The organism is Pseudonocardia sp. ICBG601, assembly GCF_020496245.1.
In genome coordinates this window covers 1-45709 of sequence record NZ_JAHLJA010000185.1, presented here as the reverse complement: position 1 = coordinate 45709, position 45709 = coordinate 1, and the positions used below count along the sequence as shown (strand labels likewise).

Genomic DNA, 45709 nt, shown 5'->3' with positions numbered 1-45709 from the left:
GGACGGTGCCGACCAGGGCGAGGGCGGCGACGACCAGCAGCGACTTCGTCCTGGTGGCGGCGGTGATGCCGGAGCCGCGCAGGCGGCTGTAGGCCCACAGGTCCGGCTGCGGCGGCGACCGCGCCCACCGCGGACACCCCGACGAGCTGGGCGGTGGCCTGCCCGGCCCCGGTCAGCGCGCCCCCGGACAGGGCGTCTGTGAACAGACCACCGAACCAGCCGGCCGAGGCGCCGCCGACACCGAAACCGCCGACCACGGCAAGGACCGCGGCGACCTTCTCCAATCCACGCCCTCCCAGGCACGTCCAGGTACACGAGGGACGATCGCCAGGACCAGCGCCAGAGCGCCGAGAGCGTGAGCATCGAACTCGGAATGAACATCGACCACGACACAACGACACCGTCCTTTCAGAACGCGAGGGCGAGTAGAACGACCACGACAACCGTGATCACGAAGCCGGACGGCTTGTCCCGAACCACGTTCGACACCCAATCCAGCGGGAACACCACGACCAGGGCGGCCAGAGTCAGCGCCGAGTGCGCCGCCCTCACCAGCGGATTGCTGGACGTGGTCCAGTCCCCCGACCGGGAGTACGCCCAGGTCTGGGCGTACGAGGGTGGCTGCTCGTTCCACCGTGGGCGGGCCTCCACCACGTCGCTGACGATCTGGGCGATGCGCTGGTCCCACGGCGCCAACGGCTTCACCTGCGCGGGCTCCACCTGGCTGTCGGCCTGGTCCTCACCGACCGTGGACGAATCGGCATCCCCGTCGACGATGTAGAGGCCCGGCCGTTCCGGAGTGGTCTCGTCCTGGTGTTGGTCAGATGCGGGCTGCGCCACGACGACCACCTCCCAGCTGCTCCCGCTTACGGCACCGGCCACAGACCTGCGCCGCCCGGCCCGGCGGGATCTCGAACGACCGCGTACACACCACGCACCGCCCACGGACCTTCACCGCCGCTCACCACCTGCAGCCAGCACAGCGGCACGCCGCTGCTCGGCCCGAGCGGCCTGACGCTCCTTCGCCCGGACCGCCTTACGCGCCGCGACCTCCTGCGCGTCATGCAGCTCAACGAACAGGTCCGCGAGGTCATCGGCGATCCGATCCAGCCGACGTTCGATGTCCGGGGACAGCGGTTGTGCGGATGGAAGTCATCGCCGGGATCGCCGCACGGACAGCGCTCAGCGCTGCTGCGGCACGGTCACCTGGAGTTCGTGCTCGCCCGTAAGCGGTCGCGAAGATGCTGCGCTGCGCCGTGATCCTGCGCAGCGCCGCGTAGGCGCTGCGCGCCTTCGCATCAGCTGCCGCGTGCGGCTGCTGCTCGACCTCGGCCTCAGTGCTCATGCTGCGACCGCCGGACGAACAGGCTCGGGCGCCGGGATCGTGGCGGCGTGGCGGTGCGCGATGCGCTGCTCACGCGTCGTACCGCCCCAGATGCCGTACTGGCCAGTCGCCGTCGCCCACTCCCGACACGCCACACGCACCGGGCAGCCGGTGCACACCAGCCGGGCCTGCAACACACCCAGCTCACTGACCGGGAAAAACACCTCCGTGTCGACACCCAGGCAGTGACGGGCTGGATGGGACGACAGCTCTACAGGGACCGGAGCTACAGGTCCCGGATCATCGTCAAAGACAGGACTACGCTCGACCACGTGGGTCGCCTCCTCCTACTCAGGGGGTTACTCGCAGGGTCTCGGCGGGGACACAACCCGTCGAGACCCGACTATTTGGACTCCTAGCCGCCGCACCCAGAGTGCATAGAAGCGACATGCATTCGAGCATGACGTAGCGGTCGTCGGGCGTCAAGGGGTCGCTCCGGCAACCCTGCCTACGCGGCCCCCAAGCGGGGGCCTCGCCGCAGTCCCGGAGCCATGGAAGCAGGGAGGAGCAGACGTGACTGGAGACCGAGTCGACGCTCAACGCCACCTCGGCGAAGAGCTTCGGACACGACGGCACGCGGCTGGCCTGACGGGCACGCACTCGCCGCAATAATCGGTCTCGACCAATCGCGAATCAGTAGAATCGAATTAGGGCGATTAAGAATATCCGAGTTCGAGCTACAGAGATGGCTCCAGGAAACATCAACGCCACCGGAGGTGTGTGCGCAGATAACGAGCATCGCCCAGCGGGCATGCGGAACGGTCGCATTATGGAGAAACGTTCCAGTTAGCGGCTGGAATATTCAGGCAAGAGATATTTCCGCCCTGGAAAGGGCCGCATCACGAGTTGCCGCGTGTGGCAAAACTCGACTATTCCAGACGTCCTTCAGACTGCTGCCTACATGCACTGGCTGGCCGTGACGGTCGCCGCAAATTCGAAGCAGCGCCTAGCCGCGAACATTCTCGCCAAGGTCACACGACAGAAGATTCTCTACGAGACCCCCAGCCGCCTCGACGTTGTCATTTCCGAGCGGGCGCTTAGATGCCCCTCAGGAGATAGAGGCATCATGATTGATCAGTTGCATTGGCTCGGCTCTCTGGCGCGTTACGGTAGATTTAATTTGTGGATCCTAACCGCAAACGCCGAGTCGCATATTGATCGCGGTCCGAGTTTCACGATTTACATGTCACCCAATAAGGATGCTGACGATCTAGCTGTTCGAACTCCTGGCGACGTCACAATCAGCCCTGAAGCCAAGCCAGAGAACGTGCGGCACTACATCGACCAGTTCCGTGACTACCAAAGGCGCAGTTTGCGCGGCGACCAGGCGATCGAGTTCGTTGAGGGTCTTGCTCGGGAGATGAGCGACGGCAGGTCCGGTGCCAGCGCCGCCGACGGTGAGTGTGACGGCGCGTGATTGTCCAGTTGTCCAGCTGGACAACGGAGCGGGCGTGCTAGTGTGCGTCCTACGCGCGTGCGTGCACGCACGCGCGTAGGACGCCGAAGTCCAACCGCTTGTCCAGTCTTTGTCCAGTGGTTTGTCTACCTCCTGGACAAGCACAGAGCGTGACGTAGACAAGCTAGCCAAGCTCGAGGCCCCAGGGGCCTGCTTTCCAGGTCGCCCGCCGAGACGCGGCGTAGCGCACCCCATGACTTGAGCACGGCGAGCACCCCCGGCGAGCACCCCGGCGAGCACCCCCGGCGAGCACCCCCGGCGAGCACCCCGGCGAGCACCCCCGGCGAGCACCCCCGGCGAGCACCCCCGGCGAGCACCCCCGGCGAGCACCCCCGGCGAGCACCCCCGGCGAGCACCCCCGGCGAGCACCCCGGCGAGCACCCCGGCGAGCACCCCCGGCGAGCACCCCGGCGGCGAGCACCCCCGGCGAGCACCCCCGGCGAGCAGAGCACCCCCGGCGAGCACCCCCGGCGAGCACCCCCGGCGAGCACCCCCGGCGAGCACCCCCGGCGAGCAAGCACCCCCGGCGAGCACCCCCGGCGAGCACCCCCACGCGGCGGCGAGCACCCCCGGCGAGCCCCCCGGCGAGCACCCCCGGCGAGCACCCCCGGCGAGCACCCCCGGCGAGCACCCCCGGCGAGGCGAGCACCCCCGGCGAGCACGAGCACCCCCGGCGAGCACCGAAGAACGGTGGCCGGGACTTCTTGTCTTTGCCGGTCGCATACGGCCCCGGGCGGACACTGCGCATTCATGGTCGGCGGGGTCGTGTAATGTCACGTGCGCCACTACACGTGCGGCGGAGGAGCGGGATCGGTCATGACTGTTCATGAACTCAGGCCCACGAGCGGAAACGGCGAGCCCGGCGTGGGCTCTGCCGGTGAGCTGTGGGCCGGTCGGGAACAGCAACTGATCCCGGAGGAAAACCTCCCGCAGTCGGGGCGTGCTCGGCAGACATTGTGGGGCGTCGGTGTGGCCGCGTGTTCTCGCGGTTCTTGTGGTGGGTTCTGTGGGTCTTCCCGCGGCGGTGGCGTCGTATTGGCATTTGCAGGAGGTCGCGGCCCGGTTTAATCCGGGGTCGGCGTTGGCGTATTGGCTGCCGCTGTCGGTGGACGGGCTCCTCGCTGCAGCGCTGGTGGTGGTGTGGTCGCGCCGCACTCGGGGTGAGCGGGTCGGGTTCGGGCCGTGGGCGGCATTCGCGTTCGGGATGATCGTGACGTTGTTGGCGAACGCCGCCTCTGTTGTCCCGGAGAGTGAATGGGTGCGGGATGGATCGGTGTTGGCGTCGGTGGCGGCGTGGATGGTCGCGTTGTTCCCGCCGGTCGCGTTCGCGATCAGTCTGGAATTGATCGCGATCGTGCTGCGTCCCACCCGCGCTGCCCTCGCTGCGAGCCGGACGGTGGGGCCGGGCGTCGCTGGTGGCGCGGCACGCTGGACGGCCACGGCCGCCCCTGCCGGGCAAGTGTCGACCGCGGCTGTGGGCGCTGCGCACGAGGACCGCTCCGAGTCCTCGGCGATCTCGATGCAGTCGATGCAGTCGGCGTGGGCGGTGGAGGAGCCTGGTGCGGATCAGGGCGACACGGCGCCGCTGCCGGTGGTGACGTCGGGCCCAGCGCGGCGTCAGGACACCCCCGAGGGCGGCAGCGACGACGCGGCGGCCTGCACGGCCGTCGTGAGCGCGGTGGGGGAGACGAAGCTGGCGAAGGCCGAAGCGCTGTTGGCGGCGGCGTGGGCCCGAGGTGAGGACCTGTCGCTGTCCGAGGTCGATCGGATGATCGGCGGGAACCGCACGGCGGCGAAGGCCAAGCGCAGGCTGCGGGACCGCGGCATGCTCCCGCCCGCGGAACACGGTCTCCCGTCACAGCGCGCTGGTGCTCCTGACGCTGCAACTGCTGGCTCTGGTCGGGTGGGCCCGCGGATGGTCCCGGCCTGACCGAGCCTGCTGGGTGTCAGGTCCAGGTCACGGTGATGACCAGCATCGCGGCGACGATGACCAGGCCGAGGATCACCAGTGTGAGCCACGGCCCGGTGTCGGGCCGGGCGGTGGATGACGCGGCAGCCGATGACGTCGCGGGCGCTGGGGCCGTGTTCGCGCTCTGCTGAGCTGTGGCCCGAGGACGGGCACGGTGGTCGTGGGTCAGGGCGTCGTGCAGGGCGGCGCGGTTGAACACGACGGTGTCGGCGGTGGCCGCGGCTTCGGCGGCGGTGCGGTCGGGGCCGGACATCCAGGTCGGCCAGGGCAGCCGATCGTTCTGGGCGGCTGGGTCGTTGCGTGGTGTGTTCATGTGTGCACTGTGCGCGACAGGTGACGTGGGTGTGTGAGCAGGTCCCGGGTGCTGCGGCGTCGCTGCTCTGGCCCGCTTTGGCCCTGTCGGCGGCTCGTGGGCAAGTCGACCCGGACCGCAGCCCGCCCCCTCGGGGCGGGTGAGGACCGGGAGCGACGCGGCAGCACCGTCTTCAGCCCGGCACCGCCCGCTGGCGGGTGTCGAGTTTGTCCTGGTTATCGCCATGCTTTCGGGTTGAGTCGCTGTCGGCGGCCGGTCGTGGACGGGGTGCTGGTGCTGGTGCGGGACTGGAGGCGGGTGCGGGTGGCGTCGATCAGTGCGCGGGTGTCGGCCGAGATCGGGGAGCGGGTGGCGGCGGCGGCCTGAGCGGTCTGGCGTTGTTCGTCGGCGGTGATGCGGTCGATCGCTGGGCGGTCGTGGTGACAGCGCAGTGGTGGGTCGTAGGAGCCGCCGGCGGGGTCGTGCGGGTCGAGGACGTAGCTGTACTCGTCGCATTCGGTGCAGTCGGCGATCTGCTGGCGTGCGTGTTGCGCGGCCTCAGAGCGCTTCTGAGCGGCTTCGGTGGCCTTCTGGGCCTCTTGTGCCTGCATCCGCTTACGGACCGTTCCGCAGCCGCCACAGGGCCGATCGTGGGGGTCGGGGGCGGCGAGGTGCCGGGCGCAGCGCCAGGTCTCGCGGCGGGCCGGGTCCGGCTCCGGCACCGCGGCGCTGGGCGTCGGCTCTGTCGGCTCTGTCGGCGCGGCCGGGGTCGGAGTCGGTGCGGGTGCCGGCGCGGGTGCCGGTGTCGTGTTGTGCCCGGCTGTGGCGAGGGCGGTCAGGGCGCTGGTGAGCGCGGTGGTGAGCTCGGCCAGCTGCGCGGTCACCGCTCCCAGCTCGCCTCCTGCACCGGTCGCTGCGGTCCCGGTCCCGGTCCCGCGTCCGTGCCCGTCTCGTGGCCGGGGTTGTGGCTCGGGTCGAGGACTCGGGGGGAGGGGGGCGTCGGCGGGGCCGAGCGGCTCAGGGGCGCGCACGCGCCCCCCCCAGTTCGTCTCGTTCACCTTCGTCTGGTTCTGATCCGATTTTTCGGATGACCGGTCATCCGAAAAATCGGATGACCCCCCAAACGGGTGATCCGATTTTTCGGATGACCCCCCACGACCTGCGGAAACAGGGCCATTCCGAGGGCTATGACGGGCGGTACGGCGGGGCGCGGGGCACGCCCGCGAGGCCCGGGAGGCAGGCGGTGGGGGCCCGGCGGGGGTGTTCGCGGGGGCCTCTGCCGCGGTCCGGGCGGCCTCCTGGGCGGCGTCGCGGGCGCGCTGGGCGTAGAGCTCCTGGAAACTGGTCAGGCCGGTATAGCCCGGGGGCGGGGTGAGGTGGACGGTGTAGACGTTGCGGCGCCCGGTACGGGTCGGGACGGTCTCGACATCGACCGCGCCGATCGCCTCCAGCTCCCGCACCGCCGCGATCACGCTGTCGATCTTGCTCAGGCCCATCGCGTCGGCCAGGCCCCGCATCCCCGGCCAGGCCCGGTCATCACCACGCGCGGTGTTCACATGCCCGCGCAGCATCCAGTACAGCTGGCACGCCCGCGGCGAGAGCCTGGCCAGCACGACGAAGTCCCCGACCATCGCGAACGGGAACCCACGCCCCTCCCGCAACCCATCCGCGCCGGTCTCATGCCCGCCAACCGACGGGCGGATCATCGTCGCCGCGCTCATCGGGCACCACCGGTCAGGACGAGAGCGGCCAGGCCAGCCGGCACAAGCGGGGCGACCACCACCGGCGGCGAGTACAGCTGGTCGAGGTCGAGGTCGAGGTCGAGGTCGAGGGGGGTCTCGACGGGTCGAGAGGACATGGCTAGAGTGCTCCCTTGCATTCAGAAGTGCACTGTGACTGCGGCGCCCACACTTTTTGCGTGAGCGGGGCGCCGCAGTCCTTTTTCCTGTGCAGAACGTAGCGGAGTCGGTGCCTATCGGCACCGGCCGCCCCGTCTGCTCCGGGATCGTTCCGGTCCACTGGTTACGCCGCCGCCCCATTGCCCAGGTAGAGCACCTGCTCCACGCCCCCGGCCTCGGCTGGCCGGTCAAGACATCCCGCCGACCGATATACGTCCTCGACGGCGTCGAGATCCCGGCGGCCGTCGGCGGTCGGGGCGAGCCAGTAGGTTGCGCAGTCCCCCGTCCGGAACGCCCCGAGGTGTGGGTGCAGGTCGGGGACGAGCTGGTCGGGCGGGACGACGTAGAACAACGACACGACATCGCCGACCCCGTCGCCTTCTGTCCAGGTTCGTCTTGGTGTGGTCGGTTGTGTGTGCGACGCAGTCATGACGCGGGTCCTGCCGCGGCAGCCGCCGGCGCCGGTGGGCCCGTCGGTGCGGTTGCTGGCGTGTGGACCCGGCGGATGTGAGTGATGTCACTTTCCCATTCGGTGAGTGGTTGTAGGACGACGCCGCGGTTGGTGTCGTAGGCGTTGACGATCAGGCCGTGGCCGACATACATGCCGTTGTGCCGAGGATTCTCACTCGTACCGAGTGAGCCGGGGATGAACACCAGGTCCCCGGGCGCGATGTCGGCGATGCGGACCGGTGTCCCGGCGTGTTTCTGGCTGACCGTCCCCGCTGGGAGTGCGACACCGGCTGAGGCCCAGCTCGCGAGCATGAGTCCGGAGCAGTCGAAGCCGTCCGGGCCGGTCCCGCCCCACACGTACGGTTTCCCGAGCTGGGCCAGGGCGTAGGTCACGGCGGCCCGCGCCACGGGATCGGTGGGCGCGGTGAAGCCCGGTGGGAGCGTCGTCGCATCGACGACACCCGCACCGCCCGGGCGGAGTCCGGCGCCGCCGGAGTCCGGGCAGGCATACACGCTCGACGCGAGCTGGACGTTCGCACCGCCCTGGGCCGCGGTGTCGGGTGCGGGGACGGGATGGTCCGGCCCGACCCAGAGTTGTTCGACCAGCGCCGCGGCCGGTGCCTCTTGGGGCGCGTAGCGGTCGGGGAACGCCGAGCGCTGCACCGCCTGCGCAGCCGTCCCCGGCGGCATGGTCGCCCAGCCGGGCAGCTCCAGGAGGCGGTCGAGGAAGGAGTCGGTGGCCGCGACCGGGTTCAACACCCGCGCGGGCGGGCCCCAGCCCTGGGACGGGCGTTGCTGATACAGCCCGAGGGAGTCCCGGTCGCCGTGGGCGATGTTCCGGAGCTGCGATTCGACGATCGCGGTGGAGATCGCGATCACCGCCGCCCGCCGCGGCAGCTGTCGTTCCACGATCCGGGCGACGATCGTCGCCGCGTTCTCAGTCTGCTCACCCGTCCAGTCGACACCGTCCACAGTCTGCCCGCCGCCGCCGAGTCCGCCGTCGGGTCCGCATCCGAAGCGGCCTCCGGCGATCCCGAGCGCCGCGACGACGGCGAGCCCGCCGATCGCGCAGGTCGCCAGCAGCACCACCGACACCCCGACGCCGCCCGCGACCAGCGCGCCACGCCCCACTAGCGTCCCTCCGTCAATGTGTCGTTGACGCCGTCGATCCCCGGGGCGGTGTCGTCGGCCTCGCCGCGCTGGTCGCCGATGTCCGGGCCGCCGGTACCGTTCGTGCTGGTCAGGGCCTCGACGCGAGGCCCTGAGCGCATGCCGGCGTCGGTGTCGAAGATCGACTTCTCGGTGGCGGAGAGGACGGTTTGGATTTTCATGCCGGGGCGGTTGTCGAGTTTCCACAGTGCTCGGCCCTGGGCGGCCATGGCCCATCCGGTGATCGCGGCCTGCTCGGTGCTCGACAGGCCGAGCTGGTCGGCGAGGTCGTCGGTGATGGCGTCGGATTGGCCGAGCAGGATTTTCGTTGAGCACAGGGCGAGGAAGTCCCGGGCGATCGCGGCCTCGTGTGATCCGGCGGCGCCGACGGCGTGGAGGTCGGACGGCTGATGCATGATCAACAACTGGATGGTGCGGTCGGAGCGGGACAGGCGTAGGTCGGCGTTGATGGCCTGGACCGCGCGTAGGCCCAGGCCCATCTGGCGCCAGACCTCGTCGCGGACCACGATCCGCGGCGCCCCACCCGCCCCGCCGGTGCCGGTGTTGTCGACGGTGTTGTGCAGGGTGGTGAGCATCGACGACCACATGCCCAGGCAGGTCAGGGCGACGTTCATCGCTTTGTCTCCGAGTGGGTCGAGCCGCGACAGGTCCATGGATTGGATGGGTGCGTCCCAGTCGAGGTCGAAGTTCGTCTCGGCGTCGAACAGCCCGGCCAGCGGCCCGGTGACCAGGTTCGACAGGGCGTCGGTGATCGCCCGAGTCTGCGTGGTGAACTCGGTGCGGTCAGCGAACCGGGTCGCGGTCCACAAGTCGGTGTCGGGGTCGGCGAGCAGGCCGGTGACCTGCGGGATCGTGACCGGGCGGAGCTGGTCGGTGGTGTCATCGGCGCCGAGCAGACGGCGCAGGACCGCGTGCAGGACGTACTCGTCGGTCACCGACGGGACGTGGCCCTGGGCCGCGGCCAGCGACAGCAGCAGCCGGTTCCAGCGGCCGAGGATCACGTCGAGTTCGCGGCGTTGCCGCTCGGTGCTCCAGGCCGGCCAGTACGTACGCAGTGGCCCGAGGTCCAGGGCGTTGAGCCGGCGCGGTGACCCGGGCCCGAGCGCGATCGGTTCGATCCCCAGTGCCCGCAGCACCGGCGTGTACTCGCCCTTCCGATCGCCGGAGATCAGCGTTTTGAAGCCGAACGGCATCATCCGCAGGCAGAACGCACACACGGTCGAGGATTTCCCCCGCCCGGGCTTGCCGAAGATCATCATGTTCGGGTTGGTGACGATCTTTCTCAGGACCCATTCCGGTGGGTGGGTGTAGAAAGAGCCGCCGGTGGCGACGTCGTAGCCCATCCGGGCACCGACCGCGGGCACACCGTGCGCTGCCAGCAACGGGAACAGGCCGCCGATCTGGTCGGTCGTGGCCCGGTAGACCGGCAGCCGGCGGGCGGCATCGACCGGGGCCCAGCCCCGACCGGGCTCCCGGTGTCCGCGGCGCGGATCGAGGTTCCAGGCGACACCGTCATCGAGCCGGCCGGTCTCCGGCGCCGCAGTCACGGTGAGCTGTTCGGTGGTGAGGTCGGTGAACGCGGTCAGCAGTTCGCCGGTACTCCGCGACACCGGCACACCACGCCGCCGCCGTCCGAACCGCCGCGTGAACCGTCGAGAGGACATGGTCATCGTTGCCACCTGCGGTTCGGCAGACCGGGGAGGCCGTAGCCGACGGGCAGGCACGCCGCGGCGAACGCCGCGTCCTGAGTCAGCTCCAAACGTAGGAGGCCGAAGCGGTCCGCGGCGTCGTTCTCGATCCCGGCCGCGGCGTCCTCGATGCCCCAGTCCGCCCAGTCCGACGGGACCGTCGTCGCGGCGGCGATGGTGTAGCGGACCAGGGCGTGCCCGGCCGCGACCGCGGCCTCGTGGGCGTGCCCACCAGCGTGACGCTGCTCCTCCTCCACGGTCGTGCCGAACCCACGGGTCGCTTTCAGGTCGGCGATCAGGGTGGCGCGGAACCGGGTGCGGGAGACGTGCCGGCGGGCATGGGACGGATCGAGGACTTCGTAGTGGATCTGCAACGACCGACGTTCCCCCGCCCGCCGCACCGCCAGCAGCGGTCCGAGGGACCCGAAGCTCGTGCCCCCGACCGGCGGCTGCACTGCATAGGCCACCGTCGCGAATCCGTCGTGGGCGTAATGCCGCGCGGCCGGGGTCGGCGCCAGCACCGGCCCGGCCATCGACCACGACAGATGCCCGGCCCGGTCCGGCCGCGTCAGCTGCTGATGCCGCAGATGCGCCGCCGCGGCCGGGTTGAAACCGGTCCGTACCGCTTCGGCGACACCGGCGGACGACAGCCAGGTCACCTCGGTGACGCCGAGGCCGCGCAGCGCGTCGGCGACACCGTCCAACACGCGGTAAAGGGCATAGGCGCGCCCCGGGATACCGCCGCCGGCGGCCTTCGCCGCCCGCCGCAGCGAGTGCTCGGTGCCGGCGACGGTGACGAACAGCTCGGTCCGCACACTCGCGGCGGCGACGTCGCGGTCGATCTCCGCGGCGATCGCCCGGGTCAGCTCCGGGGCGTCCGGGCTCTCGTGCTGTTCGCGCCACACCAGATAGTCGGTGCCGTCATCCGGCACGGTCCGCACCAGCAGCGAGACCCGGTCGATGACCTCGCGGTGGGCGACCCCGATCAGCATCGTCCCCAGCTGATCGGCCAGGCCTTCGCACTCGGCAGGTGCCGCCATCGCGACACCGGCATGGGTCAGCCGGCCGGTGATCGCCCACCGGCCGTCGACGCTGTCCTGGATCAGACACAGGCGTTTCTCCGACAACGGGGGGCCGTCGTGGAACCGGAACCGCGCCAACACTCCCGGTAGGTCCGGGGCGTCGGGATCGGTGGCGCGGCCCGCGGCGGCCTTGGACTGCCACGGCGACCAGGTCATAAGGACTCCTGTAGTGAACATGGCCAGGTCAGTGAGCCAGTGCAGCGCGGGACGCCCGCGGATCGGGATAGTCGTCAGCGCCCACACCGCCGCCGCGACCAGCAGCCAGCCGAACGCTGCCGACCACCGCCCCGACCCGACCGCCACCACCACCGGCACACACGCCGCACCCACCACCACGGCTTGGCCGGTCGACAGGCCCGCGAGCCATCCGGCGCCTTCGCGGTGGTGCAGATTCCGATACATCCGCCCGGGATCGGTCGTGGTCATCGGTCGCTCCCGGTGTCCGGCCGCGGCCGCGGCGGTGTCGTAGACGTCGGCGGCGGTGTGGTCGGTGGCGGTTTCGGTGGGCGCCGGTCGGCCTCCGGCGCCGGGCGCGGCGCCCGCTCCTGCTGCTGGGCGCGCCGGTCCAGCTCACGCCGCCGCTGCGCAGACACACCACCAGCACCGCCACCAGCACCGCCGCCAGCGCCGCTGCCGGTGTCGGGGATGTGGTCGGTCTGGTCACGTGTCGCGGCCCGGCCCAGCTCCGGCGCCGGAGCAGGAGCAGGAGCAGGCGGGTCGACCTGCGCCGGGGCACCGCCGTGGCCGACATCGGGCGCCGCCGCCGGCCGGGCCGGTACCGGGGACGGGCGGACGCTGGGCGTGCGGTGCAGCACGAAGCCGCCGCCGTGCCCGACACCGGTCTGAGCGGCCTGCTGGTTCAACCGGCCCGCCGCGTACTCCCCCGCCGCCGCGACACCGTGATAGCCCCTGGTCAGGGCCCCGCCGACCGCGCGCCCGGCCCGCACCGCGCCCGCCGCGACACCACCACGCCCACCGGCCTGGGCGCGGGCGTGGTCGGCGAACCGCGCCGTATGCGCTTCCTCGGCTGCGACACCACCGGGGCGGGCCGCCCCCGCCGGGGCCGGGCGCCGCGCCATGACCGCCCGCACATCCATTCCCGCGCCGGTCGCCGGATCGACGAACGCCAGCAGCTTGTAGGCCGCCCACGGGCAGAACACCGCCGCCAGCAACGTCACCGCACCGGCCAACACCCCGGACACACCGGAGGCGCTGCCCAGCATCCCGACCCCGATGACCAGCAGCAACGCCAACGCCGGCTCGAGGAGGATCGCCGCGGCCAGCCACCGCGCGGTCCGCCACCACCACGCCGACGTCGCCCCCGACAACAACCCCGCCGCCGCGATCGGCGATACCGCGATCAGCATGACGATGATCGCCTGGCGCACGACCATCTCGAACGCGAAACCGACCGACGCCGCCGCACCGAGTGCTCCGGCGATGGCCATGATGATCGCCCGCGACATCTCCGTCAGGCCCTCACCCAGGTCCGGGTTATCGATGAAGATCGCCCCGACACCGGTCACCGGCTCCTCGGCCGGGGCGTCCGGGTCGACCGGTGGCGGGTCGAGGACCCGGGCGAAATCCGGTGAGCCCAACGCTAGATCGAGCAGGCCGCGGGCGATCCCGTCCGCCGCGGCGACCAGACCCGCCGACAACGACAAGATGAACGCCAGCGCGATCCCGAAATGGACCGGGCCCAGCAGCAACCGCGACGCGCCCCACCCGCCCCGGGCCACGACCGCCACGATCTGAGAGAAGAACACGCAGGTAGCGACCAGGATCGCCAGCCACCACAACGCCGGCCACACCTGCCCCAGACCGCGATCCGGAGCGAACAACGCAACCAGATCGAACCGCGTCAGATGGTCGATCAGGGCGAGGGTGTCGCGCAGCATCGCCAGACCGGCCGTCCACACCGACTCCAGGACACCGACGACACCGGCCTTGACGTAGCCGCTGATGGCGGTGGACATGGTGTCCGCCGGGTTCGCGGCGATCCCGAGCAGCGCGTCGCTCAGACTCGCTTCACCGGTCTCCGGCGGAGCAGGTTCAGGCGGTGGCGGGGTCGGCGGTGGTTGGGTCGCCCACCCGGTCCGTCCGAGCACGTCGGCGGTCATCGGATCAGGTCTCGGTATCCGGCGGCGACCGCTTCAGCGGTCCCGGGCCACGGTGACGGTGGGATCGCCGGGCGTTGGCCTGTGACGATGCGCCACTGCTCACCGCCGGGTGTGGCGACGCGGCGCATCGCTTGGCAGTCTGCGACCCCGGCGCTGGTGACCTGGCCGATGTAATCGGCGCTGTACTCGCCCAGCACACACGCCACGACGAATCGGTCCCCGACCGTGCCCTTGATCAGGGCCGCCCGCGGTGTCCACGTCATCGACATCCCGGGATAGGGCCCGTGCGCGGGCAATCCGGCCTTCTTCCGGAAGTCTGTCAACACCAGGGCCAACCATGCCTGGGTTCCGGGCTCGGCGGAGCCGGGCTCGACGATCGAGTCGAACGCACGCGCGTAGTCGGCTGGGTCCCCGCTGAGCATCCCGGCCTGGGTCATCGCGACCAGCTGCGCGACCGCGCCCTCCGGTGTTGCGGGGAAGCTGTCGGGCACCCACACGCCGACCGTGCGCCCCGCCGGAGGCAGCGTGATCGGCGGTCCAGCCGTCTCGGTGGTCAACGTGTGTGGCTGACCAGCGGCCGCGGGAAGCGCCAGCATCGGCGCGGCAGCGAGTTCCTGTTCCGAGGCCCACTCCCGGGCCTCCACGCCTGCCGCCGCGGGTGGAGCGGCGGGAGCCGGTGCGGGTTCGTCGCGTCCGCCGAGCCAGCCCATGATCGTGTAGACCAGGCCGGCGACCAGCAGTGTCGCCAGGACGCCGACTCCGGCGGCGATCGCGTAGCCGCGGCGCCGGTTCGGCTCCCGCACCACCGGCGGCGTAGACGGAGTGGTCATCCGAAGTCCCCGGTCGCGATCGTCTTCAGCAGGTTCTGGCCGGACGCCCAGAGCACACCGGCCAGGACCGAGGTGCCGACCATCCCGGCACCGATCGTCGCCGCGATCCGGTTGCCCCACAGTCGTCCGGCGCCGATGGTCAGGACACCGAGGAAGAACAGGACCGGCACCGACCAGCCGGCCAGCGACATGATGACACCGCCGAGGTAGTCGGCGGTGTCACCGAACCGGCCGGGCAACGGCCTCGGTACCACCGTCGGCAACGGCGGCAACGGATCGGTGGTGCCCTGACCAGCCGGCGGCGCCGGCGGGGGCGCCGGCTGCTGGCCCGGTCGCACGACACCGAACCATCCAGCACCATCGGACACAGTTCTCAACACGAGCAAGCGCTCCTCAACGGGACACACACGAACACGGACACGGGCGGGATGACGGGCAAGCGTGGTGTGTCGGTCACGGGCCTGGTCCGGGGTGCGGGGGTCGGCGGGCGGCAGGCGACCCGGCCAGCACGTCGATCACGCCCCACGCGGCCAGCAACGGCCGCAGCGCGTCCAGCGCCTTGGGCGGCAACGGTTCGGCGGTGACGCCGTCCAGCTCGACCGCGGGCACGTCCGGGATGAACACCGCATCGTCGAGCAACGCCGCCAGGTGCGGCCCGGCGGCGCCGTCGATCCCAGCAGGCCACCGCTTCGCCCCGTTCACCACCAGCTGGAACACCGGAGTCGCTGCTCCGGCCTGGACCCAGCCGTCCAGACGGGCCACGAGCTGCTCAGCCCGGCGCAACGACGGCCGCGTCGCGCGCACGACCAGCACCGGCCGCGGGCTTGGGTGCCCAGCGCGTAGCCAGCCACCGGCCCCAGCGCCCGGGGACGCGGCGGCCCGCCAGCCACCGTGGCCGAGGTCGGCGACGGTCACGTGCAACGGTCGCAGCGGCGGGGAGGACGGTAGCCAGTCCGGTGGGGCCGGGACCATCCCCGGCGTGATCCCGGGCAGCGTCGTGTCCAGGCGGGCGACGATCGCACCGTTGCCGGACACGCCGCGCCAGGAATAGCGGACCTGGACCTGGTCGCAGATCGGGCGGGTCCAGGGGCCGTCGATCCCGGCGGCCTGGGCGAGTCCGGACCGGGCCGGGTCGTCGGCATCGACCAGCAGACAACACCGTTTCCCCTGGCGGGTGATGTCGGCGATCGCCGCGGCGACGGTCGAGGCCCCGGCACCAGCAGAGCCGGCCAGGACCGGGATGACCGCCCCGAACGGTGTCCAGTCCGCATCGCCGACGTGCGCGGGCCACACCTGCTGTGCCCGGTCCGCCACCGCGGTGACGGCGGCGCCCATCTGCTCGGCCACCGCCACCGCATCGGTAGGACTACCGGTGCGGTGGGTGCGGGCCGCGGCTGCTGCGGTCAGGTCCACGATCATCTCGACATCCCAGAAGTCCAGGTCAGGAGCTCGACGACGGGCGGCGGTGCCGAGCAGGTGATAGAGGTCGGGCAGCGACCGAGGCCGTTCGGCACGCCGGGAGACGTCCCGCTCCTGCTCGTCTGCCGGGTCGGGTGCGGGTGCTTCCGCGGCGGCGGTCATCGAAGAAGTCCGAGCCGCTTCGAACACGTCGGCCACGCCGCCCAGCCCTGCACGGCCTGGACACGCTTGGCCACCTCGATCTGCTCGGCCCGGGACGCCTCGTGTGCTGGGCCTTCGCCGCCGAAGGCCCGCCACGTCGAGCTTGAAAACTGCAAGCCACCGGCGAATCCATTGCCCGTGTTCGTGCTCCAGTCACCACCGGACTCGCACTGCGCTAGCTTGTCCCAGGTCGAGCCCGCCGCCGGTGCTACGACTCCTCCGTCTGACACCTCCGGCGGCGGCTCGGCCCCCACCACAGGCTTGCGCGGCTGCTCACCAGCACCGCGGTCGGAACCGTCGTCGCGGCCGCCGGTCGAGGCGTCCGTCGTCGATGCCTGGTCCCTGGACCGCCCACCCACACTGTCTCCAGCGTCGTCTTCCGCGCTGTCTTTCACCCCGGCACCGGTGCTGGTGCTGCTGCCGGTGGTGCGGTCGAGGGCGTCGAGGAGGTCCTGGGCGACCGGGTCGACCTCGGCCGCGGCGCGGGCCTGAGCGGTCAGCTTCTCGATGCCCGCCGACACCGCTCCCGAACTCGCCGACACAGCTCCCGACCTGCTGGTCTGGGTCTCGGGCGTTGCGCTCGTGTCCTGACCCGCGCTGGTGTCCTGACCAGCGCCGCTCTCGGTAGCGGCGGAACTGGACGTGGCCTCGGCGGTGCTGCCGTTTCTGCTGGTCTGGGTGCGGGTGATCGCTGCGCCGGGCCGGACCTCACCGGCCTCTGACTCTGACTCCGACGGCGGCTTCGGTGTCGGGGCCGTGCCCGCCGTGGGCTGGTCGCTGTCGGCGGTGGCGCGGAGGTGGTCGAGGGCGTCCAGATCGGCCGGGTCGGCGCCCAGCGCGGCGAGGCGATCACGGTCGATGCCGTCGAGGACGGTCGCCCCGAGCTGGGTGGCATCGGCGTCACCGGAGGTGGCGATCGCCGACAGCAGGTCGCTGACCATCCCGATCGCCTCCCGCGCCGCCGCAGCGTCCTCCGACGACGAGGCCTGTCCAGGGCCGGTCTGCACGTCGGTGACGACGGTGTTCGACGATGTCGAACGCGGGGCGGTGGCCGGTGTCGAGTTCGCGGGTGTTGAGGTCGCGGGTGTTGAGGTTCGGGGCGTGGTCGGCGCGCTGCTCGGGGCGGGATCGGTCGTGTCCCGGCTGTCGGTGGCCCGGTCGCTGCTGCTGTTGGGGCCGGTGGGCGTCGGTGGTGTCGTGGTGGGTGCGGCTGCCGCAGGCAGCGCAGCAGTAGCGGCCGGTGCCGCCGGTTCACCGGCCGGTGCAGTGCTGGTCGGGACGGTCTTTTCTCCCGCGGGCGGTGCTCCCAGCGAAGCCGGAGGCGTGGCCGAGTGGTGCTGGTCGGTGCAGGCCGCGGGTACCGGCGGCGCCGCAGCCCGCGGCCGCTCCATCGGTGCTGCCGGTGCTGCCGGTGCTGTGACGGCGGAGCGGGCCTGGTCGACAGCACCAAGCACCGCAGCGGTCCCGGCGGCGGTGTCGTCGACGAGGTCCGCCGCAGGCGGCGGGGCCACCAGATCGGCCGGGGTGGGGCCGAGCCCGGCCGCGGCCAGCCGCACACCCACCTCGCGGACCTGCGGATCAGCGCTGTCCAGGTGGTGAAGCTGGTCAGAGACGTCCACGGCGTGCTGACGCCACTCGACCGACTGTGTGGCGGGGCGGAATCCGAGGTCGGTGATCTGTTCGGCGAGGGCGTGGTCGGCCGGGTCGGCGGACAGGGACAGCTCGGTGAGCAGCGCCCGCGCCTGGGCGCGGGTCTCGGTGGCGGCGGCATGCTGGCGGGCGGCGATGTTCTGGTCGCAGTCGCCGTTCGCGGTCAGCCCGAGCACCGCCACCGAGCGCCGTTCCGGGTCGGTGACGACCGCGACGGCGTAGCCGCCGCCGCCGAGTAGCGCGGTCGCGGTCAGGACCGCGACCGCCGAGCGCCGCACCACCGGCGCCGTCGACGGCGCCCGGGCAGGAAGCAGACGGTCCGGCAGGCGTCGGCGCGGTACGTGGTCGGCCCACGACGGCCGCGCAGCACGCCGCCGAGACAGTCTCGGTCGTGGAGACATTCGGGGAAATCCTCCAGGTCAGCGGGGGAGCAGACGAGCCAGAAAACGAGCGAGCACAGTAGGCAGTGGGCGGCTACGACCTGCCCACGTTGTTGATCTCGTCGGTGATCGACGTCGACGAATCCGCATCCGTGGAGCCGGCGCTGCCGCCGGAGGTCGTGGACGAGCCCTCACCTGCGGCGAGGCCCCACTGCTTGACCCAGTCGACCTGCATCCGCCCGGACTCGCCGTCGCCGCGCGGGAACCAGTCCAGCTGCAAACAGAGGTGCATCGGGCCGGGCGGCAAGATCGAAGTGTCGGTGGTCTTCCACCATTCGCGGCCGTCGACGAACGCGGTCACACCGCCGGGTGTCCACTCGACCGCGTAGTTGTGCCACTGCGTGGCGTCGATGGTCAGTTCGCCGTGGACCTGGGAGTTGTCCGCGCCGTAGTGCAAGAACAACTCGATCTTGTCCCGCGACGGATCCATGATCTCCGCGAAATCGATCTCCCCGCCGACCGGGAAGTTCTCTTCGGTCGGCCACAACAACGCGAGGGCGTTGTAGGACGGCGAACCGGTAGGTGCGCGCATCCGCGTCTCCCACCGTCCGTATTTCTGGGAGTGCGCGGTCCAGGCCAGGCCGGCGGTGGTGCCGTCCCCGGTGCCGTCGATGGTGAGGACACCGCCGGCGACGGTCGCCGCAGCCGGGGAACGGACACCGTTCCCGGCATGCCCGGGGCCGTCGTAGGCGTTCCATCCCGGTCCGAGCGTGGTGCCGGTGAAGTCGTCGACGACGTCCGGGGCGCCCCAGCCGAACATCTCACCTGCGGTGTCGCCCTGGCCGGGCCCGGACGGCAGCGGGGAAGAACCGGCCGGGCCCTGTGCGTCCTGCCCGACCTGTCCGGTCTGTGCTGGATGTTCGGTGGATCCGTTTTCATGATCATCCGGGTGGTTCCCGGCCTGGTAGCAGGTGGCGGGGATGAAGCCGGTCTGGTCGGCGCCGACGCTGGTCAACGCCTCCCGCCACATCTGCGCCCGCTCGGAACGATCGCCGTCGAGTTCGGCCAGGACGTGCACCGCGGTGATGCGCCAGCTGCACTCGACTCGTGCGTCCGCCGGGACAGGCGCGGCCGGAGCGAACGCGACCGCCAGCGACGTCACCGCTCCCACCACGGCGGTGACCAGCCCGGAGCCGATCACCGCATACCGGCCTGACGGTCGGCGTGGTCGGCGCGGAAACCGTGGGAAGCCAGACCGTGGGTGCGGTGCTGGAAACCGTCGGCGACCACCGCGGCGAGTTCGAGGACCGCATCCCGCGTCGCGGGGGCCAGGGCGTCGAGGTCGATGATGTCGCCCGTGGCGAGGTGTGGGTCGGCGGGCAGTTCGACCACCGCCCGCACCCTGGAGGTGAAGTAGTCGCGGATGACGGTGTCATCGACATACCGGGACTGCCTGTCACAGGACAGGACGACGACGGCGTCACGGACCAGGTCCCGATACCGAAACCGGCCCTGGTCGTCCTGGTGGGTGGCCAGCCACTGCAACGTCCGCGCCGCCCGCGACGCCCCGTCTTTCGTCGGGGCACCGACCACGACCAGGGAGTCGGCGTGGCGCAGCGTGCCCTGCATCGCCGAGTGCACCAGGCCGGTCCCGCAGTCGGTGAGCAGCAGCTCGTGGTAGATCGAGAGCAGCCGCAGGACGCGTTCGTAGTCGCGCTCGGAGAACATCTCCGACAGTTCCGGGGCCTGCTCGCTGGTGAGGACGCGTAGGCGTCCGGCGAGGTGGGTGTATCCCGACAGTTGCGTAGAAGTACGGACCTGGTCCAGGTCGCGTAGTAGGTCCCGCACCGTCCGCCGCCCCGCCTGGGCCTCGCCGACCAGGCGGTCACCCAAGGTCCCCGCGTCGGGGTTGGCGTCGATCGCGATGACTCGGTCCCCGCGGTACTCGGCCATCGCCAGCCCGAGCACACCGGTACACGTCGTCTTCCCGACACCACCCTTGATCGAGCCGACCGCGACGCTGAACGGCCCGGACAGCGGTGTCGTGACCCGCCGCACCTGGTCTTTCAACCGCAGCTCGGCCTCGGACAGGCCCGGATTCCACCGCCCAGCCGTGAGCGCGTAGACCGCAGCACGCCAACCATGCGTCGGCGCGGCCAACTTCGGACGCACCACATCAGCGAACGCACCACCATCAGAGAAACCGGCGACCGGAACGTCCTGGCCGCCGAGCGCGGCGGCGGTGTCGGTGTTCCAGAACGCCGCTGCTGTCTCCGCTGGCTCGGGCGCAGGTCGAACGGGCTGCGGGCCAGGGCCGGTCGCCACCAGCTGTTCCGGGAAGCCGTTCGGCACCGGCCGCTCGGCCGGGACCTCCGGCGACACCGCCGCTGCGGTTGTCGTCGACTCCGCCGTGGGCGGTGCGCCGGGAGCGGCCCACGCCGCAGCATCGCCGGTCAGCCACGACGGCGTCTCCTCCGACGTCTCCGGCGGCGACGGCACCTGGTTGCTCGACGACATCAGCGCTCACTTGCCTGTTCACCAGCAGGTTCGGTGAGCAGCCCGGGATCGACGACCAGACGGCCATCCTCCGGAGCGCGCGTGACCGGCACCGTCATCCGCACCCACCGCGGCTCGCACGCTGTCCACGACGCATCCGACTCCGCCGGCGCACACGAGCGGCCGATCGTCCCCGGCGGTTCCACCCACTCGCTGTCCTCGCCCTCGGGATAGTCGTCAGGATCGGGAGCAGCAGCGGTGCGGACATACGGGGTGGCGCGGACGATGACCTCGGCGAACACCGTCGTTTCCGAGCGCCGATAGATCCGGCCCGGTAACGGGGAATCAGCCCGCTGACGGCCCGCACCGGACCAGCCCCACGTACACGCGGCCGCATCCGCGAGGACCTCACGCAGCACCTCGGCGCGCCGCCACGGGACGTCCTCGTCGAAGGACTGGAAGTCGCAGGCGAACCGGCCCGCGAACGCCGCCGCCTCCACATCCGACACCAACTCCCACGACCGCACCGACCGCGTAAACGGCTGCTCTGGCGTTCGTCGCGTGCTCGTGTGAGAGCTCGGCAGACACTGGTCGAACCGTGCTGACGGTGCGACCAGTTCGGCATCCGGCACGTCTCTGTCAGACGTCGTCGCCCGGGCTGACGTCTCTGGACGCCCAACCTTCTCGATCCGCGGCGCCGGGATACGCGAACTGCGGTGGGCGATGACGTGCACGGAGGCGGTGTTGCCGACTTCGTCAGCGCTCTCGTCGAGGCCCGGCGCACTTCGCCACATGGACGAAGTCTCTGGCTGGGGGAGGCGGGCCCGGCGCGGCATCAGCCAGCCACCTCGCAGCCGGTAGCACGTCCGCGACCCGGACGTTGACCAGGGAAGACGATGATCGCCTGGCGCTGCACCTGGCTACCTCTTGACCCCTTCACTGCCCGCCTGCCCTCCCGGTAGACATCACAGTCTGCATCTGATCGAATCTCGAGCGTGAACATACCGCACACCAAGGAGGTTTCGCCAGAAACTCATCAATCCGGCATGCACGCCAGCAAATCCAGTAGCCTCGCTCGCGGCGAGGCCGCTCGCCTGGGCGAGGAGGCATCGCGCGATGACAGCAGCGGACGACGGCGCAGGCGGCGACCTCAGCGATGGCCTAACTGCCCGGTTGAACTACCTGTTCGAGCACATTCGCCCCGAGGGCGAGGTCCGCCGGTACAGCGGCCGCGAACTCGTAACAGCGGTCAACACCGCAAATATCGAGCTGTCCGAGTCGTATTTGTCCCAGTTACGTCGTGGCATGACAGGGAACCCGACGCTCAGGGTTCTGAAAGGCATCGCGGACTTTTTCGAAGTCCCGGTCGGGTTCCTACTGGATGACCCTGAGGGAGTTCGTGCCGTGGAGGCTCGGGTAAATCTACAGGAAGCTATGCGGGACACCCAAGTGCAGGATATCGCTTACCGCACGGCTGCCCTTAACCCCTGCCAACGGGTCGCTCTCGATGAGTTGCTAACCGATCTCATCCAGAAGCGGCGCCAGAAAATGGAGACGCGCGGCGATGGAATCTGACACCTTCCCTTTGCGTAGCTGCGTCCATTGATATGGACGTTGAGATCGAGCGTCTCCTGTACGCTCCGATAAGATCACTTAGCCCAACGGATCGACTGCGCCGGCTAGGCCTGCTGTACGAGGGTGACTGTTTCGATGAGATTGGCGTAGAGGCTACTACCCATCGTCTCCACTCCCGGCTGCATCTGCTTGCTGCCGGTGAACCTCAATCTCGACCGGCCGAGTTGACATTGTTGAATGATGTGATGGCCGGTCGAATTCAGACCCCACCACCAGGGCTTGTGGAACTATTCACGCGAGCACTCGGCGTGCCAGGCGCATATCTCACCACCCACGAAGAAGCGGAAGAAGCGGAAGAAGCGCTACTAGGTCGACTATTCTCTGAGAGAGATGCAGACAGGCCAGCGCTGTGCCGCGTGCAACCAGCACGGCCTATCCGCGCAGCCATCTGTGTGAAGCTACTTGAGGTAGTACGAATTCGCCAGAGGTGCTGACCATGTGCCACTCCACGCTGGACCAGCCGCTACCCGTCAATCACACTCCTCGAAGGAATGTGCGCGATGCCCACTGCAACTCCCTCACCCATTGACTTCGGGCCATTAAATCCGATGTCAGACGCGGCTCTCTGGACTTTCTGGCGGGCCTTATTAGAAGACCTCGGTGTCTCCTTACCTCTGAACCCGTGGATTCTGAGCCAGAGGCTTGCCGATTACATCGGCAAAGACATCGACCTCGAAGAGTGTTCGATTCCTGGAGCTCCCGGGGTCGGATTCGGCGCCCTGATACCTTTTCCCGACGGGTATCTCATTGCCTATGCGTCAGACGTCTCTCCTTCATATAAAGCGTACATAGTATGTCATGAGCTGACTCACATCGCTCGCGGACACCCACGAAACAAGGAGATGCTGTGCGGAAATTTTGACGAAATTAATCGGGAGGCACTACAGCCCGGGTCGGGAAGGTATTTCAGCACCTGGAAAGAGTGGGAGGCGGAGACCTCCGCTGCTATTCTTGTTGAGCTGATGCATCGTCGGCCCTTGACTGACGTCGAAGGCAGCGACCTCAGCGAGAGCGAGCGGCTGTACGCACGCGCTATCGGTGGCCGCGCCTGGAGGCGATCTCGATGAATGCCGCAGCGCAGGCCATTATTACCGTTATCGGCGCTGTATTCTTGGTCGCTATAGCGCACAAAGTGGTTGAGATTCGACGAGACCCTGCCAACGGTGCGGCCTGGGGCACTCTGGCAATCCTCACCGCGTTGATGATCGTGACGACCGTTCGCGAGAACTCACCGGTTGAGTTCTTATCAACATATGGTAGTACGTCAACCGGAATTGTCCTGCGGAATATTCCCCAGGTCGTAGGCTTTTTCGGGCTACAGCTACTTCATTTGCACAAGAATACTCGATGCCGAGCGCACAAGCAGCGGCTCTACCTAGAAGCAGCAGCCTTGTTCGCGACCATCGCCGTGATGTGTGTGCTTACCGTTACGCTGCCGCCTGGAGTGGGCTTACAGGCGTCAGATCAAAATCTTGCTCATTTCCATGTACTCCTTTTCTACTACGTGATCGGCGCATATATCCTCTATTGCCTGATCTCTCAACTGCGGTGGAACCTCGTTTTCTCGCGAACCTTTAAGTCTCGCTTGCTGCGCTGGGCGGCTGGAGTTTCAGCTCTAGGGGATGCCCTTCTCATCTGCACTAGGTTGAGTCGGGACATCGGCCAGAGCTACAGCCACTTCGTCTCAGGCGAACGCCCGATCATCACATCAGTCCTGGAGAAGCTGTTCGTCGTCACAGGATTCCCCACGCTCGTCGTAGGACTCACGCTTCCGACGGTCGTGATCATCTGCCAGAACACATCGGATCTATACGTTAAAGTCCAACGATGGTGGAACCTTCGATTCCTGTACTCCGGGATTAGATGGGCTTATCCCGGACTCCATCGACCAGCGCAGCACCACGGACACGGACACGGACACGGACACGGACACGGACACGGACACGGACAACTCTATCCTGGAGGCCTATCGGCGCAAGAGGGCTCGACTGATGCGAGATATTCATGGAGAGCGAGTGCAGCGATGCCGAGATGGGTACGCCCGAAATCGTAATAACGATGGCGATGGGCGGCCGTTGGCTCTTGCTCGCGCGCTCAACTCCTTACCCTCCGCCAGCGCCGTCTACGACTCAACCGACGATGACCAAGTCATCACGCATCTCCTAGCCGTGTCACAGGAACTCGGTCGCGCTGGTCCAATCTATCTCAACGAGAGCGACAATATCCTATCTTCTTAGGAAGCTCCTCTCCTTACTCTCGGAAGGTCGCCAACCAATGGATACGTTGATTACTGTCGCTGACATCATCGATGGAGACCCTGATCCAGCTGGTGCCGATCGCGCCCCTGATTCGGATATGCCGCTAGCGGTCCTCGTTCGCGACCTCGTGATTCATGCCGTTGGCAGCCTCGCAGAGGTTGCTCATCAGGCAGAGCGGGGGGTCACGCGGTTAGACTTTCCGGGCTGCACGTTACTACCAGGATTGATCAATGCCCATGTGCATCTCTGCGGCGACCTAAGCCGTCAGCCCTTCGATACAGCCACAAAGGGGCACCACGACGAGCTGGTGTCCTTAATCCACGATAATGCAATGGCACTGCTCAAAGGCGGATGCACGACGGCGCGAGATCTCGGTGACAGCCGAGGATTGGCCCTCTCTCTCAGGGACCAAATCAATTCAGGCCAAGTGCTAGGGCCTCGGATTCTGGCCTCGGGGACACCGCTCACTACTCCACAGGGCCACTGTTGGTTCCTCGGTGGTGAAGTCGCTGACCGAGGACAGGTTGACGATCGCATCAAGATTCTCGCGGAAGCAAAAGTTGACTGGATCAAAGTCATGGCCGGTGGGGGGCAAATGACGCCATCGGGGCCATCGATGTTCGAGTCCCAGTTCCCGCTGTCTGAGCTAAAGTATATTGCCCGGACGGCCTCTGACTACGGGATACCTGTTGCGGCTCACGCGCACGCCACAAAAACGATCAAGCAGTGCGTTGACGCTGGCGTGCACACCATTGAGCACTGCGGCTGGTGGGAGGCCGAGAGGAGGATCGACCTCGATAATGAGGTGGCGACCCAGATGGCCGCTTCATCAATTATTGCGGGCGACACCGCCCCGCCGCAGTGGCGCATGCTAGCCGACCTCCTCCCCTTCCCCGACGACCACCGGATTGGCGACCACCTACCATGGCTCCGAGCACACGGCGTGCCGATCCTTATCGGCAGTGACTCCGGTCTGCCAAACGCAATTTTCGATGATTTTCCAGCCTCCTTGGAGCATTATGTAGAGCGCGGGTTCACGCGCTCCGAGGTGATCGATCACGTCACTGGAAAAGCGGCTGATAATCTGGGGATCAGCGAACAGACCGGCAGGATTCGCCCGGGCCTGCGTGCCGATCTCCTTGTCGCGACTGGTGACCCACGCACTAATCTGGACTACCTGCGACGCCTCCATCTCGTCATGGCACACGGCCGCCGCATCGTCTGACCGCCCCTCTAGTAGCGGCCTCAACAACTCAGGTTCACTGAACCCGACCATCCATCAAAGATAAATTGTCGCCAAGAAAGGTATTCAACGGTGCGTAAAATGCGGATAGTTCTCGCCCGGAAGCTCGGACAGGGACGTCATGAGTAGCACCACGAGCATGGTGACCGCGCGGGCGCCGGACCTTCCCGATATCCCACTGTTCGGTGGTGTCACGGTCGGGCAGGTGTTCGTGGCGGTCGCGGCGGTCGTGGTCCCCGCGACCGTGCTGGGGCATGTGCTCGTCATCTGGGCGTGGGCCCGTGGGTGGGAGCCGCACCGGCTGCGCACCGTTGCTCTCGTGGTCGTGGCCGCCGCTGTGCTGGCCGGACCTGTCGTCGGGACGGTCCCGTGGTGGGGCGCCGCAACCGCGGTCGGGGCGGTCCGGCAGGCGTGGGACGGGCACTACCTGCCCGCCGGGATCGACTCCGCCGCCGCGACCGCCCCTCTCGTGGCGATCACGTCCTGGGCGTGGTGGCACCTCTACACCAAGCGGATGCGGTCCGGTGTCGCCCAGGCCGCCGGGGAACGTCACGTCCGCCGCCAGCTACACATCCGCGCCGGTGCGGCGGCCCGCCGCGCCCGCCGCGAGCGCACCCCGCTGGCCAGCCACGGCCGTGACGGCACACCCTCGGTCGTCCTCGGCCCACGTTATGACACCGTCCGCGCCCAACCGGACCTACTCACCGACACCCTGCGCCGTCGCGCCGCGCCGTGGTTACAGGTCCCGATGCCCGCGATCGCCCTTCACGCCGTCTGCCTGGCCGAGACCGGCGCCGGGAAGACCACGATGCTGGTGCGCTGCTCAGGCAGCTGGGCCGAAATCACCTGGACCGCCTACAACCAGCAACAGCACGGCGCTGCGGGATCACGGCCGTTGGTGATCTTCCTGGCGGCGAAAGGCGGCCCCGACGCCGACACCGACGCCCACGAATGGGCCGACGCCCTGGAAGAGCTGGGACTGTCGCCAGACCGGATCGGGGTGTTCCCGTTCGAGACGCGGCTGAACATGTGGCGCATGCCCGCCACCCAGCTCCGCGCCGCCCTGCACAAACTCGCGAAAACCGATCACCGCTTCTACGACGTCCTCCAACGCGGCCTGCTCCACCTGATCATCGACGCACCGACCGAGAAACCACCCGCATCCTCGGCGGAGTTCCTCCAACGCCTCGACCCGGCCTGGCTGGCTGCGGCGTGGGCGGGGCATCCGGTCGAGGAACGCGCCATCGCCGCGTTGACCAAGACCACCGGCGTCGGAGCGGGCGCCTCATCGCTGGACTCCGACCTGTTGCTGTTCGCGGATTTGTTCCGCAGCATCGGCGGCGACTTCGACGCCGGCCAGCCCTTGTCGGACTTCGACGCCCTCTACGTCTCCGTGCCCGGCGCCACCGACCAGGTCGTCGCCGCCACGAAGACCGCCGTCCTCATCGAACTCTTGACTTACGAACTCGGTGTCGCCCACCACGGGCAACGCCGTCAGGTGTTGTTCGTCATCGACGAGTTCTCCGCGGTCTCCGGTGACACCGCCGGCGACGTCATCAACCTCGTCGAACGCCTGCGGTCGCTGGGCGGCTCGGTGATCGTGTCCGCCCAGTCCTATGAAGGCCTCGCCGACACCGAAGACCAACGCCGCCGGCTGCTGGGCGCGATGGGCGGCGGCGCCCTACTCGGCCGCACCAGCAACGCCGAAGCGTTGGCCGAGCGGTTCGGGACGCGGCTGGTCGACGAAGTCGGCTACCAACTCGACGGTGGCCGTATGACCGGTGTCGGCACGATACGGCGCCAGCACACCTACCTGCTCGATCCGAACCGGCTCCGCCAACTCCCCCGCCACCACCTCGCCTACGCCACACCCGACCAGGTCATCTACGGCGTCGTCGCCCCACTCACCGCCGCGCCCGCGATCGTCGGCTCGCCACGGCGGACCGCACCCACCGACGGTCCGGCACTGTCCCGGCGCCGACTCACCGCAGGCCAGGCCGCCGCGATCAACCGGCGCCTCCGCCGACCCGGCACCACGACCGGTAACGGCGCCCGGGCCACCGGCGGCGGAGATGGCCAGGCCCCGGACTGGACCGGGGACGACTGGACACACGACACCAGCAACGAGGACCCACGATGAGCCCGAGCCCGAGTGTCCATCCTGAACAGGCGCGGGCCGCCGCAGCGGCGCTGCTCGGTGTCCCCGCCGGCGCCTCACCTGAGCTGCTACGGACCGCGTGGCGGGCCGCCGCCCGCCACCACCACCCCGACCGGGGCGGCGACCCGGAACGGTTCATCGCCCTGACCAGCGCCTACGAACTACTCACCACACCACCAGCGCCACCGCGAGCAACTCCACACACGACGACACCGGCGGGCCCGGCGGGGCCGGCGGGGCCGGCGGGGCCGCGCGCGTCGGCGCCGGCCATCGGTGGACTTCTGTTCCTACGGGCTTTCGGGCTGCTCACTGCCGTCGGTGTCCTCACCGCTGGTCTCGCCCTGGTCGCCGCGCCGGTCGTGGCCGCGATGGTCGCGGTGCTGGGCGCGGTAGCGGCCGCCCACCATGTCTACCTGGCCGCCGCCCACGCTGAATCCCGCTCGCCGGTAAGCGGTCCCTGACCGTGGGGCGGGCGCCGTCCAGACCGCGCTTACTCCGACCGCGAAACAGGAACTCCGGCGCCCGCCACCAGCGACGATAGCCTCAACCGGTCGTCGTGTGTGTCCGACGAGGTCACCGGATGCCCGACGACGGACCGACACCACGCCCGTCTCGACGGCTGCTCTTCCTCGATACAAGGCCGCCCGAGCGGTGCTCAGGCCGCGGGCGCCGTAGCCGTAGCGGGCTGGAGCCGGGCCCGGACCTGCCCGTCAACGGCGTTGTCGCCGGAGACGAGGACCTCGAGGCTGCTGGTTCATCCGGTCTGTTCGTGGTCGGGGCAGGTCGGGTCACGCCCACCGGCCTCATCGTCCTCACCGCGCCGACCGCCGCGGCGCCGGCTCCCAACACGGAACCTCGGTGATGTCCCGGATCGCCCACTTCAGCTGCGGCGCCAACGCCTCCGGGGACCGCGCCCGCGCCCGCCGCGCCCGGTCCCGCTCCAGGAACTCCCCCGCAACATCCTGAACCTGCCCCAACACATTCGGCGCGCACCAATACATCACACCGACACACTCCAACTCCCGGGCCCGGGCCACCACCGTCGACAACAAACCCTTCACCATATCCGCCTCCCCATTCTTCGGCGGCGACTCAAGATAGCGTGACCGTGTTTTCCGCGACAACTCCACCTCCACCAGAGCGCGGCGCCCATCCGGGAAAACCTCAACCCCATCCGGCATATGCGGCACCGGCACACCACGCGGACGCCACCCCGTTAAATGCTGCAACGTCCGCTCCGACACCCACCGCCCCACATCTAAACCCACCCGATGAAACCGCACCGCCGCCACCGCACGCACATGCCCCGACACCGTCTGCCGCGGCCGCCACCCCGGCACATCCCACCCCAACAACTCCCGCACCAACGTCCGCGACGGCCACACCCACATCGCCCCCGCATCCACCTTCCCCGTACACACCCACCCCGCACGCTTCCAACGACCCACCACCGCATGCGCCGCCTGCGCCGACACCCCCAACACACTCGACAACAAATCCAGAGGCAACCCATACTGATGCGCAGCAATCTCCAACAAACCCGTATCCCGCGCCGTCAACACCACCGACCCCGCATCCCGACGCCGCGCACGCACCCGCTCACCGACTTCACCCAACACCACAACCACCCTTTCCTGCTACCCATCCAAAATATTCCGCCAACAACATCGCACACCACCGAGGCGTCAGCGAGGCGAACAACCCCACCCGCCGCAAAAGATCACCACCCAACCCGACCACCCCGATAAACCGAGGATTTGACTACGCCGATGCGCAGCGAGGCGAACAACCCACCTACGAACAGATACGCCCAACCCAACCCAACCACCACCTCCCCCACAGTCTGTTGACTTTGACCTTGACCTTGCTTTTTTAAAGGCATTGAACTTCGTACTAGAACACTGGGGTCACTCCGTGACCCGGTCGGGCTGGGGGGCCGGGGCCCGACACCACCCCCGGCCGTCAGCGAAGCAGGCTGGGGGTGGTGTCGGGCCCCGGCCCCCCAGCCCGACACACTAGACCAGCAGGTCACACCAGCGAAACGGCCTCGCCCAGCAGCAGAAAACCATCAACGCCGCTTCTCAGGCGCTTCCAGCCGCTTCAAAGCCGTATCAAAGCCCCTCAGCCACCCGACACGCCCGCGACGCCGCCACGGCCGGCCGCCTGCCAACGCGTCAACACCCCCGGAAGGCAGACACCAAGAACGCCGAAAAACGACCATGCCCGCCGCGAAGCCAAACGCCGACCGTCAAGAAAAAACACTACTTCAGCACGAACACTGTTTCAGTACCGAGAAAAGATGCCACCAAGCCGCTTCCCGGCCTCGCCCACCTAGAACAGGCCGCGGTCCGAATCGACTCACCGACACCCCGACCAACACCGCTTCATAACGAGCGGCCACCGCGAAACCAGAATCACCGACAGAGCAAACTATCGACCCCGCAGGAAACGCGGAACCCAGCCCCAGGCCGCGGCCCCTTCTCCCGCCTCACCACCGCACGCAGAAACAACTCACCAATGCCGCATTAAAACCCCGACACTGAACGGCAATTCGAGGCCATGATCGGCCAGCAACCGCCCCACATCGGCATGCGCGATAGGAGCCCCGTCCTTCAACGCATACAACGCCATCTTCTCGACATCGGCCATGAACTCCGGATGAGCCGCGCACCAGTCCTTGACTTTCCGCTCCGCGGCGTCCCGCTGATTCTTTTTCTTCGGCGATGCCGACTTGTAACCATGCGCGCGATACGCATTCTGCACCGACCTGTAGCCGCAACCCTGCGCGTCATCGATAATCTCGCCAGTAGTGACATCGACAACGACATACCGAAGATCCCGGACCCGCGACAACGCGGTACTGATAACCACCTTCACCGCCGTGGAATCGCGGTTCTCGACGGTCATGTGGCAAGGTCCGCGAAGCGACTGTAGTGCAACTGTTGAGCGACAGTGACCGTGATGGTCGGCCCGCCCCGATGTTTCGCGAGGATCAGATCAGCTTCCCCAGCACGATCAGAGTCAGAGTCATACACCTCGGGACGGTGCAACAGGATCACGATATCGGCGTCCTGTTCCAGGGCGCCGGACTCGCGCAGGTCCGACAACAACGGCCGCTTATCGATACGCTGCTCAGGCCCACGATTGAGCTGGGACAGCGCAATCACCGGGACGTCGAGGTCTTTCGCGAGGATCTTCAACTGCCGGGAGAAATCGCTGACCTCGACCTGCCGGTTCTCCGCCCGCGCCCCCGACGACATGAGCTGCAGATAGTCCACGACGATCAGGTCCAGGCCGTACCGGGCTTTGACCCGCCGGGCCTTCGCCCGGATCTGAGTGACGGTCGTGGTCGCGGTGTCATCGATGACCAACACACCGGATCCGGTGATCCGCTCCGCGGCCGCGTGGATCCGCTCGTAGTCACGAGCCTCCAACGCATACGGGGTCTTCATATCCGCCAAGCGGACCTTGGCCTCAGCGGAGATGATCCGGTCACGCAGCTCCGACTCCGACATCTCCAACGAGAAGACCATGCTGGTCTTCCCGTGGCGCACCGACGCCGCACGCACCATGTCCAACGCCACGGTCGACTTCCCCAAACCAGGCCGCCCCGCGATCACGACCAGCTGTCCCGGCTTCCACCCACCGGTGACCCGATCCAGGTCGAGGAACCCACTCGGCAGCCCCGGAGCGGCCCACCCGGACTGCAGACCGTCCAGCGCCGCCAACCACGCCGCGTGCCCAGACCCGAACACCGCGTAACTGGAGGAATCGTCGAGGCCGTTGACCACGCCATCCAGCGTAGAACGAGCACGATCCAGGGTCTCCCCGATCTCACCGGTCCGCAGCCCGGTATGACCGAGTTGCTGAATCCGCAACCCGCACTCCACCAGGCGCCGCAACGTCGCCTTCTCGACCACCAGCTCGGCGTAGAACCCGGCATTCGCCGCGACCGGGACCGCCGCGAGCAGCGTGTGCAGATGCGCCGCACCGCCGATCCGGCCGAGCTCGCCCCGCCGGTCCAGCTCGGCGGCGACCGCGACCGGATCAGACGGCTCCCCGTTACCGTCGAGGTCGCAGACCGCCTGGTAGATGCTCGCATGCGCAGGCCGGTAGAAATCCCGGGCCGCGACGATCTCGGTGACCTCGCCAATCACCTCTGCCGAGAGCAGCATCGCCCCGAGCACCGCCTGCTCGGCAGCCAGATCATGCGGCGGTAACAGAGCATCGTCACCACAGGCAGCAGGAACCGGACCGCTCATGCGCCGGCCTCCTGCCCTGTCGTGGGACGACACGCGGGGCACCGACGGTGCCGACCCTCGTCATCGACCACCGTCCGGCACCCCGGACCCTCACCAGCCCGCGCCTCACAGGTCTCAGAGCGTGTTTGGAAATTCTAGTGGGTTGAGGGTGTCGTGTGTTTCTGCTGGCGGGTGGCGGGGTATCCACGGGCGATGCGGCGGGTGATGGTGTTGATCGCGGCCCAGCGGATCATGGCTTCGGATGTGGTGGGGTGGCGTTCGTAGTCTCGGGCCAGGCGTCGGGTGTGCGGTGAGCCAGGCCAGGGTCCGTTCGACCACCCACCTTCGTGGGAGGACGGTGAATCCGCGCTGCTCGGGTGGCTTGCGGATGATCTCGATCGTTGTCTGCAGGATCGTGGCGGCCCAGTCGAGCAGTCGCCCGGCGAAGCCGGCGTCGGCGTAGACGAACCGCACCCTGGTGCGCAGGTAGAGGTTGAGCAGGATCGGCTTGGCGCCGTCGCGGTCCTGTACCGAGGCCGAGCACACCATCGTGGTCAGCAGCAGACCGAGGGTGTCGGTCACGATGAACCGTTTCCGTCCGCCTGTCTTCTTCCCGGCGTCGTAGCCGCGGGAGTCCTGGCCGACGGTGTCGGCGCCCTTGACCGACTGGGAATCGATGATCCCCGCACTCGGCTCCGGATCACGGCCCTCGGCGATACGTAACTGCCCCCGCACGACCGGGAGGATCTTCTCGGTGACCTTCTGCTGTTCCCACTGGTTGAAGTACCAGTAGACGGTCTGCCAGGGCGGGAAGTCCACCGGCAACGCCCGCCAGGCACACCCGGTCCGCACGACATACAAGATCGCGTCCAGCACGTCCCGACGAGCATGAGCAACAGGCCGCCCCCGCCGCGCGAGCGGCGGTAACAACGGCTCGATCACCACCCACTGGGCATCACTGGTGTCCGAGGGGTACCGGCGCGGTCGTTCCTGCATGCCGACCACGATGGAGCACCCCAGCCGTGTCGACCATCCCGACACACCCACCATTTCCAAACACGCTCTCACACGCAGCCAGGACATCCACCACAGCCCCCGTGCCCGAACCAGCGCCCTCAGGCGACGGCGCAGCGACGCCGCGGTCGCCGGGGATCTGGATGCCCCGAACCGGGCCCTGTGCGCGCTTCTGAGCGCCCTGCGCAACCCCGGAGCGTCCGGGAGGGGCAGCGGGTCAGTGGCCAGCGGCTCGCCGTCCAAAGCCCGCACCCGCCGGGCCAAATGCTTGGTGAAAGCGTTCACCACGTAAGCAACCGGACGAGGCCCCCTAGCCTCGGACAACGCCAGCTGCCCGACCTCTCCGGCCTGGGCCAGAGAGATCCCACCCACCGTGATCGCCTCGGTGATAGCGGCCTGGACCTGATCAGCATCAGCACTCGAGAGCCGCCACCCGGTCTTGCCCCGGGCTTCTGACCACGCTGCCCACGGCAGCCGCCGCACCAACGCTCGCACCTCGCCAGCCCGGCGCTCGTCGTGGCCCGGGGCGGGCGGCGAAGCCGACCCGCCCGGCACGGGCTCGATCTCTTCGATCTCTCTCTCCGAGAGAGATCGAAGATCTCTCTCGATCTGAAGATGTCCCCCGAATCCGGTGACAGTCCTGACCTGCGAAAACTCCGACTGTCCCCCGAATCCGGGGACAGCACCCTCACCCCGTCCCCCAGATCCGGGGACAGCACCGACCAGGGCAAACTCGTCCTGTCCCCGGGAAACGGGGACAGCGACCTCGGGGCTTGACCCCAGATCTTGGACACGCTGATTCCAGCACTGCTGGGGAAGCGAGATGATCCAGCGATCATGGCCAGGAAGAGTTTCACCGACGAGTTCCGTCGGCAGGCTGTTGATCTGTATGAGTCCACCCCGGGTGCCACCGTCCGTGGTATCGCCGACGACCTGGGCATCGCGCGGGGCACGTTGCGGGACTGGCTCACGATCCACGGCACGGGGAACAAGACCGCAGCTGATGGCAGTAGCTGCCCCAGCCCGGTACAGCCCATGCGTACCACGCCGGGGTCGGGCCTGGGTGGGGAGGAACCACCGAGGCAGAAGATCGCCCGTCTCGAGGCCCGGGTCCGTGAACTCGAGATCAGCGAGAAGAAGCTGACCGCCGAGCGGGAGATCCTGCAGCGGGCGGCCAAGTATTTCGCGGGGGAGACGCGCTGGTGACCCGCTTCCAGTTCGTCGCTGACCACCGGCACACCTTCGAGGTGAAGCGGTTGTGCGAGCTCGTGCACGTCTCGAGGTCGTCGTTCTACGCCTGGTTGGCTGCGGCCCCGGTCCGGGCGCGGCGGGCCGCTGGTGATGCGGTGTTGGTGGCGCGGATCCAGACGATCCATGACGGCGACAACACCATCGGTGCGCCGCGGGCCACCACAGAGCTCAACGACGGTGTCGCCGCCGCCGATCGGGTCAACCACAAACGCGTCGCGCGGGTCATGCGCGCGGCCGGGATCGCCGGCTACCGCCGCCGACGGCCGCGTGCACACCACGATCGTCGAGCAGCCCGGCAGACGGTGCCCGACCTGCTCAGGCGGGATTTCACCGCCCCAGCACCGAACCAGGTCTACGTCGGTGACATCACCTACCTGCCCCTCGCAGGCGGGACGAACCTGTATCTGGCCACGGTGATCGACTGCTGCTCCCGCAAACTCGCCGGCTGGGCCCTGGCTGATCACATGCGCACCGACCTGGTCAACGACGCGCTCCACGCCGCGGAACGGGCTCGTGGGTCTGCTGCGCGGGGCGGTCTTCCACAGCGACACGGAGCGGTCTACACCTCGAGTGCCTACGCCGAGCTCTGCGACCGGCTCGGGGTGACCCGTTCCATGGGCGCGGTCGGGTCGTCGGCGGACAACGCCTTGGCCGAGTCGTTCAACGCCACCGTCAAACGCGAGGTCCTCCAGGACAGCACCTGCTGGCCCGACGCGGCCACCTGCCGACGGCAGGTCTTCAGATGCTGACCCGCTACAACACCCGCCGACGGCACTCCTACTGCCAGCACTGTCCCCGAACACCTACGAACAGGCCCCCGGGCTACCCGTCTCCCCCACCGCGCTCACGACGGCCGTGCAGGCCGCCGCGTCGTCGCTGCCGCCCTCGGGGGTGTCCTGACGCCGCGCTGGGCCCGACGTCACCACCGGCAGCGGCGCCGTGTCGCCCTGATCCGCACCAGGCTCCTCCACCGCCCACGCCGACTGCATCGACTGCATCGAGATCGCCGAGGACTCGGAGCGGTCCTCGTGCGCAGCGCCCACAGCCGCGGTCGACACTTGCCCGGCAGGGGCGGCCGGTGCCGTCCAGCGTGCCGCGCCACCAGCGACACGCCCGGCCCCACCGTCCGGCTCGCAGCGAGGGCAGCGCGGGTGGGACGCAGCACGATCGCGATCAATTCCAGACTGATCGCGAACGCGACCGGCGGGAAACAACGCGACCATCCACGCCGCCACCGACGCCAACACCGATCCATCCCGCACCCATTCACTCTCCGGGACAACAGAGGCGGCGTTCGCCAACAACGTCACGATCATCCCGAACGCGAATGCCGCCCACGGCCCGAACCCGACCCGCTCACCCCGAGTGCGGCGCGACCACAACCCCACCAGCGCTGCAGCGAGGAGCCCGTCCACCGACAGCGGCAGCCAATACGCCAACGCCGACCCCGGATTAAACCGGGCCGCGACCTCCTGCAAATGCCAATACGACGCCACCGCCGCGGGAAGACCCACAGAACCCACCACAAGAACCGCGAGAACACGCGGCCACACCGACGCCCACAATGTCTGCCGAGCACGCCCCGACTGCGGGAGGTTTTCCTCCGGGATCAGTTGCTGTTCCCGACCGGCCCACAGCTCACCGGCAGAGCCCACGCCGGGCTCGCCGTTTCCGCTCGTGGGCCTGAGTTCATGAACAGTCATGACCGATCCCGCTCCTCCGCCGCACGTGTAGTGGCGCACGTGACATTACACGACCCCGCCGACCATGAATGCGCAGTGTCCGCCCGGGGCCGTATGCGACCGGCAAAGACAAGAAGTCCCGGGCCACCGTTCTTCGGTGCTCGCCGGGGGTGCTCGCCGGGGTGCTCGCCGGGGGTGCTCGCCGGGGGTGCTCGCCGGGGGTGCTCGCCGGGGGTGCTCGCCGGGGGTGCTCGCCGGGGTGCTCGCCGGGGGTGCTCGCCGGGGGTGCTCGCCGGGGTGCTCGCCGGGGTGCTCGCCGGGGGTGCTCGCCGGGGGTGCTCGCCGGGGGTGCTCGCCGGGGGTGCTCGCCGGGGTGCTCGCCGGGGGTGCTCGCCGGGGGTGCTCGCCGGGGTGCTCGCCGGGGGTGCTCGCCGGGGGTGCTCGCCGGGGGTGCTCGCCGGGGGTGCTCGCCGGGGGTGCTCGCCGGGGGTGCTCGCCGGGGGTGCTCGCCGGGGGTGCTCGCCGGGGTGCTCGCCGGGGGTGCTCGCCGGGGGTGCTCGCCGGGGGTGCTCGCCGGGGTGCTCGCCGGGGGTGCTCGCCGGGGGTGCTCGCCGGGGGTGCTCGCCGGGGGTGCTCGCGGGGGCTCGCCGGGGGTGCTCGCCGGGGGTGCTCGCCGGGGGTGCTCGCCGGGGGTGCTCGCCGGGGGTGCTCGCCGGGGGTGCTCGCCGGGGGTGCTCGCCGGGGTGCTCGCCGGGGGTGCTCGCCGGGGGTGCTCGCCGGGGGTGCTCGCCGGGGGTGCTCGCCGGGGTGCTCGCCGGGGGTGCTCGCCGGGGGTGCTCGCCGGGGGTGCTCGGCCAAGTCATGGGGTGCGCTACGCCGCGTCGGCGAGCGACCTGGAAAGCAGCCCCTGGGGCCTCGGGAGCTTGTCTACGTCACGCTCTGTGCTTGTCCAGGAGGTAGACAAACCACTGGACAAAGACTGGACAAGCGGTTGGACTTCGGCGTCCTACGCGCGTGCGTGCACGCACGCGCGTAGGACGCACACTAGCACGCCCGCTCCGTTGTCCAGCTGGACAACTGGACAATCACGCGCCGTCACACTCACCGTCGGCGGCGCTGGCACCGGACCTGCCGTCGCTCATCTCCCGAGCAAGACCCTCAACGAACTCGATCGCCTGGTCGCCGCGCAAACTGCGCCTTTGGTAGTCACGGAACTGGTCGATGTAGTGCCGCACGTTCTCTGGCTTGGCTTCAGGGCTGATTGTGACGTCGCCAGGAGTTCGAACAGCTAGATCGTCAGCATCCTTATTGGGTGACATGTAAATCGTGAAACTCGGACCGCGATCAATATGCGACTCGGCGTTTGCGGTTAGGATCCACAAATTAAATCTACCGTAACGCGCCAGAGAGCCGAGCCAATGCAACTGATCAATCATGATGCCTCTATCTCCTGAGGGGCATCTAAGCGCCCGCTCGGAAATGACAACGTCGAGGCGGCTGGGGGTCTCGTAGAGAATCTTCTGTCGTGTGACCTTGGCGAGAATGTTCGCGGCTAGGCGCTGCTTCGAATTTGCGGCGACCGTCACGGCCAGCCAGTGCATGTAGGCAGCAGTCTGAAGGACGTCTGGAATAGTCGAGTTTTGCCACACGGCAACTCGTGATGCGGCCCTTTCCAGGGCGGAAATATCTCTTGCCTGAATATTCCAGCCGCTAACTGGAACGTTTCTCCATAATGCGACCGTTCCGCATGCCCGCTGGGCGATGCTCGTTATCTGCGCACACACCTCCGGTGGCGTTGATGTTTCCTGGAGCCATCTCTGTAGCTCGAACTCGGATATTCTTAATCGCCCTAATTCGATTCTACTGATTCGCGATTGGTCGAGACCGATTATTGCGGCGAGTGCGTGCCCGGTCAGGCCAGCCGCGTGCCGTCGTGTCCGAAGCTCTTCGCCGAGGTGGCGTTGAGCGTCGACTCGGTCTCCAGTCACGTCTGCTCCTCCCTGCTTCCATGGCTCCGGGACTGCGGCGAGGCCCCCGCTTGGGGGCCGCGTAGGCAGGGTTGCCGGAGCGACCCCTTGACGCCCGACGACCGCTACGTCATGCTCGAATGCATGTCGCTTCTATGCACTCTGGGTGCGGCGGCTAGGAGTCCAAATAGTCGGGTCTCGACGGGTTGTGTCCCCGCCGAGACCCTGCGAGTAACCCCCTGAGTAGGAGGAGGCGACCCACGTGGTCGAGCGTAGTCCTGTCTTTGACGATGATCCGGGACCTGTAGCTCCGGTCCCTGTAGAGCTGTCGTCCCATCCAGCCCGTCACTGCCTGGGTGTCGACACGGAGGTGTTTTTCCCGTCAGTGAGCTGGGTGTGTTGCAGGCCCGGCTGGTGTGCACCGGCTGCCCGGTGCGTGTGGCGTGTCGGGAGTGGGCGACGGCGACTGGCCAGTACGGCATCTGGGGCGGTACGACGCGTGAGCAGCGCATCGCGCACCGCCACGCCGCCACGATCCCGGCGCCCGAGCCTGTTCGTCCGGCGGTCGCAGCATGAGCACTGAGGCCGAGGTCGAGCAGCAGCCGCACGCGGCAGCTGATGCGAAGGCGCGCAGCGCCTACGCGGCGCTGCGCAGGATCACGGCGCAGCGCAGCATCTTCGCGACCGCTTACGGGCGAGCACGAACTCCAGGTGACCGTGCCGCAGCAGCGCTGAGCGCTGTCCGTGCGGCGATCCCGGCGATGACTTCCATCCGCACAACGCTGTCCCCGGACATCGAACGTCGGCTGGATCGGATCGCCGATGACCTCGCGGACCTGTTCGTTGAGCTGCATGACGCGCAGGAGGTCGCGGCGCGTAAGGCGGTCCGGGCGAAGGAGCGTCAGGCCGCTCGGGCCGAGCAGCGGCGTGCCGCTGTGCTGGCTGCAGGTGGTGAGCGGCGGTGAAGGTCCGTGGGCGGTGCGTGGTGTGTACGCGGTCGTTCGAGATCCCGCCGGGCCGGGCGGCGCAGGTCTGTGGCCGGTGCCGTAAGCGGGAGCAGCTGGGAGGTGGTCGTCGTGGCGCAGCCCGCATCTGACCAACACCAGGACGAGACCACTCCGGAACGGCCGGGCCTCTACATCGTCGACGGGGATGCCGATTCGTCCACGGTCGGTGAGGACCAGGCCGACAGCCAGGTGGAGCCCGCGCAGGTGAAGCCGTTGGCGCCGTGGGACCAGCGCATCGCCCAGATCGTCAGCGACGTGGTGGAGGCCCGCCCACGGTGGAACGAGCAGCCACCCTCGTACGCCCAGACCTGGGCGTACTCCCGGTCGGGGGACTGGACCACGTCCAGCAATCCGCTGGTGAGGGCGGCGCACTCGGCGCTGACTCTGGCCGCCCTGGTCGTGGTGTTCCCGCTGGATTGGGTGTCGAACGTGGTTCGGGACAAGCCGTCCGGCTTCGTGATCACGGTTGTCGTGGTCGTTCTACTCGCCCTCGCGTTCTGAAAGGACGGTGTCGTTGTGTCGTGGTCGATGTTCATTCCGAGTTCGATGCTCACGCTCGGCGCTCTGGCGCTGGTCCTGGCGATCGTCCTCGTGTACCTGGACGTGCCTGGGAAGGGCGTGGATTGGGAGAAGGTCGCCGCGGTCCTTGCCGTGGTCGGCGGGTTCGGTGTCGGCGGCGCCTCGGCCGGCTGGTTCGGTGGTCTGTTCACCGCCCTGTCCGGGGGCGCGCTGACCGGGGCCGGGCAGGCCACCGCCCAGCTCGTCGGGGTGTCCGCGGTGGGCGCGGTCGCCGCCGCAGCCGGACTGTGGGCCTACAGCCGCCTGCGCGGCTCCGGCATCACCGCCGCCACCAGGACGAAGTCGCTGCTGGTCGTCGCCGCCCTCGCCCTGGTCGGCACCGTCCTGGCCGGTGTCCCGCGCCTCTACAGCGCGGCGGACACCTTCATCGCCGCTCTCGCGGCATCGCTGACCTGATGACCGATCTAGCCACAAGTCGATACGACGCTAGAGAAGAGAGGAGTGGCTGGTGGAGGCGTTCTTCCTGACGTGTGTGGTGGTGGCGTTCTTCGTGACGAAGGGCCGTACCGATACCGCTGCTTACAGCAACGGCAAGGAACCACCGGGCCTGGCCCGGGCGCGGATGCGTCACGAGGCCGGTGGTGGGGCGCGCACTGCGTCGGGTCGTCCGACCGGGCGCGGTGCGTTCGGGCTGCTGGTGGCCTCGCGGTGGGCGGAGGCGTGTCGGGCCGCGCAGCACCGGGGCGAGCATCGGGCGGCACGGCGGCGGGCGTGGTTCGACGAGACCGCCCCGGGCGGGATGAGCGGTGGCGTGCGGTCCAGCAGCGGCGTCTGGAGCGGGCGGATCGGGCGCGGGCCCGCTGGGCGCAGGCCCGCGGCCTGCACCCAGCCACCAGCACCAGCGGCGCCAGCGGTAGCGGTGCGGTCGGCGGTGTGGCTGGGCCTGCGGGCGCCTCGTCCCCGCAGCCGTGGGGCCGCCGCCGCCACGCACGGGCGGCGGTCGGCGCGTCGGGAGCCGCCGGCACGACCGCGACCGACGATCCCGGTCTGCCCACCCCGGGCAGCGCTGACGGCTCTGACGGCGCCGACGGTGTGGGTGTCGAGGTGCGTGGTGCTGATCCCGAGCCGGGGACCGGCTCGGCGTCGGCTTCTCCGCCCGGTCCGTCCCCGGCGGCAGACCTGCCGCCGGACACCACCACCAACACCAGCCCGGGCATCGGCACGAGCACCGGCACGGGCACTTCTTCTTCTGGAGGCGATGGGATGTATGAGGCAGCGGTAGCACGACTGATCGCGGCAGCGGATGCGTGTGGCGTCTACCAGACGCAGCTGGCGGCGTTCACCGATCGGCTGGCGGGGGATGGCTGGGGCGACCAGGTCACCGGCCCGCTGGGCGACTCGCTGTCGGGGTTGAACGCCGCGGAGGGCCTGTATCGGGGTTTGGCCGAGCAGATGCGCGCCCAGGGCGACCGCGGTCGGGACGCCTACGACCAGGCCCCGTACGTGCCGGGCCCGCACGCCGTCCTCTGAATCGGCACCTGACCAGCACACACACAGACACAGAACAGAGTGGAGATGACGGGATGGCGGCATTGGACGGGGACGGGAACTACGAGTACGCGGCGGCCGCGCTGCGGGACGCGGCCTCGGATCTGGAACAGCTGCTCGGCACCCACCGGGGCCTGGTCGACGAGTTCGAAGGTCATGGCTGGACCGGCCTCGACGGCCTCGACTCGGCGGGCACCCATGTCGGCGCGGTGATCGACAACCTCGCCCTTGCCGCGGAGCGGATCGGGGTGGGCGGGCAGATCGTCCGCGACGCTCTGACCTCGAACAACATGATTACCCGGGCGTCGAAGGCGTCGCTGGGCCACGGCTGACCGTCTGGTTGGTGAGTTTCGAGTCCCGCCCACACCACGGGTGTGGGCGGGCGCTCCGGGCGCATCAGCGACTCCATCAGCACGGTTCTGACCAGCAGAAAAACAGGAAGGGAGGCCGGGCATGGCCCATTCGACGAAGTCCGCCCCGGCAGTGACGCGGAAGACCCGGTTCGAACATGCTGCTCGGCTCGCCGCGCAGCGGGCCGAGGCGCGTGCGCAGGCCCGACAGAAGACCGGCGACGGTGGTGTTGACGAGCCGTCGACACCAGGTGTGGTTTCGGTGTTCTGGTCGCGGGTGACGAGCACGGTCGTCCCGGCCGGTGTCGACCCGGACGACGCCACGGCTGGTGGGGATGATCGGGTCGAGAACGCCCGGCGGGTCCTGGTGGCGGATCGGAACCGGCGTCGTCGGTGGCCGTGGGTCCCGGCGGCGGTCGGTGGTGCGGTCGGGATGGGTGGGCACTGGCTCGGCGCGGCCGCGTCGGCGGTGGCCGATGTCGGCCCGGTGTGCTGGCCGCCCCGGCGGCGGTGGTGCCGGTGGGTGCGGCGGCGGTGGTCGCGGCCCGTTACCGGTCGGTGCTGAGCCGAGCGGTGCTGGGCCGGTGGTGGCCTGAGCTGGCCGCCGGTGGCGCGGGCGCCTCAGTGCTGGCGTATCAGCTTGCTGCTGCCGGGCCGTCACCGCTGCTCGGCGCGGCTGCCGTAGTAGGGACGACCGCGCTGGGTGCCCGCTGGTGGCGGGCCCATCCGATCGGGCCGCGCGTCGCGGCGTTGACCGCGCCGGTGCTGCCTGCGCCCGCGACACCGGACCCGGAGTGCGATCCGTACTGCCGGGCGTGGGCGGAGACCAACGGCGGCAAGGACGGGAAGCTGCCCGGTTCCCGGTTGACGAACCGGGTCGATGGTGAGTTCACGGTCACTTTCGATGTGGTGCTGCGTCGCGGCCGACACACCTACCACGACCTGATCGCGCACCGGGCGCTGCTGGCCTCCGGGATGGGCGAGCCGTCGACGTCGGTGGTGTTCAAACCACCGAAGAAAGGCCAGGGCGCCCAGTACGGGCGGATGGCGCTCATCCACACCGACCCGACCGCGCAAACCCGCTACTTCACCACACCGCGAGTCGACGACGGCGTCATCCGCGGTGTCGCCCGCTCCACGGACGGAACCGGGGACGTCGACGTGACCATGTGGCGGTCGTCCGGACCGTCCCGACGATGATCGTCGGCTCGCCCGGCGGCGGGAAGTCCGGCGCGACGAACGTGCTCACCACTGCCGCCCTGTCCACCGGTGTGTTGAACCTGCTCTACCGCCGACCCGAAAGGGAATTCCTCGACCGCGTTGGCCGAACGGGCCCGGATCGCGATCATCGGCCGCCAGAACGTCCTCGCCTTGCCGGGCCTGGTGCGGGCGATCCTCGCCGCCCGCGCCCAGATCGCCGCCGAACTCCGCGCGGACCTGCTCCTACCCAGCCAGCAGGTACCCGGGTGGATGTTCCTGCACGACGAGTACTCGCTGATTGCGCACGATCCGAAGGTCGCCAAGACCTGGACCGAGACGGTCAACACCGTCCGCGCCCTGGGGATCTGGCTGGTCGGTCTCAACCAGTCCCAAGGCCAGGCCGAATGGGGATCGGACCACGCCCGGTCGGCGTTCGCCTCGCAGGTGATCGCGTTCCGGACGAACTCGAAGTCGTCATCGGACCTGGTCCCGGGTCTGTTGTTCGACCCGAACGAGCTCCCGCTGGCCGCGGACGCCGACGGGGAGCCCACCGACCGCCCCGAACCGGGCATGGCCGTGCACGCCCACCGGGCGGCGCCGGTCCGCTGGGACTGGCTGCCGTCGGAGGCCGACGCCGCCGAGTTGGCCCGCACCGGGCAGGCCCCGCCGCCGGAGACGACCTCGACCGCGTTCGACCGCTACTTCGCCCAGCCGGAGTTGCATCCACTCGACGAAGCAGCGGTCACCAGCGTGCTCGGCCCGCCCGTGAACGGCCGTTGGCAGGTCGGCGGCCTGGGCGCCACCCACACTCTCGGCGACGACGACAGCGTCGCTGGTGGAGCAGGGGCCCTCGTCGTCGCGGCCGGTCGGGGGGCTCGCCGGGCGCCCTGGGGCAGTCGCGGCGTCGAGGCCGGCGGGAGGCTGCCGCCGCGGTGGAACCGGCAGAGGTGGTGTTGTCCCCGGTGCAGGCCGAAGTCCTGGCCCTGATCGCGGCCGGTATACGTACGACCGGAAACTCGTCGACGCGGCGACCGCATCGAAAGCCGCGGTGCATGACGCCCTGGACGTGTTGATCGGTTACGGCCGGATCACCCGGGTCGCGCGGGGCCGCTACCAGGCCGCCGGCAACGAGCCACGCTCCCGGGGCGGACATCTCGCCCATCCGGTGTCGAACGGGACAGACGGTAGGGAAGGATCGTGGCGGTGACCCGGACCTGGACTGTGCTGTTCACGGTGCTCGCCGCGGCGGTGTTCGTGTTGGTCGAGATCTGGGCCTTCCGCGAAGAGACCGCGGTCGCCGACGCCGGAACGTCGGCGACGACCTCCACAACGGTGCCGTCGGAGATGGTGACTGCGTCCGGCCCGGTCGACCTGTCGGCGCTCCGGATCGCCCCCGACCGGCACGGCCGGGACTACCGCCGCGAGGCGTTCGGGCCCGGGTGGGCCCCGGCGGTCGGGCCGGGCTGCGACGTCCGCGACGCGGTCCTGGCCCGCGACCTGGTCGATACCACGGTCAAGAACGGCTGTGACGTCACCGCGGGAACGCTGTATGACCCGTACAGCGGGCAGACCGTGACCGGCCCGACCCGTGACCTCGACGTCGACCACGTCATCCCTCTCGCGCTGGCGCACCGCAGCGGTGCGCACGCCTGGACCGACCAGCAGCGGGACGCGTTTCGCGAACGATCCGGACAACCTGCGCGCCACGACCGCGGCGATCAACCGGTCCAAGTCCGACCACGGCCCGGAACACTGGATGCCTGCGGTCGACGCGTGCGCCTACGCCCACGACTTCACCCGGATCGCCACCCGCTACCAGCTCACGATCACCGCGCAGCGCGCGGCGGCGCTACAGCGGGCTTGTCGATGACGATGTTCTGCGCTGGCGTGTCGCACCATCCCTCGGGCGGTATCTTCCGATACCGTCTGGTTGTCGGGCGGTTCTCCGGGGGAGGTGCGGGTGTTGATGCGATCTGATGTTGCTGAGTGGCTCGGCGCAGACGCTGTCGGGCTTTCTGATGAGCAGGCCGCGCGGGTCGATGCTGCGTTCGCTGTGATCATGTCCCGGTATGCCGGGCCGGATAAGGCCGTCGAGCGTGAGGCGGCGCTGGGTGCTGCCGCGCAGGTCGTCCTGGGCCGGGCCTCTCTGGATGAGATTTCGATGCTGTGGCATCAGGCTAAGGAGATCGAACGGGACGGCTCGCGGCGTTGTCCGGTGCGTTGGTCGTGACACCGGGTTCGGAGCGGACGTTGGCTGAGCGTTCGGGTGCGGCACGGATGACCGTCCGCAGGGCCTTGGGGAGAAAGGTCCCGGGGGAGAAAGGTCCCGCGAGGACGATGTGACGAGTATCAGTGTCTGAATGCGACAAACGGCGCCCCATCCCTAGCCAGTAAAGGCGCCGCAAGTCGTCCAACAACAAACAGCCGTGAAGGCTGAGATGGAGAACTGTACCCATGATTGGCTACCCCGGCTACCCCGGCTACCGGCCGTCTATGCCTGCTGACCTGCGGGTTTCGGTTGTGGCGGGTGCGCGATGAGCGGTGGGAACTTTTCGGACGGTGCTGCCGTGCCGTGCGGCGGACGGCGCCCGCGAGCGGTTCACGGTGGGTGTGGCGTCGGCGACGTCGGTCGGGTTGTCGCCGCGGTGGGTGCATTACAGCGGGGTGTCTGCGGTGGCGCGGGCGGCGGCGGAGGTCCTGGCTGATATGGCCACGATGGGCCCGGTCGGGGATGCGGCGCCGGTGCTGGATCGGGAACGTCTGGCCTATCACGTCGGTGTCGGGCGGGCGGACAAGCTGGCCCCGATCCTGGGTGAGTTGGTTGAGATCGGGTTCCTGACCGTCCATGACGGCGGTACCGACCCAGGCACTGGGCGTCGGCGTCAGCGGCGGGACGGGCGGGGTCGGCCGGTCCCGGACCGGTTCGCGGTGAGTCTGCACCCGCCGGCCGGCTACCGCGGTCCGTCGACGTTGGCCGAGGCCGACGCGGCGTTCTCCGCGGCGCGTGATGCGGTGTATCGGGACGTCGAGGCGTCCGTGTGACGCCTCGCGCGGGCCGTCACAGCATCCCGCGGCCCCGGCCGACCCGGCCGGAGCACCGCAGGTCAGCACTGTCCCGGATTCGGGGGACGGGTCGGGGGGCCTTGACCCC

The 45709-nt window shown here is 69.1% G+C and carries 42 protein-coding genes and 2 pseudogenes; 21 read left to right on the top strand and 23 right to left on the bottom strand.

Annotation, left to right across the window (positions count from 1 at the left end):
• Nucleotides 1–408 precede the first annotated feature (408 nt).
• The gene (locus KPL57_RS59165) at nt 409–840 is read right to left on the bottom strand and encodes a hypothetical protein (RefSeq protein WP_226358746.1); all 432 of its coding nucleotides are present in this window, start codon (nt 838–840) and stop codon (nt 409–411) included.
• 222 nt (nt 841–1062) lie between these two features.
• On the opposite strand from KPL57_RS59165, the gene KPL57_RS59160 reads away from it, so the two are divergent.
• Nucleotides 1063–1260, top strand: coding sequence for a hypothetical protein (locus KPL57_RS59160; protein WP_226358772.1), 198 nt, complete (start codon nt 1063–1065; stop codon nt 1258–1260).
• A gap of 81 nt (nt 1261–1341) precedes the next feature.
• On the opposite strand, the gene KPL57_RS59155 is transcribed toward KPL57_RS59160, so the two are convergent.
• Nucleotides 1342–1656 (bottom strand): WhiB family transcriptional regulator, encoded by a 315-nt coding sequence (locus KPL57_RS59155; RefSeq protein WP_226358771.1) that lies wholly within the window; start codon nt 1654–1656, stop codon nt 1342–1344.
• Nucleotides 1657–2237: 581 nt separating this feature from the next.
• Here KPL57_RS59155 and KPL57_RS59150 point away from each other — a divergent pair.
• Together KPL57_RS59150 and KPL57_RS59145 are read left to right on the top strand one after the other, a co-directional pair.
• Nucleotides 2238–2801, top strand: a complete 564-nt coding sequence (locus KPL57_RS59150; protein ID WP_226358770.1) for a Scr1 family TA system antitoxin-like transcriptional regulator — start codon at nt 2238–2240, stop codon at nt 2799–2801.
• Between the two features lie 1006 nt (nt 2802–3807).
• Nucleotides 3808–4770: a DUF2637 domain-containing protein gene (locus KPL57_RS59145; protein WP_226358769.1), complete on the top strand. Its 963-nt coding sequence runs from the start codon at nt 3808–3810 to the stop codon at nt 4768–4770.
• A gap of 16 nt (nt 4771–4786) precedes the next feature.
• On the opposite strand, the gene KPL57_RS59140 is transcribed toward KPL57_RS59145, so the two are convergent.
• From KPL57_RS59140 to KPL57_RS59070, 15 genes and pseudogenes are all read right to left on the bottom strand, one after another.
• Nucleotides 4787–5122, bottom strand: coding sequence for a hypothetical protein (locus KPL57_RS59140; RefSeq protein ID WP_226358711.1), 336 nt, complete (start codon nt 5120–5122; stop codon nt 4787–4789).
• A 215-nt stretch (nt 5123–5337) separates the two neighbouring features.
• Nucleotides 5338–6822: a helix-turn-helix domain-containing protein gene (locus tag KPL57_RS59135; RefSeq protein WP_226358773.1), complete on the bottom strand. Its 1485-nt coding sequence runs from the start codon at nt 6820–6822 to the stop codon at nt 5338–5340.
• The gene (locus tag KPL57_RS59130) at nt 6819–6959 is read right to left on the bottom strand and encodes a hypothetical protein (RefSeq protein ID WP_226358768.1); all 141 of its coding nucleotides are present in this window, start codon (nt 6957–6959) and stop codon (nt 6819–6821) included. Before KPL57_RS59130 ends, KPL57_RS59135 begins: the two co-directional genes overlap by 4 nt.
• A gap of 164 nt (nt 6960–7123) precedes the next feature.
• Nucleotides 7124–7357: a hypothetical protein gene (locus tag KPL57_RS59125; protein WP_226358767.1), complete on the bottom strand. Its 234-nt coding sequence runs from the start codon at nt 7355–7357 to the stop codon at nt 7124–7126.
• A 68-nt stretch (nt 7358–7425) separates the two neighbouring features.
• Nucleotides 7426–8580 (bottom strand): C40 family peptidase, encoded by a 1155-nt coding sequence (locus tag KPL57_RS59120; RefSeq protein WP_226358766.1) that lies wholly within the window; start codon nt 8578–8580, stop codon nt 7426–7428.
• On the bottom strand, nt 8580–10289 hold the full coding sequence (locus tag KPL57_RS59115; RefSeq protein ID WP_226358765.1) for an ATP-binding protein: 1710 nt from the start codon (nt 10287–10289) through the stop codon (nt 8580–8582). Before KPL57_RS59115 ends, KPL57_RS59120 begins: the two co-directional genes overlap by 1 nt.
• Nucleotides 10286–11815, bottom strand: coding sequence for an SCO6880 family protein (locus tag KPL57_RS59110; protein WP_226358764.1), 1530 nt, complete (start codon nt 11813–11815; stop codon nt 10286–10288). The genes KPL57_RS59115 and KPL57_RS59110 overlap by 4 nt, the downstream gene beginning before the upstream one ends.
• Nucleotides 11812–13509: a hypothetical protein gene (locus KPL57_RS59105; RefSeq protein ID WP_226358763.1), complete on the bottom strand. Its 1698-nt coding sequence runs from the start codon at nt 13507–13509 to the stop codon at nt 11812–11814. Before KPL57_RS59105 ends, KPL57_RS59110 begins: the two co-directional genes overlap by 4 nt.
• The gene (locus KPL57_RS59100) at nt 13506–14339 is read right to left on the bottom strand and encodes a hypothetical protein (RefSeq protein WP_226358762.1); all 834 of its coding nucleotides are present in this window, start codon (nt 14337–14339) and stop codon (nt 13506–13508) included. The genes KPL57_RS59105 and KPL57_RS59100 overlap by 4 nt, the downstream gene beginning before the upstream one ends.
• Nucleotides 14336–14677, bottom strand: a complete 342-nt coding sequence (locus KPL57_RS59095) for a hypothetical protein (RefSeq protein WP_226358761.1) — start codon at nt 14675–14677, stop codon at nt 14336–14338. The genes KPL57_RS59100 and KPL57_RS59095 overlap by 4 nt, the downstream gene beginning before the upstream one ends.
• Before the next feature lie 115 nt (nt 14678–14792).
• Complete coding sequence (locus KPL57_RS59090; protein ID WP_226358760.1) at nt 14793–15920, bottom strand: hypothetical protein; 1128 nt, start codon at nt 15918–15920, stop codon at nt 14793–14795.
• An 8-nt stretch (nt 15921–15928) separates the two neighbouring features.
• Nucleotides 15929–16189 (bottom strand): annotated as a pseudogene (locus KPL57_RS59085) (transglycosylase family protein); the annotation flags it as partial.
• Nucleotides 16190–18083: 1894 nt separating this feature from the next.
• Complete coding sequence (locus KPL57_RS59080; RefSeq protein ID WP_226358759.1) at nt 18084–19190, bottom strand: glycoside hydrolase family 16 protein; 1107 nt, start codon at nt 19188–19190, stop codon at nt 18084–18086.
• The gene (locus KPL57_RS59075; RefSeq protein WP_226358758.1) at nt 19187–20506 is read right to left on the bottom strand and encodes a MinD/ParA family protein; all 1320 of its coding nucleotides are present in this window, start codon (nt 20504–20506) and stop codon (nt 19187–19189) included. Before KPL57_RS59075 ends, KPL57_RS59080 begins: the two co-directional genes overlap by 4 nt.
• Nucleotides 20506–21279, bottom strand: a complete 774-nt coding sequence (locus KPL57_RS59070; protein ID WP_226358757.1) for a hypothetical protein — start codon at nt 21277–21279, stop codon at nt 20506–20508. The genes KPL57_RS59075 and KPL57_RS59070 overlap by 1 nt, the downstream gene beginning before the upstream one ends.
• Before the next feature lie 322 nt (nt 21280–21601).
• On the opposite strand from KPL57_RS59070, the gene KPL57_RS59065 reads away from it, so the two are divergent.
• From KPL57_RS59065 to KPL57_RS59045, 5 genes are all read left to right on the top strand, one after another.
• A complete protein-coding gene (locus KPL57_RS59065) occupies nt 21602–22060 on the top strand; it encodes a hypothetical protein (protein WP_226358756.1) in 459 nt (152 codons plus the stop codon).
• A 560-nt stretch (nt 22061–22620) separates the two neighbouring features.
• Nucleotides 22621–23187 (top strand): ImmA/IrrE family metallo-endopeptidase, encoded by a 567-nt coding sequence (locus tag KPL57_RS59060; RefSeq protein ID WP_226358755.1) that lies wholly within the window; start codon nt 22621–22623, stop codon nt 23185–23187.
• Between the two features lie 1207 nt (nt 23188–24394).
• Nucleotides 24395–25603 (top strand): amidohydrolase family protein, encoded by a 1209-nt coding sequence (locus KPL57_RS59055; RefSeq protein WP_226358754.1) that lies wholly within the window; start codon nt 24395–24397, stop codon nt 25601–25603.
• 139 nt (nt 25604–25742) lie between these two features.
• A complete protein-coding gene (locus KPL57_RS59050; RefSeq protein WP_226358753.1) occupies nt 25743–27761 on the top strand; it encodes a TraM recognition domain-containing protein in 2019 nt (672 codons plus the stop codon).
• Complete coding sequence (locus KPL57_RS59045) at nt 27758–28240, top strand: J domain-containing protein (protein WP_226358724.1); 483 nt, start codon at nt 27758–27760, stop codon at nt 28238–28240. The genes KPL57_RS59050 and KPL57_RS59045 overlap by 4 nt, the downstream gene beginning before the upstream one ends.
• A gap of 351 nt (nt 28241–28591) precedes the next feature.
• Here the strand turns inward: KPL57_RS59045 and KPL57_RS59040 are convergent, their stop codons facing one another.
• From KPL57_RS59040 to KPL57_RS59025, 4 genes are all read right to left on the bottom strand, one after another.
• Complete coding sequence (locus tag KPL57_RS59040; RefSeq protein ID WP_226358723.1) at nt 28592–29398, bottom strand: hypothetical protein; 807 nt, start codon at nt 29396–29398, stop codon at nt 28592–28594.
• Between the two features lie 892 nt (nt 29399–30290).
• Nucleotides 30291–30686 (bottom strand): hypothetical protein, encoded by a 396-nt coding sequence (locus KPL57_RS59035; protein ID WP_226358752.1) that lies wholly within the window; start codon nt 30684–30686, stop codon nt 30291–30293.
• The gene (gene dnaB / locus KPL57_RS59030; protein WP_226358751.1) at nt 30683–32041 is read right to left on the bottom strand and encodes a replicative DNA helicase; all 1359 of its coding nucleotides are present in this window, start codon (nt 32039–32041) and stop codon (nt 30683–30685) included. Before dnaB ends, KPL57_RS59035 begins: the two co-directional genes overlap by 4 nt.
• A 134-nt stretch (nt 32042–32175) precedes the next feature.
• Nucleotides 32176–33016 (bottom strand): IS5 family transposase gene (locus tag KPL57_RS59025; protein WP_374203952.1). Its coding sequence is split into 2 segments (ribosomal slippage): nt 32176–32331 and nt 32333–33016, totalling 840 coding nucleotides; the frame shifts between segments, so codons are not numbered across the junction.
• 855 nt (nt 33017–33871) lie between these two features.
• On the opposite strand from KPL57_RS59025, the pseudogene KPL57_RS59020 reads away from it, so the two are divergent.
• A pseudogene (locus KPL57_RS59020) lies at nt 33872–35081 on the top strand (IS3 family transposase); the annotation flags it as partial.
• Between the two features lie 7 nt (nt 35082–35088).
• Here the strand turns inward: KPL57_RS59020 and KPL57_RS59015 are convergent.
• Together KPL57_RS59015 and KPL57_RS59010 are read right to left on the bottom strand one after the other, a co-directional pair.
• On the bottom strand, nt 35089–35988 hold the full coding sequence (locus KPL57_RS59015; protein WP_226358750.1) for a DUF2637 domain-containing protein: 900 nt from the start codon (nt 35986–35988) through the stop codon (nt 35089–35091).
• A gap of 1064 nt (nt 35989–37052) precedes the next feature.
• Nucleotides 37053–37955, bottom strand: a complete 903-nt coding sequence (locus tag KPL57_RS59010) for a helix-turn-helix transcriptional regulator (RefSeq protein WP_226358749.1) — start codon at nt 37953–37955, stop codon at nt 37053–37055.
• Nucleotides 37956–38330: 375 nt separating this feature from the next.
• Here KPL57_RS59010 and KPL57_RS59005 point away from each other — a divergent pair, with 375 nt between their 5' ends.
• The 12 genes from KPL57_RS59005 (at nt 38331) to KPL57_RS58950 (ending at nt 45600) form a co-directional block, all read left to right on the top strand.
• A complete protein-coding gene (locus KPL57_RS59005) occupies nt 38331–38510 on the top strand; it encodes a WhiB family transcriptional regulator (protein ID WP_226358748.1) in 180 nt (59 codons plus the stop codon).
• Entirely contained in the window at nt 38507–38899 is a 393-nt protein-coding gene (locus KPL57_RS59000; RefSeq protein WP_226358747.1) for a hypothetical protein, read from the top strand. The genes KPL57_RS59005 and KPL57_RS59000 overlap by 4 nt, the downstream gene beginning before the upstream one ends.
• Nucleotides 38900–39010: 111 nt before the next feature.
• Nucleotides 39011–39442: a hypothetical protein gene (locus KPL57_RS58995; RefSeq protein ID WP_226358746.1), complete on the top strand. Its 432-nt coding sequence runs from the start codon at nt 39011–39013 to the stop codon at nt 39440–39442.
• Between the two features lie 27 nt (nt 39443–39469).
• Entirely contained in the window at nt 39470–39916 is a 447-nt protein-coding gene (locus KPL57_RS58990; protein ID WP_226358745.1) for a hypothetical protein, read from the top strand.
• Nucleotides 39917–40552: 636 nt separating this feature from the next.
• A complete protein-coding gene (locus tag KPL57_RS58985; protein ID WP_226358744.1) occupies nt 40553–40990 on the top strand; it encodes a hypothetical protein in 438 nt (145 codons plus the stop codon).
• 53 nt (nt 40991–41043) lie between these two features.
• Nucleotides 41044–41340 (top strand): hypothetical protein, encoded by a 297-nt coding sequence (locus tag KPL57_RS58980; protein WP_226358743.1) that lies wholly within the window; start codon nt 41044–41046, stop codon nt 41338–41340.
• A 121-nt stretch (nt 41341–41461) separates the two neighbouring features.
• Nucleotides 41462–41923 (top strand): hypothetical protein, encoded by a 462-nt coding sequence (locus KPL57_RS58975; RefSeq protein WP_226358742.1) that lies wholly within the window; start codon nt 41462–41464, stop codon nt 41921–41923.
• Nucleotides 41848–42558, top strand: a complete 711-nt coding sequence (locus KPL57_RS58970) for a hypothetical protein (RefSeq protein ID WP_226358741.1) — start codon at nt 41848–41850, stop codon at nt 42556–42558. The genes KPL57_RS58975 and KPL57_RS58970 overlap by 76 nt, the downstream gene beginning before the upstream one ends.
• 120 nt (nt 42559–42678) lie before the next feature.
• Entirely contained in the window at nt 42679–43545 is an 867-nt protein-coding gene (locus KPL57_RS58965) for a hypothetical protein (RefSeq protein WP_226358740.1), read from the top strand.
• Nucleotides 43546–43761: 216 nt separating this feature from the next.
• On the top strand, nt 43762–44535 hold the full coding sequence (locus KPL57_RS58960; RefSeq protein ID WP_226358739.1) for a hypothetical protein: 774 nt from the start codon (nt 43762–43764) through the stop codon (nt 44533–44535).
• The gene (locus KPL57_RS58955) at nt 44513–44788 is read left to right on the top strand and encodes a hypothetical protein (RefSeq protein WP_226358738.1); all 276 of its coding nucleotides are present in this window, start codon (nt 44513–44515) and stop codon (nt 44786–44788) included. The genes KPL57_RS58960 and KPL57_RS58955 overlap by 23 nt, the downstream gene beginning before the upstream one ends.
• A 443-nt stretch (nt 44789–45231) precedes the next feature.
• Complete coding sequence (locus KPL57_RS58950) at nt 45232–45600, top strand: hypothetical protein (protein WP_226358737.1); 369 nt, start codon at nt 45232–45234, stop codon at nt 45598–45600.
• Nucleotides 45601–45709: the final 109 nt, after the last annotated feature.

Excerpts from the sequence above, each read along its gene's own strand:
- KPL57_RS59160 (WP_226358772.1), top strand. The coding sequence starts at position 1,063 with ATGCAGCTCAACGAACAGGTCCGCGAGGTCATCGGCGATCCGATCCAG.
- KPL57_RS59140 (WP_226358711.1), bottom strand. The coding sequence starts at position 5,122 with ATGAACACACCACGCAACGACCCAGCCGCCCAGAACGATCGGCTGCCC.
- KPL57_RS59135 (WP_226358773.1), bottom strand. The coding sequence starts at position 6,822 with ATGAGCGCGGCGACGATGATCCGCCCGTCGGTTGGCGGGCATGAGACC.
- KPL57_RS59130 (WP_226358768.1), bottom strand. The coding sequence starts at position 6,959 with ATGTCCTCTCGACCCGTCGAGACCCCCCTCGACCTCGACCTCGACCTC.
- KPL57_RS59115 (WP_226358765.1), bottom strand. The coding sequence starts at position 10,289 with ATGACCATGTCCTCTCGACGGTTCACGCGGCGGTTCGGACGGCGGCGG.
- KPL57_RS59110 (WP_226358764.1), bottom strand. The coding sequence starts at position 11,815 with ATGACCACGACCGATCCCGGGCGGATGTATCGGAATCTGCACCACCGC.
- KPL57_RS59105 (WP_226358763.1), bottom strand. The coding sequence starts at position 13,509 with ATGACCGCCGACGTGCTCGGACGGACCGGGTGGGCGACCCAACCACCG.
- KPL57_RS59100 (WP_226358762.1), bottom strand. The coding sequence starts at position 14,339 with ATGACCACTCCGTCTACGCCGCCGGTGGTGCGGGAGCCGAACCGGCGC.
- KPL57_RS59090 (WP_226358760.1), bottom strand. The coding sequence starts at position 15,920 with ATGACCGCCGCCGCGGAAGCACCCGCACCCGACCCGGCAGACGAGCAG.
- KPL57_RS59075 (WP_226358758.1), bottom strand. The coding sequence starts at position 20,506 with ATGTCGTCGAGCAACCAGGTGCCGTCGCCGCCGGAGACGTCGGAGGAG.
- KPL57_RS59070 (WP_226358757.1), bottom strand. The coding sequence starts at position 21,279 with ATGTGGCGAAGTGCGCCGGGCCTCGACGAGAGCGCTGACGAAGTCGGC.
- KPL57_RS59065 (WP_226358756.1), top strand. The coding sequence starts at position 21,602 with ATGACAGCAGCGGACGACGGCGCAGGCGGCGACCTCAGCGATGGCCTA.
- KPL57_RS59060 (WP_226358755.1), top strand. The coding sequence starts at position 22,621 with ATGCCCACTGCAACTCCCTCACCCATTGACTTCGGGCCATTAAATCCG.
- KPL57_RS59055 (WP_226358754.1), top strand. The coding sequence starts at position 24,395 with ATGGATACGTTGATTACTGTCGCTGACATCATCGATGGAGACCCTGAT.
- KPL57_RS59050 (WP_226358753.1), top strand. The coding sequence starts at position 25,743 with ATGAGTAGCACCACGAGCATGGTGACCGCGCGGGCGCCGGACCTTCCC.
- KPL57_RS59045 (WP_226358724.1), top strand. The coding sequence starts at position 27,758 with ATGAGCCCGAGCCCGAGTGTCCATCCTGAACAGGCGCGGGCCGCCGCA.
- KPL57_RS59035 (WP_226358752.1), bottom strand. The coding sequence starts at position 30,686 with ATGACCGTCGAGAACCGCGATTCCACGGCGGTGAAGGTGGTTATCAGT.
- dnaB (WP_226358751.1), bottom strand. The coding sequence starts at position 32,041 with ATGAGCGGTCCGGTTCCTGCTGCCTGTGGTGACGATGCTCTGTTACCG.
- KPL57_RS59015 (WP_226358750.1), bottom strand. The coding sequence starts at position 35,988 with ATGACTGTTCATGAACTCAGGCCCACGAGCGGAAACGGCGAGCCCGGC.
- KPL57_RS59000 (WP_226358747.1), top strand. The coding sequence starts at position 38,507 with ATGAGCACTGAGGCCGAGGTCGAGCAGCAGCCGCACGCGGCAGCTGAT.
- KPL57_RS58990 (WP_226358745.1), top strand. The coding sequence starts at position 39,470 with ATGTTCATTCCGAGTTCGATGCTCACGCTCGGCGCTCTGGCGCTGGTC.
- KPL57_RS58980 (WP_226358743.1), top strand. The coding sequence starts at position 41,044 with ATGGCGGCATTGGACGGGGACGGGAACTACGAGTACGCGGCGGCCGCG.
- KPL57_RS58975 (WP_226358742.1), top strand. The coding sequence starts at position 41,462 with ATGGCCCATTCGACGAAGTCCGCCCCGGCAGTGACGCGGAAGACCCGG.